The following is a 41834-nucleotide window of genomic DNA, read 5'->3' on the forward strand; positions in this document are numbered from 1 at the left end:
CGTCGTGAACTTGACGTGGCCGTCCGTCAGCGCGAACAAGGTGTGATCCTTGCCGATGCCGACGTTTTCGCCCGGGTGCATACGCGTGCCGCGTTGACGTACGATGATGCCGCCAGCGTTGATGGCTTGACCGCCGTAAACCTTCACGCCGAGACGCTTCGACTCGGAGTCGCGGCCGTTACGTGACGATCCGCCTGCCTTTTTGTGTGCCATTTGATAGCTCCTTAACCGGTGCGCTTACGCGTTGATCGCGTCGATGCGCAGTTCGGTGTAGTTCTGGCGGTGGCCGCCATGCTTCTGGTAGTGCTTCCGGCGACGCATCTTGAAGATGGTCACTTTCGCGTGACGACCTTGCGACACGACGGTAGCCTTGACGGAAGCCCCACTGACCAGCGGCGTACCGAACTTAATCGATTCGCCTTCGCCCACTGCGAGAACCTGGTCGAGCGTGATTTCAGCGTCAATGTCTGCCGGTATCTGTTCTACTTTAAGTTTTTCGCCGACGGCAACTTTATACTGCTTGCCACCGGTTTTTATGACCGCGTACATTGAGAACCTCACTCTGTGTTCATTTTTCCTACGCACCACGCGCGGAAACCCGTGATTATACATAGAGTTAGCTGCGCGGTCAAAACTCATTGACCGGCGCCGCAAGGCCTCGCAGAGCCCGGCCGGACGCGGCGCCGTGCTTCGATCCCGCAGGCTGCGGCCCGGAACTGTCGCGATTCGCCTTATAATTCGCGGCACTACCCAATTCAGCCATCATGTCGTCGACTGCCACCCCCTCTCCCAACGCCGCCAGCCTGCTCGCTCCGATCGCCGAAGACATGGAGCAGGTGAACCGCGTCATCCGGCACCGCCTGGCGTCCGAGGTGATGCTGATCAACCAGATTTCCGAGTACATCATCAGCGCCGGCGGCAAACGCCTGCGGCCCGCGCTGCTGTTGCTGGTGGCCGGCGCGCTGGGTGAGACGACGGGGCACCGGCACGAACTGGCCGCGGTGGTCGAATTCATCCACACGGCGACCCTGCTGCACGACGACGTGGTCGACGAATCCGACCTGCGGCGCGGCCGTCAGACAGCGAACGCCCTGTTCGGCAACGCGGCAAGCGTGCTGGTGGGCGATTTCCTGTACTCGCGCTCGTTCCAGATGATGGTCGGGGTCGGCAAAATGAGGGTCATGGAGATTCTCTCGGAGGCGACCAACATCATCTCCGAAGGCGAAGTCCTGCAATTGCTCAACATGCATGACGCCGACGTGGACGAAGCGCGCTACATGCAGGTGATCCGCTACAAGACGGCCAAACTGTTCGAGGCGGCGGCCCAGCTCGGCGCGGTTTTGGCAGGCTCGGATGCGACCACCGAAGCCGCGGCTGCGGAATTTGGCCGGCGCATCGGCACAGCCTTCCAGATTATGGACGACTGGCTCGACTACACCGGCACAGCCGAATCCATGGGTAAGAATGCCGGGGACGACCTGCGCGAAGGCAAGCCCACACTGCCGCTCATCTACCTGATCGAACGCGGCACGCCGGAACAGTCGGCGCTCGCGCGCGAGGCGATCGAGCAAGGCGGCACAGACCGTTTCGATACCATTTTCGAGGCGATCACCCGCTCCGGCGCGCTGGATCACACGCTGGAATGCGCGAAACAGGAAGCCCAGGCCGCGGCTGCAGCAATTTCTTCGTTCCCAGATTCCATTTTTAAAGAGAGCCTGCTAGAATTATGTTCTTACTCGACGGCGAGACAGTCCTAAACGGGACTTAAACGCCGAACCAGTCTGAATCGAGTTGGCAGTATCCAGCAGTACAAATCGGGGTGTAGCTTAGCCTGGTAGAGCGCTACGTTCGGGACGTAGAGGCCGGAGGTTCGAATCCTCTCACCCCGACCAGATTTTGAAAAAACCGCGCAATGTTGTGCGGTTTTTTTTCGCCTGTCGTTTGCGCAATCGTGGTGCGCTTCTAGCCTTGTTGTCCCTATGCCTTTTGGCCAGGAAGGCACGCACGATCCCCTCTGCTATATTCTTTCCATCCCGGCCCCCTACCAGTTCGCGACACGTGGAACAACTACCCTTATGGGCGCAGATAGGCGCCGTCGTCCTGCTGCTTATCTGTTCCAGTTTCTTTTCCATCTCCGAAACGGCGATGATGGCACTCAACCGCCACCGCCTGAAGCATCTCTCCAATCAGGGCGCACTCGGCGCCAAAACCACGCAAGGGCTGCTCGCGCACACCGACGAGTTGCTGAGCGTGATCCTGATCGGCAACAATCTGTTCAATACGATCATCCCGGTGCTCACCACCTCGGTCGCGCTGCATACGTTCGGGCGCAACAATCTGGTGCTGTCCATCGCAACCGGCATCGTCGCATTCCTGATCATCGTGTTCGCGGAGATCACGCCGAAAATTGTCGGCGCCACTTTTCCGGAAAAGATCGCGCTGCCGGCGAGCCTGCTGATCGCACCGCTGATGCGCGCGACCAGGCCGATTGTCTGGTTCGTCAACCTGTTCGCCAACACCATCCTGCGCATCCTGCGTATCAATACCAAAGGCGCGCACGATCAGCGGCTTTCGACTGAGGAACTGCGGACCATCGTGCTCGAGTCTGGCAGCTTCATGCCGACCAAGCACCGCAGTATCCTGTTGAACCTGTTCGATCTGGAAAACATCTCCGTCGATGACGTGATGATTCCGCGCCGCCGCATCGAGGCGCTCGATTTCGACGCGCCGTTCGAGCAGATCCTGCATCAGCTCGAGACCTGCTATCACAACAAGCTGATCGTCTATCAGGGCGACATCGACCGCGTGCTCGGCGTGCTGCATGTGCGCAAGACACTGTCAGCGCTACACAACCAGGAACTGGAGCGGGAGACGTTGCGCGAGTTGCTGGCCGAACCGTATTTCGTGCCGAGCGGCACGCCAGTGTTCCAGCAGTTGCAGTACTTCCAGGAAAGCCGTCACCGTACGGCGCTCGTCGTCAACGAATATGGCGAACTGCAGGGTCTGGTCACGCCGGAAGACATCATAGAGGAGCTGATCGGCGAGTTCACCACGTCGATTCCGCGAGGCGCAAACTCGCGCGGCGGCTGGAACGAGGAAGGCGAGTGCATCGTCGCGGGCAGCATGCCGTTGCGCGAGCTGAACCGTTGGCTACAGTTGACGCTGCCGACCGACGGGCCAAAAACGCTCAATGGATTGATTCTGGAAGTACTCGAGGAAATCCCCGACGGCGATGTGTGCGTGCAGATTGGCGAGATCAAACTCGAGGTGATGCGCAGTGACGATCAGGCGGTTCGCACCGTCAAGGTATTTAAGCCCGGTTCACGCTCGGGGGCGAAGAGCAAGGCGCCGCGACGCTTAACCGGAGAGGCGTGAGGCACGCCTGGCCATCCGGCTGAATAGCGGCCGCGACCGGCGTAACGGATGATGGAGTCGTTGTGTTCTACAGGCGGCTCCAGCCGGTTTCCAATGTCATCCTCTTACCGTTCCGCGCCGGCGGCCCCCACGCATCACGCGGTGAATCATGTTGCTGCGGTTAACTTATCAAATCGTGCCATCGCGACTGAAGCCGAGGCGGTCGCTAGTCCTGCCATATCCACACCGCTTGCGCCATCTCAACCGTCAGGAGCCAGGCCGTTTGCCGGGGCAATCCGCGACGACGTTACCAGTCGTAGCGCAGCACCCGGGCTGGCCGATGCCGACAACACCCCCGCCGTCCGTCTGCTGAACGAGACGCTGCGAGAAGCCACGCGCCGCAATGCATCCGACCTGCATATCGAACCGGCCGAACAGGGTTGGCGGATGCGTCTGCGAATCGATGGCGTGCTGCATGCCATCGCGCAACCACCTGCGCATCTGCGCGACGCGTTCATCACGCGCGTGAAGGTCCTGGCGCGCATGGACATCGCCGAACGACGGATTCCGCAGGACGGCCGCCTGCGCATTGCAACGAGCCCGGGGCGCTTCGAAGACTATCGGGTGAACTCTCTGCCCACGCTATTCGGCGAAAAACTGGTGCTACGCCGCCTAGACGCACTACCCACGGCGCTCTCGCTCGATTCGCTCGGGCTCGATCCCGCTCAGCGCGTTGCGCTCGAAGCGGCCATCGGCGCACCGCATGGACTAGTGCTCGTGACCGGTCCAACCGGCAGCGGCAAGACACTCTCGCTGTACTGCTTCCTGCAGATGCTGAACGCCGAATCACGCAATATCTGCTCCGTGGAAGACCCCGCTGAAATCCAGCTGGCCGGCATCAATCAGGTCAGCGTACGCGAGAAGGCCGGCCTCACGTTCGCTGTCGCGCTACGCGCCTTCCTGCGCCAGGATCCGGATGTGATCATGGTCGGCGAAATTCGCGATGAAGAGACCGCGGACGTCGCCGTCAAGGCCGCGCAGACCGGCCACCTCGTGCTCTCCACGCTACACACCAACGACGCGCCCGCTGCCATCGCTCGCCTGATCGATATCGGCGTCGAGCCGTACAACCTCGCCGCGGCGCTACGGATGGTCACAGCGCAACGCCTCGTGCGGCGGCTGTGCGTAGCGTGCCGGGCGCCGGCGCCGCAATCGGCAACGGCCTTGAATGCGGCCGGCTTCGCCGATGATCAACTCGACGGTTGGTGCCCTTACGAAGCGAAGGGCTGCGAAGCATGTCACGGTATCGGCTACCGCGGGCGCATCGGCATTCACCAGGTCATGCCGGTGTCGGACGCGATGCGCGAGCTGATCGTTGCAAGCGCGGGCACCCATGCGCTCGCCCGCCTTGCTCACACCGAGCGCGTAACCACGCTGCGCGATGCCGCGCTAGCGCGCGTGCGGGACGGTACGACCAGTCTCGCCGAAGCCCTGAGCGCTACCGAGGTCGCATAACGATGATGAATCGTGCATCCTTCGACACCGAAATGCTCGACGTGCGTTTTGCATGGCGCGGCGTCGACGCAACCGGCACGCAGCATAGCGGCACGCTGATTGCGCTAGACACGGACGCCGTCCGAGCCGTGCTCAAGCGCGACAAGCTGTTCGTCGTCGAGATCAAGGCGCTTGGGCCGGCGCCGCGTCCCAAAGCTCGCGCGGCTGACGTGACGAGGTTCACGCGCCAGCTCGCAAGCCTGCTGCGCGCCGGATTGCCGCTCGCACCTTCGCTCGATCTGCTGGCGCAAGCACCTGCGCCCCGTCAGCGCGGCATGTCGCGGATCGTCGGTGCCTTGGCGCGCGACATCACCGGCGGTCTGAGTTTCTCCGCGGCGCTGGCGCGGCATCCTGTGCAATTCAATGCGCTGTATTGCCAGCTGGTCGCGGTCGGCGAAGCGGCCGGTGCGCTGCCTGCCGTGTTGGCTCGCGTCGCGGAGGACCGCGAACGCGGCGCCGCACAACGCGCCAAAGTAAAGGCGGCGCTGACCTATCCGGTCGCGATCCTGTTGCTGGCGCTCGCTATCACGGCAGCACTACTGGTCTGGGTCGTGCCAACCTTCAAGCAGATCTTCGACGGCTTTGGCGCACGCTTGCCGGTGCCGACGCAGATAGTGATAGCGCTATCCGCTGGCGCAGCACGCTGGAGCGTGCCCGCACTAGCATGCGCAGTGACGGCCGGTGCCGCCCTGTCCTACCTGCTGCGTCGTTCGGAAGCAGCGCGGATGACGCTTGGCCGACTGTCGCTAAGATTGCCCATAGCTGGCCCACTGCTGGCCACGCTATGTGCCGCCCGCTGGAGCCGCGCACTCGGCACCCTGCTATCCGCCGGCACGCCGCTCGCCGACGCATTCGACTCGCTCACGCACGCCACCGGCAACGCCTGGTTCGATCGCGCCACCGTCGACATCGCCGCCCGCCTGCGGCGCGGCGAACGCCTGGCCGCGGCGATGCGCGCGGTACATTGCTTTCCGCCCGAAGTGGTTCAGCCGGTTGCGGTCGCAGAGGAGTCCGGTGCATTGGACGCGATGCTGATCGACGTGGCGTCACTCAGCGATCGTCAGGTCGACGAAAAGATCGGCACACTTGCCAGCCTGTGCGAACCGCTGGTGATCATCGTGCTGGGGACGCTGGTCGGCGGCCTTGTGATTGCGATGTATCTTCCCATCATTCAACTCGGCAACGTGGTGTAGCATCGCAGCCGAATCCCACTCTTTTGCCATGCCGGCTAACTACGCAACCGTGTCAGACACTTCCTTCAGCGCGCTTCATGGCCATGTTGCGGCCGGCTTCGGCGCCAGCTTTGGCATCTTGCCGGCCGGCCTGCAATTCACCTTCGCCGTCGTTTTCGGGCTGGTCATCGGCAGCTTTCTGAGCGTGGTGGCGCATCGCCTGCCCATCATGCTCGAGCGGGCGTGGCACGACGAAGTCAGCGGCACGACCGACCAGCCGCCAGTGGACGACGGCCTGCCGGCGCGCTACAACCTGTGGCTGCCGCGCAGCGCATGCCCGCACTGCGGACACGTACTGCGTGCTTGGGAAAACATCCCGGTGGTGAGCTACGTGTTGTTGCGCGGGCGATGTTCCGCGTGCAAGGCCCACGTGTCGATACGCTATCCGTTAATCGAGATCGCTAGCGCTGCCTGCGCCGCGGGAGCCCTGAGCGTGTTCGGTCCTACCACGATGGCACTCGCCGCGTTCGGTTTGTGCGCCGCGCTGCTTGCCACGAGCGCGATAGACATCGACACGCACCTGCTGCCCGACTCGCTGACGCTGCCGCTGCTATGGGCCGGGCTGATCGTCAATTTCAACGGCATGTTCGCCAGCCTGCATAGTGCGGTCGCCGGCGCGATTGCGGGCTATCTTGTACTGTGGGTAGTCCACTGGGTGTTCAAGCTCGTGCGCGGCATCGAAGGCATGGGTTATGGAGACTTCAAGCTGCTCGCCGCACTCGGCGCGTGGCTCGGCTGGGCCGCGTTGCCGCAGATCGTGTTGATCGCCGCGGTGACCGGCGCAGTCGTGGGGCTTGCCGCTACGTGGCGCGGACGCATGCGCTTCGAAGAACCGTTACCGTTCGGTCCGTTTCTCGCGGCCGGCGGCGCGATCACCCTGTTTCTCGGCTCTCCTCTCTATCTCGCACTCGGAGGCTGACGCATGTTTGCTGTGGGACTGACAGGCGGCATCGGCAGCGGCAAATCCACTGTCGCGGACCTGTTCGCGACGAACGGTGTGGCAATCGTCGATACCGATCTGATTGCCCATCAGATCACCGCGCCGAACGGCGTCGCGATGCCGCAGATCGCCAGCGAGTTCGGTGCCGCGTTCGTAGCAGCGGACGGTTCCATGGATCGCGCCCGCATGCGCGCGCTGATCTTTAGCGACGAGGAGGCGCGTCGGCGTCTTGAAGGCATCACGCACCCGTTGATCCGCGCCGAAACCGAGCGTGCGAGAAACGCGGCCAGCGGACCCTACGTCATGCTGGTGGTGCCGCTGCTGGTCGAATCGGGCGCCTGGAAAACACGTGTGGACCGTATATTGACCGTGGACTGCAGCGTCGAAACCCAGGTCTCGCGTGTGATGCGCCGCAACGCCTTCGGCCGCGAACAGGTGCTTGCCATCATCGCCCGTCAGGCAACCCGCGAGGCGCGTCTCGCCGCGGCCGACGACGTCGTCGTGAACGACAGCAACACCTCGATAGATGAACTCACCAGGCAGGTCGAGGCGCAGCACGCTTTGTACCTGTCGCTCGCCAGCGCGTGAGCCAGATCAACGGCACGGGAGATGGCCCCTCGCGACAGTTCAGTCCTGTCGCAATAAAGAACAGAGGGCGCATTCAAACAATCGCAAAACACGGAGAGAAACTTGCAAAAGCGCACCAAAAAAGTGTGTGATTGCTAGGGTAGTCTCACGGCATTAGAATGTTCTGCATTCCCGTCACCGACCACGCCCGAGGCGAGCCCGCTTGATCCTTTACGAGTATCCCTTCAACGAGCGAATCCGGACGCTATTGCGCCTCGAAGACCTGTTCGAGCGCTTCACGTTCTTTCTGACTCAGGAAGACGCCAGGGAACATCATGTCGCGCTGACGACATTGTTCGAAATCTCTGAGGTCGCGGGTCGCGCGGATCTGAAGTCGGATCTGATGAAGGAACTCGAGCGGCAACGGCAAACGCTCGCACCGTTCCGCGGCAATCCGGGCATCGAGCAGAATGCCCTTGAGGCCGTACTGGGCGAGATCGAACAGACGCTGTCAGGACTGTCCCAGATGCAGGGCAAGACTGGCCAGCATCTTGCAGACAATGAATGGCTCGCCAGTATCCGCAGCCGTGCAATCATCCCGGGCGGCACCTGCAAATTTGACCTGCCGTCTTATTACGCCTGGCAGCAAACTCACCCGGATCAGCGCCGCCAGGACATCGCCAAATGGGTCACTCCGCTTCTGCCGTTGCGCGATGCAGCGACCATCGTTCTGCGTCTGGCGCGTGAATCGGGTCAGGCGTCGAAGGTGATGGCGATGCAGGGCAGCTACCAGCAGATGTTGTCGGGCCGCTCGTACCAGTTGATGCAGGTGCGCGTTCAGCCAGAGCTGCGAGTCATTCCCGAGGCAAGTGCCAACAAGTACATGCTGTGGGTACGCTTCACCGTGCAGGATGGCGATCTGCGGCCGCGCGCCGTTGATGTCGACGTGCCGTTCCAGCTTACGCTCTGCAGCCTGTAACGTGATGGCCACGGCTGTGCATGTGGGGCCGCCTTTCAAACAGCGAAAATGCCCCTATATTAGAAACTTGTCCCGTTTGCGATTGATTGCCTGACCGAATGATTACTGTCGTTAAATGCCCAACCTGCGCAAAGGAAGTCCGCTGGACGCCTGAAAACCGCTTCCGCCCGTTCTGCTCCGACCGTTGCAAGCAGATCGACCTCGGTGCGTGGGCCGCCGAGAAATACAAGATCGGCGGCACTGACGAAGAAGCGCCTTCAGACGACGAACCGAGCGGCGACTACAACCCGCACTGAGTGCCGGGTGGCGTCGACGCATTTCCCAGCGTCTTGCGCGCCACGCCGTTATTCCGCAGCAAGCCACTCCAGCACTGGAATGGTCGCGGGCAGCAGCGGCGACACTTCCGCAGGCAGCGATTGCCAGACAAATGCCTGCCCCTCGCGGCCATGCGGATCACCTGTCCACTGTGTCACCTTGCAGAAATAAAGCCGCACATAGGCATGCGGATAGTCGTGCTCAAGCGTATGCCAGCGATGGCTCGCCTTGACCTCGATGCCCAGTTCCTCGTGCAGTTCACGGGCCAGCGCCGCTTCGACTGATTCACCCGGCTCCAGCTTGCCGCCCGGAAATTCCCAATAACCTTCGTAGGGCTTCCCCGCCGGCCGTTGCGCAAGCAGATAGCGCCCATCGGGCTGCACCAGCACGCCAACCGCCACTTCGGTGACAGGGCGGCCAGTTGTGTTCGCAGCAGGCGGGTGAGTGGTGTTGGTGGCGTCCGTCATGCCTGCGACTTCCGGCCTGACCAGTCCCGCGCAAACTGCCACGCCACGCGTCCCGAGCGCGAACCGCGTTCGAGCGCCCACACCAGTGCATCGCCGCGCGCCGATTCGATCTCAGCGGCGGCGCAGCCAAAATGCTGCAGCCAGTGCCCGACGATCGCCAAATAGTCGTCCTGCTTGAACGGATAAAAGCTGACCCACAGGCCGAAGCGCTCCGACAGAGAGATCTTTTCTTCGACCACTTCACCCGGGTGAATCTCACCATCGGACGTGTGCTTGTACGTCTCGTTGTCACTCATGTACTCGGGCAACAGATGGCGCCGGTTCGACGTGGCGTAGATCAGCACGTTATCGGACTGGGCCGCCACCGAGCCGTCGAGCGCCACCTTCAGTGCCTTGTAGCCCGACTCGCCATCCTCGAACGACAGGTCGTCGCAGAACACGACGAAGCGCTCCGGGCGCTCCGAGATCAGGTCGACGATATCGCCCAGGTCGTGCAGGTCGTCCTTGTCTACTTCGATCAGGCGCAGCCCGTCTTTTGCGAAAGCGTTCAGGCAGGCCTTGATCAGCGAAGACTTGCCGGTGCCGCGCGCGCCTGTCAGCAGCACGTTGTTGGCGGGCTGCTTGCGCACGAACTGACGTGTGTTCTGCTCGATCAGCCCTTTCTGGCGGTCGATGTTCTGCAGATCGTCGAGCGTGATGTCCGAGATGGCCGGCACTGGCTGCAGGTAGCCACGCCCCTGGCGCTTGCGCCAGCGGAAGGCGACCGCTGCCGACCAGTCGACGTCGGGCGTAGCAGGCGGAAGCACGGCTTCCAGGCGGCCGAGCAAAGCCTCGGCACGAGTCAAAAACTGTTCGAGTTTATCCATGACGAAAATTTAGGCTGATCGGATACTGGCTTACGAGCGATAGTCGGCGTTGATGCTCACGTATTCATGCGACAGATCGCACGTCCAGATCGTGGCATGCGCGTCGCCGCGACCGAGTACCACGCGAATCAGGATCTCGGCCTTCTTCATCACGCGCTGCCCGTCTTCCTCACGGTACTCCGGATTGCGGCCGCCTGCCTTGGCGACCAGCACGTCGTCCAGATACAGGTCGATCTTGCCGACATCGAGATCCGTCACGCCCGCGTAGCCGATTGCCGCGAGGATCCGGCCGAGGTTCGGGTCCGACGCGTAGAACGCCGTCTTGACCAGCGGCGAATGGCCGATCGCATACGCGATCTGGCGGCATTCGGTCACGTTCGCACCGCCTTCGACCTGCACCGTCATGAACTTGGTGGCACCTTCGCCGTCACGCACAATCAGTTGAGCCAGTGTCTGCGCGACCTCGGTCACCGCATCGCGCAGTGCCGCGTAAGCGGGCGAATCGGTGCTCGTGACCGCCGGCAGGCTCGACTTGCCCGAGGCGATCAGGATGAACGAGTCGTTGGTCGACGTATCGCCGTCGATCGTGATGCAATTGAACGAGCGATCCGCGACATGCTTGACCAGCGCATCGAGCACCGGCTGCGAAACCGCTGCGTCGAACGCGAGGAAGCCCAGCATGGTCGCCATATTCGGCTTGATCATGCCGGCGCCCTTGCTGATACCGGTCATCGTCACCGTGTGGCCGTCGATCGTCACCTGGCGCGAGGCTGCTTTCGCCAGCGTGTCGGTGGTCATGATGGACTGCGCCGCCTCGTACCAGTGCGCGGCCCGGCGATTCTCCAGCGCAGCGGGCAGACCGGCCTTCAGGCGATCCACCGGCAACGGTTCGAGAATCACGCCGGTCGAGAACGGCAGCACCTGCTCGGGGGCGACGCCGGTCAGACGCGCCAGTTCGACGCAAGTCTCGCGAGCATGCGCGAGGCCCGGCTCGCCAGTGCCTGCATTCGCGTTACCGGTATTGATCACCAGCGCCCGAATCGCCTTGCCGCCCGCGCGAACGTGGTCCAGATGCTCGCGGCACACCGTGACAGGCGCCGCGCAAAACCGGTTCGACGTGAACACGCCGCCAACCGTCGCGCCTTCTTCAACGGAAATGACCAGCACGTCCTTGCGGTTCGGCTTACGAATGTTCGCTTCAGCCCAGCCTAGCGTGACGCCGGCGACGGGATGGAGTTGAGCGGGATCGATCGAGGGGAAATTGACAGCCATGGTCGCGACCTGTCTAAGTTGAAAATGCCGGCATGGAGCCGGCATCGGAAATCACAATGGGGTGGAACGACGTGCGACGCACCACCGCGGAGTCGCCAGCAAAACGCTGGGTAAAACGATGCGGCGCGCTCGAGGCGCGCCGCTGGGTCAATCTCAAGCAATCTTGCCGTGGCACTGCTTGTACTTCTTGCCGCTGCCGCAGGGGCACGGATCGTTACGGCCCACCTTCGGCACGTTGTCTGCAAACGGCTCGGCCGTTGCACGCGCTCCGCTGTGGCTCATCGCGTCGCCGATCATGGCGGCGGTCGCCACTTCAGCCGCTACAGGCGCGGCGGCTTCCACAACTTCGGCATGTCGGAACTCGACATTCTCGAGGTGGCTACCCTGCTCTTCGAAATCCTCGGCAGCCTGTTCCAGTTGTTCCCGCGATTCGATCTGCACGTTCATCACCGTGCGCGTGACGCTGAGCTTCACATCGTCCAGCATCGCAGCAAACAATTCGAACGCTTCGCGCTTGTATTCCTGCTTCGGATTCTTCTGCGCGTAACCACGCAGATGGATACCCTGGCGCAGGTGGTCGAGCGCGGCGAGGTGTTCGCGCCAGTTCCGATCCAGCGTCTGCAGCAAGATGGAGCGTTCGAAGTTGCTGAAGGACTCGCGGCCAACCAGCGTCACCTTCGATTCGTACGCTTCGTCCGCCGCGGCGATCACGGCTTCGAGAATCTCGTCCACATTGATCGAGGACGATTCGTTGATCATTTCCTGAATGGCGAGATCGAGCTGCCACTCTTTGCGCAGCACTTCTTCGAGCTCGGGCACGTCCCACTGTTCTTCGATACTGCCTGCCGGCACGAACTGATGGACGATGTCGGTGATCACGCCATGGCGCATGGCGCCGATGGTTTCCGTGATGTCATTCGCCTCGAGCAATTCATTGCGCTGCTGGTAGATCACCTTGCGCTGATCGTTCGACACGTCATCGTATTCGAGCAACTGCTTACGAATATCGAAGTTGCGTGCCTCGACCTTGCGCTGCGCCGATTCGATCGAACGCGTGACGATGCCCGCTTCGATCGCTTCGCCTTCCGGCATCTTCAGGCGATCCATGATGGCACGCACGCGGTCGCCGGCGAAAATGCGCAGCAGCGGATCTTCCAGCGACAGATAGAAGCGCGACGAACCCGGGTCACCCTGACGGCCGGCACGGCCGCGCAACTGGTTGTCGATCCGGCGCGATTCGTGACGTTCGGTGCCGATGATGTGCAGACCGCCCGCGGCCTTCACCTGATCGTGCAGTGCCTGCCACTCGTCGTGCAGCTTCTGGATACGGCGTTCCTTCTCGTCCGACGGGATAGCCGGGTCGGCTTCGATAAATGCAGCCTGCTTCTCGGCGTTGCCGCCCAGCACGATGTCGGTACCGCGGCCGGCCATGTTGGTGGCGATGGTCACGCGCTTCGGACGGCCCGCTTCCGCGACGATCTCGGCTTCCCGCGCGTGCTGCTTGGCGTTCAGCACTTCGTGCGGCAAACCGGTCTGCTTGAGCAGATGCGACAGCAGTTCGGAGTTTTCGATCGACGTAGTGCCGACCAGCACCGGCTGGCCACGCTCGTAGCAATCGCGGATGTCGCGAATGACGGCGTCGTAGCGTTCCTTGGCCGTCTTGTAGATCTGATCCTGCTTGTCGACCCGCCGGGACGGCCGGTTCGTCGGGATCACGACCGTTTCCAGCCCGTAGATCTCGTTGAATTCGTACGCTTCCGTGTCCGCCGTGCCGGTCATGCCCGACAACTTCGCGTACATCCGGAAGTAGTTCTGGAACGTGATCGATGCGAGCGTCTGGTTTTCGCTCTGGATCTTGACGTGTTCTTTCGCCTCGACGGCCTGGTGCAGGCCATCCGACCAGCGGCGACCCGACATCAGACGGCCGGTGAACTCGTCGACGATCACGACTTCGCCGTTCTGCACCACGTAATGCTGATCTTTGTAGAACAGCGTGTGCGCACGCAAGGCGGCGTACACGTGGTGCATCAGCGTGATGTTCTGCGGCGCGTAGAGGCTTTCGCCTTCGCCGATCAGGCCCCACTCGGAGAGCAGGCGCTCGGCCTTTTCGTGGCCCGATTCGGTCAGGAACACCTGACGGCCTTTCTCGTCCAGCGTGTAGTCGCCCGGCTTTTCGACGCCGGTACCATCCGCCTTTTCCTCGCCGATCTGACGCTCGAGCAGCGGCGGCAGCGCATTCATGCGCACATACAGCTCGGTGTGGTCTTCAGCCTGACCGGAGATGATCAGCGGCGTACGCGCTTCGTCGATCAGGATCGAGTCCACTTCGTCGACGACCGCAAAATTCAACGACCGCTGCACCCGCGCATCGGTCTCGTAGACCATGTTGTCGCGCAGGTAGTCGAAGCCGAATTCATTGTTCGTGCCGTAGGTGATATCCGCGCCGTAGGCCTGCTGCTTCATGCCATGGTCCATCTGCGACAGGTTGATGCCGACTGACAGACCGAGGAAGTTATACAGACGCGCCATCCATTCGGCGTCGCGTTGCGCGAGGTAATCGTTCACCGTCACGACGTGGACGCCGCGCCCGGTCAGCGCATTCAGGTAGACCGGCAGCGTAGCGACGAGCGTCTTGCCTTCGCCGGTGCGCATTTCGCCGATCTTGCCGTAATGCAACACCATTCCGCCGATCAGCTGGACGTCGAAGTGGCGCATTTTCAGGACGCGCTTGCTCGCCTCCCGGCACACCGCGAAGGCCTCCGGCAGCAGTTTGTCGAGCGACTCGCCGCTGGCGATGCGCTGGCGGAATTCACCCGTTTTGGCGCGCAGTTCGTCATCCGTCAATTGCTCGATCTGCGGTTCGAGCGCATTGATCGCCGCGACGGTCTTTTGATATTGCTTGACTAGCCGCTGATTGCGGCTGCCAAAAATCTTTTGTAGAAAACCGGTGGTCATCGGATCGGTGTCTGCGTCGCGGCTTCGGCTGGTTCACGGCATGCGGTTTGATCGCACGCCAGTCCGGGGTCGGAAGTGCCTCGGCGGCTTAGTCCAAGAGTGAATTCGAATCGGGCATTTTAGCACGCGCCCCAGAGCGCGCCTGTGTCACAGGCGCGACGTAGGGATAGCGTGTAAAGCTCCGGCCAGAGCCTCGATGAGCGCGGCCCGGAGCACATCCCGCGCGGTACAATCCCGGCGTGAGCGCACATTGTGTGCAACCACGCCCTACTATCCTACATGAGCCGCTCCCCGTCGTTTTCAAGGCCGCCGCCCAGGCAGTTCAACACGCGCCGCCCGCAACCGGTCTCCGAAGTGCTCAAGCGCACGGATGCGTTTGCCGCCCTGCGCGCCGGTGTGGAGCAGATCGCCTCGCTCGAGAAGGATCTACGCGAATTGTTGCCGGATTATTTGGGTTCGAGCGTTGAACCGGGTTTTATCAAGGATGGCGTACTGGCACTTTTTGCCGCGCATAACGCGCTAGCGGCGCGTTTGCGGCATCTTGAGCCACGGCTGTTGTCCGATCTGCAGCAGCGCGGCTGGTCGGTCAATTCCCTGAGAATCCGCGTGCGTCCGCAGGCGGTAAAAGAGCCGCCGCCCGTCAAACAGGCGCGCATGACCCCGGCAGGCGCCGATGCCTTGCACGCGCTGAGCGAGTCGCTCGCGCCATCGCCGTTGCAGGCCGCGCTTGCGAGGATGGCGGCCCGGCATCTACGGAATCGCGAGAGCAAAAAATAAGCGGCCCAAGGGGCCGCTTATTTTTTCTACCTGAGAGCCAAACCCGACCGCACTGCATCACGCAGCGGGTCGCTAGCGGAAGGAATCAGGCAAATGCCGTCTGCGTATCGAACGCAAAGCCACGCGGAGCCTTTTGCGTATCTTCAAACGTGACGATTTCGTATGCGTCTTCGTGCTTCAGCAGTTCGCGCAGCAGCGCGTTGTTCAGGCCGTGGCCCGACTTGTACGCCGTGTACGAGGCGAGCAACGGATGGCCGACCACATACAGGTCGCCAATCGCGTCGAGCATCTTGTGCTTCACGAACTCGTCGTCGTAGCGCAAGCCGTCGTTGTTGAGGATGCGGTATTCGTCCAGTGCGATGGCGTTGTCCATGCTGGCGCCGCGGGCAAGGCCCAGTTCGCGCAGCATTTCCACTTCATGCGCGTAACCGAAGGTACGGGCCCGTGCGATGTCACGCACGTACGACGTATGCGCAAAGTCCACTTCCAGCGCCTGGCCGGTCTTGTCGACCGCCGGGTGACGAAAATCGATGGTGAATTTGAGCTTGAAGCCGAAAAACGGGTCCAGACGGGCAAACTTGTCGCCGTCAATGATTTCGACCGGCTTCGTGACCTTGATGAATTTCTTCGCGGCGTTCTGCTCCTCGACACCCACCGACTGAATCAGAAACACGAACGTGGCGGCGCTGCCGTCCATGATCGGAATTTCTTCGGCGGTGACGTCAACGTACAGATTGTCGATACCGAGGCCCGCGCAGGCCGACATCAAATGTTCGATGGTCGAGACGCGCACGCCGTCCTTCTGGAGTACAGACGCCAGACGTGTGTCGCCGATCGACGTCGTGGCCGCCGGAATCTCAACGGGAGTCGGCAAGTCCACACGCGTGAACACGATGCCGGTGTCAGGAGCGGCCGGGCGGAGCGTCAATTCGACCTTACGGCCGGAGTGAACGCCGATGCCGACAGTCTTGACAATCGATTTGATAGTGCGCTGCTTCAACATGGTGATCTTCTGTTCGATTGAAAATCCCAATCGGGACTTTTTATTCCATAGCGCGAAGTATACTCCATTACCCTGGGAAACGTGATTTCCGAGGAGGTATCAATCTGTTTCTCTACATTACCCAGAGGGTAAAGCGTGACGGGCCGATGTCCCGGAACGGAGGCGTTTCCGGTCATCAGCCCGCGTTACGGCTTGTCACATGAATGCCTTCTGGCCGTTGCCCCGGCACAACGTAACGCCGGGAAAAGGCCGTTCGGCGCCCTGTACTAGCTCAACGTGGCGAGGATACTGCCCGCATCGCTGACTTCGAACTTGCCGGGTGCCTCGACGTTCAGCGTCTTGACCACGCCGTCGTCGACCACCATCGCGTAGCGCTGGGAACGAATCCCCATGCCGCGCGCCGACAGGTCCTGCTCCAGACCGAGCGCCCGCGTGAAAGCCGCACTACCGTCCGCCATCATGCGCACCTTGCCCGAGGTGTGCTGATCGCGTCCCCACGCGCCCATGACGAACGCGTCGTTGACGGACACGCACCAGATTTCATCGATGCCAGCAGCGCGCAACTGCTCGGCATGCTCGACATAACCCGGTACATGCTTGGCCGAACAGGTCGGCGTGAACGCGCCCGGTAATCCAAAGATCACCACGCGCTTACCCGCCGTCTGCTCGCGCACGTCGAAGCTGTTCGGTCCGATCGTGCAGCCCGCACGCTCCTCTTCGATTAACTCAAAGACGGTTGCGCCGGGTAGCTTTTCACCCACCTTAATCATGGCTCAGTCCTTCACGTCAATGCGGAGCATGCCCGCACGTCGTCGTGTCGCAGTGAATCGTGCAGTCGCGCACCTGCCCCAACTTTTGCGCTACCTGCCGGCCGCATCTGCCAGCGACAGCCGCCCCATCCGCTTCGCGAATCCGAAGGGGGCACCTGTCCTTGCCGCGTTTTCGGAGAAACCGCGGCCTGCTTTGCCGTCCACTCGCCACGCTCGTGCACTCCCTGCTCGCACGCAATTCACGTGCCGCAGCGAAAGCCTGCTCGTATGCGTCAGTCCGCCTGCTTGCGCAGGAATGCCGGGATATCGTACGTGTCGACGCCCTTTTCCTGCAGCGCCTGCACGTGCGATGCCGCCGTGTCACGCGAAGTGCGCCACACTGCCGGCGTATCCAGCGCGCCGTAGTCTGCCGTGCTTGCGTAGTGTTGCGGAGCGTGCCCGTGCTGCATTGCACCAACCGGCTGGTTGTCCGTACCGGTACGCAGCAGCGTCATCGGAGCCGATTGCTGCTTCTTCGCAGCACGGCCCAGACCCGTTGCCACCACCGTCACGCGCAGCGCGTCGCCCATTGCATCATCGTATACCGCGCCGAAAATCACCGTTGCGTCTTCCGCCGCGTAGCTCTTGATGGTGTTCATCACTTCGCGGGTTTCCGACAGACGCAGCGAACGGCTCGACGTGATGTTGACCAGCACGCCACGTGCGCCCGACAGGTCCACGCCTTCCAGCAGCGGGCTGGCAACAGCCTGCTCGGCAGCCAGACGCGCGCGATCGACGCCGGCAACCGTCGCCGTGCCCATCATCGCCTTGCCCTGCTCGCCCATTACCGTCTTCACGTCTTCGAAGTCGACGTTCACCAGGCCGTCGACGTTGATGATTTCAGCGATACCGGCAACTGCGTTGTTCAGAACGTCGTCCGCGCACTGGAAGCACTTGTCCATCTCGGCGTCATCGCCCATCACCTCGAACAGCTTGTCGTTCAGAACGACGATCAGCGAGTCGACGTGATCCTCCAGTTGCTGCGATCCAGCTTCTGCTACACGCATGCGCTTGCCGCCTTCGAATTCGAACGGCTTGCTGACCACGCCAACAGTCAAGATACCCATTTCCTTGGCGATCTGCGCCACGACCGGAGCTGCCCCCGTGCCCGTGCCGCCACCCATGCCTGCGGTGATGAACACCATGTGTGCGCCACGCAGTGCGTCTGCGATACGCTCACGTGCTTCTTCTGCTGCGGCGCGGCCCATTTCCGGCTTGGCGCCAGCGCCGAGACCGGTGTTGCCGAGCTGGATCACCGACGACGCGCGCGAACGCGACAGAGCCTGCGCGTCCGTGTTCATCACGATGAAGTCGACGCCTTGCACGCCTTTGTTGATCATGTGCTGAACGGCATTGCCGCCAGCGCCACCGACTCCGATCACCTTGATGATGGTGCCGTTGGTTTCGGTTTCCAGCATCTGGAATTCCATGTTGCCTCCGTCAAGATAAAAAATTGCAGCCACTCGGCCGTTATTCGGCAGGAGATCGGGCAACCTCCTGTCGCGCGCCGGCCGCCGGCACCAGCGCGTATTGCGAAATCTGTGCGTACTGCGAATGCTTTAAAAATTACCCAGGAACCAGTCCTTCATGCGCGTGAACACCTGGCCCATCGAGCCGGATTGCACCGCCACCTTGCGGCCGCGCATCCGTTGCGAACGTCCTTCCACCAGCAGGCCCATCGCAGTCGAGTAGCGCGGGTTGCGCACTACATCCGCGAGACCGCCTGCGTATTCGGGCACGCCGATGCGCACCGGCTTCAGGAAGATGTCCTCACCCAGTTCGACCATGCCAATCATCATCGACGCGCCGCCGGTCAGCACCACGCCGGAGCTCAGCAGTTCCTCGTAACCCGACTCGCGCACCACCTGCTGCACGAGTGAAAACAGTTCTTCGACACGCGGCTCGATCACCGCCGCCAGCGCCTGGCGCGACAGCGTGCGCGGACCGCGCTCGCCCAGACCCGGCACTTCGATCATCTCGTCCGGATCGGCCAGAGCCTGCTTGGCGATGCCGTAATCCACCTTGATGTCTTCCGCATCCGGCGTCGGCGTGCGCAGCGCCATCGCGATATCGCTCGTGATCTGGTCACCGGCGATTGGAATCACCGCGGTGTGGCGGATCGCGCCTTCGCTGAAAATCGCGATATCCGTCGTGCCGCCACCGATATCCACCAGCACCACGCCCAGTTCCTTCTCGTCTTCGGTCAGCACCGCCAGCGACGACGCCAGCGGCTGCAAGATCAGATCGTTCACTTCGAGGCCACAACGGCGCACGCACTTGACGATGTTCTGCGCCGCGCTCACCGCGCCCGTCACGATATGCACTTTCACTTCGAGGCGAATGCCGCTCATCCCAATCGGTTCGCGCACATCTTCCTGACCGTCGATGATAAATTCCTGGGTCAGGATGTGCAGCACCTGCTGATCGGTCGGGATGTTGATCGCCTTGGCTGTCTCGATCACGCGGGCCACATCGGCCTGCGTCACTTCTTTTTCCTTGATCGCCACCATGCCGCTCGAATTGAAGCTGCGGATATGGCTGCCGGCGATCCCCGTGAATACATTGGTGATCTTGCAGTCGGCCATCAGCTCCGCTTCTTCGAGCGCACGCTGAATAGACTGCACGGTGGCCTCGATGTTCACCACCACACCCTTTTTGAGCCCCTTCGATTCGCTCTGGCCGAGGCCGATCACCTCGTAGTGACCTTCGCCTTTCAGCTCGGCGACGATGGCCACGACCTTCGACGTCCCGATGTCGAGGGCGACCAGCAGATCTTTATAGTCTTTACTCATAGCGTGCTCATTGCGTGTGATGTCCTGTTACTTCTTGCCCTTGTCGGGTTCGGTGATAAAGCGCATCCCTGCTGCGCGAATCGCGAAACCGTTCGGATAGCGCAAGTCCGCATACTCGATATCCTTCCCCCAACGTTGCGTCACTGCTGCCCACGCCGCTGTCAGGCGCTTGCTGCGATCGAGCAGCGTCTGCTGATTGCGCTCGCGCCCCAACTCGATCTGCGTACCGTTCGACAACTTGACCGTCCAGGCGTAACGCGGTGACAGCGTGACCTCTTCCGGCGTCGCACCCAGCGGGGCAAACCACTTCTTGAAGTCGCGATATCGCGCGACCACTTCTTGCGCCGTGCCATCGGGACCGTCGAAGGCGGGCAAATCCTCTTCGAGCTCGCCCTGGTTCGCGGTGAACAGTTCGCCGTCCACGCTCACCAGCTGATCGCTGCCCCACGTTGCTAGCGGTTTGTACTCTTCCAGCGTGACAGCCAGTGCGTTCGGCCAGACGCGCCGCACACTCGCATGGCGCACCCACGGCATCTGCTCGAAAGCCTGGCGCGCCGCGTCCAGATCGACCGTGAAAAAATTGCCCTTTAAGCGGCCCACTACGCCTGCACGCACCGTCGGCGAATTGATGTGCTCGGTGTCGCCGTCGATCTGGATTTCGCGCAGCGCAAAGCTCGGCCGCTGCACCAGCCACACTCCGCCGGCCGCCAGCAGCACGAGCACCAGCAACGCATGCAACGCGTTGGCGGCGAAATTGAGCTGGCGAACGTTGTTCCACATAGCGTCGGCGTCAGTCCTTCAGCGTGAGCGACAACACGCTCACGACCAGATCTTTGTAGCTGATGCCAACCGCACGCGCCGCTTTCGGCGGCAGCGAGTGATCGGTCATGCCTGGGGCCGTGTTCACCTCCAGGAAATACGGATTGCCCTGTGCGTCCAGCATGAAATCGGCACGGCCCCAATCGGTGCAGCCGAGCACGTCGAACGCGCGGCGCGCCAGCGCTTTCAGGCGTGCTTCCTCGGCCGGCGCCACGCCGCACGGAATCAGATACTGCGTGTCGTTGGCGACGTACTTCGCGTGATAGTCGTAGAACTCGCCCGCCGGCACGATGCGGATCACCGGCAGATCGAGATCGCCCGCGATACACGCCGTGTATTCGCCGCCGCCTTCGATGCTCTTTTCCACCACCACGATCTTGTCGAACTTCGCGGCTTCTTCGAGCGCGGCCGGCAATGCGTCTGCGCTCTTGACCTTGATCACCGCGACGCTCGAGCCTTCGCTCGCCGGCTTCACGAAGAGCGGCAAACCAAGCTTCGCGACGATGTCCGTTGCACGCGCTGCGTAGTCGTCGCCGCGCAGCACCGCTTCGAACGGCGGCGTCGGCACGCCCAGTTGCTGCCAGACGAGCTTGGTGCGGAATTTGTCCAGACCAAGCGCCGAACCCAGTACGCCGCTGCCCGTATAGCGAATGCCGTAGAAGTCCAGCGCGCCCTGGATCTGGCCGTTCTCGCCGTAGCCACCGTGCAGCGCGTTGAACGCGCGCACAAAACCTTCGTCTTTCAACGCCGCTAGCGGACGCTCGGCGGGATCGAACGGATGAGCGTCGATACCGGCCTCACGCAGCCCCTGCACCACGAGGCGGCCCGAGTTGAGCGACACTTCGCGCTCGGCGGATTCACCGCCGAGCAGGACTGCCACCTTGCCGAACTGTTTAGGATCGAAACTGCTCATTTCACACCTTCGTTTTGCGCGAGACGACCCGGCACACCGCCAATCGAACCCGCGCCCATCGTGATCACCACATCGCCGTCGCGCACGAGCGTCGTGAGCGCGTCCGGCACTTCTTCCACTGTTTCGACAAACACCGGCTCGGTCTTGCCCGCCACGCGAATCGCACGAGCCAGCGCGCGGCCATCTGCGGCGACGATCGGCGCTTCGCCTGCCGAATAGACTTCGGTCAACACCAACGCATCGACGGTGGACAGCACTTTCACAAAATCTTCGAAGCAATCGCGCGTACGCGTGAAGCGGTGCGGCTGGAACGCGAGCACCAGACGACGACCGGGGAACGCACCACGTGCCGCGGCGATCGTCGCGGCCATTTCGACCGGGTGATGGCCGTAATCGTCGACCAGCGTGTAGGTGCCGCCGGGTTGATCAGCCGTCGTAACCGGCACTTCGCCGTAGCGCTGGAAGCGTCGGCCTACGCCGTTAAAATCTGCGAGTGCTCGCTGGATATCGGCATCTTTCACTTCAAGTTCAGTCGCAATTGCAATTGCGGCCAATGCGTTCTGCACATTGTGCGTACCGGGCAGGTTCAACACGATGTCGATCGGCGCCGCATCTTCACGCAGCGCCGTGAAATGCATGCGGCCGTCGTGAGCCTCGACGTTCACCGCGCGCACCTGTGCCTCGGCCGCGAGACCATAACGGATAATCGGCTTCGACACGAACGGCAGGATCTCCTTCACATTCGGATCGTCGACGCACAGCACCGCGATGCCGTAGAACGGCAGCCGATGCGTGAACTCGATAAACGCCTGCTTGAGCCGCGCAAAATCGTGGCCGTAGGTGTCCATGTGATCGGCGTCGATGTTCGTGATGACTTCGATCACGGGGAACAGATTCAGGAACGACGCATCCGATTCGTCCGCTTCGGCCACGATGAAGTCGCCGGTGCCAAGGCGCGCATTCGCGCCAGCACTGATCAGCCGGCCGCCGATCACGAAGGTCGGATCGAGGCCGCCCGCCGCGAGCACGCTCGCCACCAGCGAAGTGGTGGTGGTCTTGCCGTGCGTGCCGGCGATGGCAATACCCTGCTTCAGGCGCATCAGCTCCGCGAGCATCACTGCGCGCGGCACGATCGGAATATGCCGATGACGCGCGGCGAGCACTTCCGGGTTGTCGCTGCGCACCGCAGTCGAAACGACCACGGCATTGGCGCCTTCGATGTTCCCGGCGTCGTGACCAATCGCAATACGCGCGCCGAGCGCGGCGAGCCGGTCGGTCACCGCGTTCTTCGCGAGGTCCGAGCCGCTTACCTGATAGCCGAGATTCACCAGCACCTCGGCGATGCCGCTCATCCCTGCACCGCCGATGCCGACGAAGTGAATATGTTTGACGATGTGTTTCATTGTTGCCTTCCTTCTGTGCTCGGGCTCTGGCTCGGGACTACGCCTGCCACGGTCGCGCAAATCTGTGCGACCTGTTCGGTGGCATCGGGTTTCGCGAGCGAGCGCGAACGCTCTGCCATCTGCGCGAGCGTCTCGCGAGTCTGGCTACGCAACCAGGCGACGAGACCCTCCGCCGTCAGATCGCGTTGCTGCACTACCAGCGCCGCGCCGTGATCGGCGAGGAACGCTGCATTGGTTGTCTGGTGATCGTCGACTGCGAACGGGAACGGCACGAAAAACGCCGCCACGCCCACTGCCGCAATCTCGGCCACGGTCATCGCACCCGAGCGGCAGATCACCAGATCCGCTTTCGCGTAAGCGCTCGTCATGTCGTCGATGAACGGCACGAGTTGCACGTCCGCCTCTTCACCTTCCACGGATAGCAAACCGGCTTGCGCGTAATTCGCTTTCAGCGCGTCGATATGCTTCGCGCCAGCCTGATGCACCACGCGCGGACGCTCCTCGGGCTTGAGCATCGCCAGCGCACGCGGCACGACTTCATTAAGCGCCGCGGCCCCAAGACTGCCGCCGACAACCAGCAGATTCAGCGGACCGCTGCGTTGTGCGTAGCGTGCTTTGGGTGTCAATGTGCGCGCAAGTTCCTCACGAATCGGATTACCGGTCCATTCAGCGTGCGGAAGCGCGTTCGGGAACGCCACGAGCACGCGTTTCGCGACCTTTGCCAGCACCTTGTTCGCGAGACCGGCGATCGAATTCTGTTCGTGCAGCACAAGCGGACGGCCGCTCAGCGCCGTCATCAAACCGGCCGGGAACGTGATGTAACCGCCCATGCCGAGCACGACGTCCGGCTTCACGCGACGCAGCACGCTCAGGCTTTGGGCGCAGGCGCGAAGCAGATTGACTGGCAGCATCAGCTTGGTAATCAGGCCCTTGCCACGTAGACCGCCAAAGCGCACATATTCCATCGGGATGCCATGCTTGGGCACGAGCGTCGCTTCCATGCCGGCAGGGTTGCCGAGCCACACGACTTTCCAGCCCCACGCCTGCATCAGGTGAGCAACCGCGAGCCCCGGGAACACGTGTCCCCCGGTGCCGCCGGCCATCACCATCAGCGTGCGCTGTTGCATGGAGGTCATACTTTCCCTCCACGCATCAGCACCCGGTTTTCGTAATCCACACGCATCAGCAGACCAATCGCAATACAGTTCAGCAAGATGCCCGAGCCGCCGTAGCTGACGAGCGGCAACGTAAGACCCTTGGTCGGCAGAAGCCCCAGGTTCACACCCATATTGATGAAGGTCTGCGCACCGAACCACAGGCCGATGCCCTTCGCGACCAGCCCCGCAAACGTGCGATCGAGCGCGAGCGCCTGACGGCCGATCTCGAACGAGCGGCGCACGATCCAGTAGAACATCAGGATCACCACCAGCACGCCCACGAAACCGAGTTCCTCGCCGATCACAGCGAGGATGAAGTCGGTATGCGCCTCCGGCAGGTAATTGAGCTTCTCGACGCTGCCGCCGAGGCCCACGCCGAACCACTCGCCGCGTCCGAAGGCGATCAGCGAGTGCGTCAATTGATATGCCTTGCCCTGTGCGTAACGGTCGTCCCATGGATCGAGATACGCAAAAATCCGCTCGCGGCGCCACGGCGATGCCCACACCAACAAACTAAATGTGCCAACCGCAGTGGCAACCAGCCCACCGAACAGCTTGCCGTTCACGCCACCCAGGAACAGCACGCCCATCGCGATCGCCGCGATCACCATGAACGCGCCCATGTCAGGCTCGAGCAGCAGGAGTGCCCCCACCACGCCTACGGCGAAGGCCATCGGCAGGAAGCCCTTGGCGAAGCTGTGCATGTATTCCTGCTTGCGCACCGTGTAGTTCGCCGCGTAGATCGTCACGGCAAGCTTCATGATTTCCGATGGCTGCATGTTCGTGATGCCGAGCGGAATCCAGCGGCGCGCGCCGTTCACGCCCTTGCCGACGTGCGGAATCAGCACGATGACGAGACTGGCCAGCGCGAGCAGGAAGATCTTCGGCGCGTACTTGTCCCACGTCGAAACCGGAACCCGGAACGCGACCACGCCGATCACCGAGCCCAGCACCACGAAGACTATCTGGCGCACGAGGAACGCCCAGTCGCGATACGACGCGTATTTGGGCGAGTCCGGCATCGCAATCGAAGCCGAGTACACCATCACGATGCCCAAGCCGAGCAGCGCGATCACCACCCACAGCAGCGAGTGGTCGTAATCGAGCATGCGCGAGCGCAGCGGACGCACACCGTTGACAGCGCTCGCGAGGCCGCTCGCCGTGCGTGCTGCGCTGGCATCGCCAACTGAGCCGCGCTGTTTGGAAAGGCGCGAACCGAAGCGTTCCGACCAGCTCATATCATCGTCCCCCGTTCGGCAGCGATGTCTTCAACCGTGCTGCGAAACACAGCGGCACGATGCGCGTAATCCTTGAACATGTCGAAGCTTGCACAGGCCGGCGACAGCAGCACGGCGTCTCCCGGTTGCGCGAGCGCTGCCGCGGCGCGGGTGGCATCTTCGAGCGTGGGCTGATCGGTCAGCGCAATGCCGGTATCGGCCAACGCGGCGCGAATCAGCGGTGCATCACGGCCAATCAGCATTACCGCACGGCACCAGCGCATCACCGGCGCGGCGAGCGGATCGAATTCCTGGCCCTTGCCATCGCCGCCGGCGATCAGCACGGCGCGCTGTGCGAGGCCATCGAGCGCGGCAACCGTTGCGCCGACATTGGTGCCCTTGCTGTCGTCCACGTAGTCGATGCCCTCGATCGACGCGATCAGTTCCACCCGATGCGGCTCGCCGCGGTATTCGCGCAAACCGTGCAGCAACGGTGCGCCCGGCAGATCGATGGCGCGTGCGAGCGCGAATGCGGCGAGTGCATTGGCGGCGTTGTGCAGACCGCGGATCCGCAACGCGTCAGCCGGCATCAGACGCTTGAGGGCGATGCTCGGCGGCGCGGCAGTTTCGTTCTTGCGACGACGGGTCGGCGCAGGTTCGTCGGTGGCGTCGCGGTCGAGCGCTTCGACGAGCCAGACGATACCGTTGTCGCGCAGCAGACCGTAGTCGCCAGGGCGCGTCGGCTCAGTCACGCCAAAGCTGATCGCGGGCGCCGCGCCGTCAGCCGCGGGCGCAAGCGCCATCACGCGGGCGTCGTCGCGGTTCAGCACGCGCACGGTCTGCGGCCCGAAGATCTTGCCCTTCGCCGCAGCATAGGCATCGAGGCCGCCGTGCCAGTCGAGGTGGTCCTGCGTGATGTTGAGAATGACCGCCGTATCCGGCGCGAACGTGTGCGCCGTTTCCAGCTGGAAGCTCGACAGTTCGAGCACCCAGATGTCGGGTAGCGCGGTGTTGTCGATTGCTTCGGTGAGCTTGTCGAGCACGGCCGGGCTGATGTTGCCCGCCACCGCGACTTTCTTGCCGGCGCGTTCGCACAACAGGCCGGTCAGACTCGTTGTCGTGGTCTTGCCGTTGGTGCCGGTGATCGCGATCACCTTCGGCGCGTAGCCGCTCTCACCAAGCGTCTTCAGCGCCTGCGCGAAGAATTCGAGTTCGCCCCAGACCGGGATGTCTTTTTCGCGCGCTGCGGTAATCAGCGGCAGCAAATCCGCGGCGAGCGGCGAGAGACCGGGGCTGATCGCCACCAGGTCGACGCCTTCGAGCAGCACCTGCGAAAACGGTCCACCGACAAAGTCGGCGTCGACGCCATGCGCTTCCAGGGCAGACAGATTCGGCGGTACTTCACGCGTGTCGGCCACGCGCAACCGACACCCGTGCCGCGCGCACCAGCGCGCCATGGCGAGACCCGATTCACCGAGTCCCAGCACGAGCACCATCGGCTTTTGCCGATCCCGAAACTTCTCGCCAAACATCGCTTTCCCTTTTACTTCGACAACGGCTTAACGCAACTTGAGCGTGGACAGACCGAACAGACACAGCATCAACGTGATGATCCAGAAACGCACGACAACTTGCGTCTCTTTCCAGCCGGACAATTCAAAATGGTGATGCAGCGGCGCCATCTTGAAGAGACGCCGGCCTTCGCCATAGCGGCGCTTGGTGAACTTGAACCAGGTGACCTGCAGCATTACGGAAAGCGTCTCCGCCACGAAAATGCCGCCCATGATGAAGAGCACGATTTCCTGGCGGACGATCACCGCAACCGTGCCGAGTGCGCCGCCCAACGCGAGCGCGCCGACGTCGCCCATGAACATCTGCGCGGGGTGCGTGTTGAACCAGAGGAACGCGAGGCCGGCCCCACCCATCGCGGAACAGAAAATCAGCAACTCACCGGCGCCGGCGATATGCGGAAACAGCAGGTATTTCGAATAGATCGAGCTGCCCATCACGTATGCGAACACGCCGAGCGACGCGCCCACGAGCACCACGGGCATGATCACCAGACCATCGAGGCCGTCGGTCAGATTCACCGCGTTGCTTGCGCCGACGATCACCAGATACGTCAGCACGATAAAGCCCCACACGCCAAGCGGATAGCTGATCGACTTGAAGAACGGCAGCATCAGGTCGGCGTGCGGCGGCAGGCCAATTGAAAAGCCACTTCGCACCCACGCCATGAAGAGATCGTAGACGCGCACGTTGCTCGCCTCGGACACGCTGAAGGCGAGATATACGGCGGCGAACAGACCGATCACCGATTGCCAGAAATACTTCTCGCGCGAGGACATGCCGCGCGGGTCCTTGTAGACCACCTTGCGGTAATCGTCGACCCAGCCGATCACACCGAAGCCGAACGTCACCAGGATCACGATCCAGATAAAGCGGTTGGTCAGATCGGCCCACAGCAGTGTCGAGACCGCGATGCCGAGCAGAATCAACACGCCGCCCATGGTCGGCGTGCCGGATTTGATGAGGTGAGTCTGCGGACCGTCCTTGCGAACGGCCTGCCCCACCTTCATGGCGGTCAGCTTGCGGATCACCGCCGGGCCGCAGACGAGTCCGATCAGCAGCGCGGTGATAGTCGCCGCCACCGCACGGAAAGTCAGATAACTGATCACGCGCAAGAAGCTTGCGTCATTCTGCAGCCATTGCGCCAGCGCCAGTAACATGCTTCGGTCCTTCTATTTCAGTGTGCATCGGGCGCTGCGCCCGGTGCGATGGGTTGTGGACTCGTTACGGCGTCCACCACGCGCTCCATTTTCATGAAGCGCGAGCCTTTCACGAGAAGCGTTGCCGAGGCGTCGAACCCAGCCTGCAGCAGTTGTGCAACCAGCGTGGCGACATCGTCGACGTGATGCGCATCCGCGCCGTAGGCAGAGCAGGCATCGCGCGAGGCGTCACCGAATGCGTACAGCGCGTCGATGCCGCGCTCTTTGGCGTAGGCACCGATTTCGCGATGAAACGCGGGGCCGTGGTCGCCGACTTCACCCATGTCGCCCATCACCAGCACGCGCGGCGAGGGACGCGAGGCGAGCACGTCGATTGCGGCGCGCATCGAATCGGGGTTGGCGTTGTAGGTGTCGTCGATCACCGTTGCGCCGACGAGCGCTCCAAGCGCCGCACGCTTGACCTGCAGACGGCCCTTCACCGCGCCGAACGATTCGAGCCCGCGCTTGATGGCATCGAGCGAGACGCCCGAGGCGAGCGCGGCCGAGGTAGCGGCCAGTGCGTTGTGCGCGTTGTGATCGCCAAGCACTTGCAACGTGACGTCGAGGTGGCCTTCCGGTGTTTCGATGCTCAGCTGGTTACCGGCGAAGCTGCCTTTCACGGCGGCTTCGGTTGTGCGACCGTCGTTATTGAGCGCGAAGTCGATGATGCGGTTGCCGGTAGCGGCGACGCGCCAGATGCCTGCGTAGGCATCGTCCGCCGGAAACACCGCGATGCCATCCGGGGTCAACGAATGGATCACGCTCGCATGTTCGAGCGCGACCGCTTCGACGGTCGCCATGAACTCCTGGTGCTCGCGTTGCGCGTTGTTCACAACCGCAACCGTCGGCTCCGCGATCTTGCCGAGCAAGGCGGTTTCGCCCGGGTGATTCATCCCGAGTTCGACGACCGCCAGTCGATGCGCCGAGGTGAGACGAAACAACGTCAGCGGCAAACCGATGTCGTTGTTGAAGTTGCCTGCCGTAGCAAGACGCGCTTCGGCACCGACCGCCGCCGCGAAAATCGACGCGATCATTTCCTTGACCGTCGTCTTGCCGTTGCTGCCCGTCACAGCCACGAGCGGCATCGTGAAACGACAGCGCCAGCCGTGGGCGAGTGCGCCGAGCGCGGTGCGGGTATCGGCCACCTTCAGGGACGGGACTTGCCAATCCGCAGGGGTGCGCGTCAGCAGCGCCGCCGAGACATTGCGAGCCGCCACGTCGGGCAGGAAGTCGTGTGCGTCGAAACGGTCGCCCTTGAGCGCGACGAACAGATCGCCAGGACCCGCGGTGCGGCTATCCGTTGACACGTGCTCGAACGTGACGCCGTCGTCACCCACGACGGTTGCCGACGGAATCAGTGCTGCTGCTTCGCGCAGGGAGAACATCGCGCCACCTCGCTGGGTCATTCGCCACCTCCACGAGCTTGCGTTGCCCGCGCGGCCAATGCCAGCCGGGCATGATCCTGATCGGAGAAAGCGCGTTTCTTGCCCATGATTTCCTGTGTTGCTTCGTGACCTTTACCGGCCAGCACGATCACGTCTTCGCGCGCCGCGCCGCGGATAGCCTGCAGGATGGCGCTCGCGCGATCTTCGATACGGCGCGCTTTCGACGGGTCTTTCATACCCGCGGCAATCTGGTCGAGAATCTTTTGCGGGTCTTCGCTGCGCGGGTTGTCGCTCGTCATGACCACGCCGTCCGCCAGCCGCTCCGCGATCGCGCCCATCAACGGACGCTTGGTCGCATCGCGATCACCGCCGCAACCGAACATGCAGATCAGTTCGCCGCCGCGCGCCGCCGCCATCGGGCGTAGCGCTTCGAGCGTCTTTTCCAGTGCGTCCGGGGTGTGGGCGTAGTCGATTACGACGAGTGGTTCGTCGTTCTGCAGGCGGCCGCCGAGCCGTTGCATGCGGCCATTGACCGGTTCCAGCTTCGCCAGTTCGGCAAGCGCGACGTCGAACGGCACATCAGCCGCGAGCAACGCACCGAGCACGCCCAGCAGATTGCTGACGTTGAAGGCGCCGAGCGTCTGGACTTCGACTTCTGCGTCACCCCAATCCGAGGTGGTCAGATAAAACGCGGTGCCGGTCGCGGTGGCGCGCACGTCGGCCGCATGCAGCCATGCGTCGGCCTGCGGCGCTGCGGCGTCCGGTGCCTCACTGCGCGTGCCGAGACCGTAAGCGATGGTTCGCGCGTGGCCTTGCGTGCTGGCAAGCAGGCGCCGTCCGGCTTCGTCGTCGTGATTGATCACGGCACAGCGCAGCCCCGGCCACGCAAACAGACGCGCCTTGGCGGCTTCGTAGGCAGCGAAGGTGCCGTGATAATCGAGGTGATCCTGCGTGAGATTGGTGAACACGGCAATCTCGAACGCGGTGCCGTTCACCCGTCCCTGATGCAAGGCGTGTGACGACACTTCCATGGCCACCGCCCGCGCGCCCGCATCGCGCAACTGAGCGAGGTTGCGTTGCAATTGCGGCGCGTCCGGCGTCGTAAAGCCTGTATGGACAAGGTGGCCGGGCATACCGCTGCCGAGCGTGCCGATGATGGCGCAAGGCGTGCCGAGCGCGCTCAGCGCCGCCGCGATCCACTGGCTGCACGAGGTCTTGCCGTTGGTGCCCGTGACGCCGACCACGCGCATCGCATCGCTCGGGTCGCCGTACCAGCCGCTCGCAATCGATCCTGCCAGCTCGTTCAGCGCGGGTACCGCGCGCGCCAATGCCGGATCCGGCGAACCCGTGAAGTTCTCCGGTTGAAACAGCACGGCAGCCGCGCCGCGCTCAATCGCGCTTTCAATGAATGGGCGATTGTCAGCGCCGTCGACGGCATAGGCGAGGAATACATCGCCCGCGGAAAGCGAGCGCGTATCTGCGTGCACATGGGCACCTGGCTGCACGCGAGCGTGCAGCCAGGTGAGGGCGTCGGCGATCTGCCGGTGCGCTGGATGCTTCGAACGTAGCGCACTCATCGGACTACTCCCGGATGGCTTTTCGCATTGGCCGCGATGGTCATTTTCTTGGCGCCGCCACTGGTGGACAGCTTTTTCGCCGCAGGCGGCGGCAGCGTCGGCGCGGCGGGGGCGACCGGCGCCGAGTCGTCCGATACCACCATCTGCTTGACCGGCATGTCCGGCGGAATATTGAGCGAGCGCAGGGTGTCGCCGGCGATCGCCGAGAACACCGGGCCCGACACCTGGCCGCCGAAGTGGCTGCCGGCGGTCGGTTCATCCACCGAGACAGCGACCACGATGCGCGGATTCGGCATCGGCGCCATGCCGACGAACGAGGCGCGGTACTTCGATTTGTCGTAGCCGTGTGCGCCGTGCTTGTACGCCGTGCCGCTCTTGCCGCCTACGCGATAGCCCGGCACGGCCGCATCCGGCGAGGTGCCGCCCGGCGCAACCACGGTTTCGAGCATCGCCCGCACTTCACGCGCGGTGACCGGCGAGAAAATCTGCGGACCGTTGACCGGTTGATCGCCCGGGTTACGGAAAATCGTCACCGGCAGAATTTCACCATCGTGAGCAATCGCGGTGTAGGCGCGCGCCAGCTGGAACAACGAAGCCGACAGGCCGTAGCCGTACGACATCGTCGCCTGTTCGATACGACGCCAGCTCTTCCACGGACGCAGATGGCCCGCGGTCGCGCCGGGGAAACCGATCTTCGGCGCCTGGCCAAGACCGATGCTCGTATACATATTCCACATCTCTTCGGGCTTGAGCGTCATGGCGATCTTCGTCGCGCCGATGTTGCTCGATTTCTGAATCACGCCGCCGACCGTCAGCACGCCGAACGCGCTGTCGTCGGTGATCGTCGCGCCATCGAGATTGAAGTGGCCCGGCCCCGTGTCTACCAGTGTAGTCGGCGCCACGCGATGCAGATCGAGCGCGAGCGAGATCGTGAACGGCTTCATGATCGAGCCCGGTTCGAACTCGTCCGTCAGCACGCGATTACGCAGCTGATCGCCGGTCAGATGAGTGCGGTCGTTCGGGTTGAAGGTCGGATAATTGACGAGCGCCAGCACTTCGCCGGTGCGCACGTCGATTACCATCGCCGCGCCGGCCTTGGCCTTGAATTTGTCGACTGCGGCCTTCAGGTTCGTATAGGCGATGTACTGGATCTTGCTGTCGATCGCCAGATCCACGTCCTGGCCGTTGTGCGGCACGACCTGTTCGTCGACGTCTTCAATGACGTGCCCCATCCGGTCCTTGATGACGCGGCGGATGCCCGGCATGCCCTCGAGCAGCTTCTGGTCGCCGAGCTCGACGCCCTCCTGGCCTTCGTCCTCGACATTGGTGAAGCCGATCAGATGGGCGGCAATCTCGCCTTCCGGATAGAAACGCTTGTATTCGTCGCGCTGATAAACACCGGGAATGTCGAGCGCAGTCACCTGCTCGGCGATGTCGACCGGCACCTGACGTTTCACGTAGACGAAGTTCTTGTCCTCGGACAGCTTGGCGCGCAGTTCGGTATTCGACATCCCCAGCAGCTTGCCGAGCGCAGTCAGCTTGTCGGCGCCGAGATCGTCGGGAACGGCTTCGGGAATAGCCCAGATGGCGCGCACCGGCAAGCTCGTGGCGAGCACAAGGCCGTTGCGGTCGAGAATCTTGCCGCGCGTAGCAGGCAGCTCGAGCGTGCGCTGATAGCGGCTTTCGCCCTGCTTCTGATAAAACGCGTTGCCCGGACCCTGAATCCAGAACGCGCGACCGGCCAGCGCGACGAACGCCATGAACAGCATGAACACCACGAGCTTCGAGCGCCACATGGGCAAACGCACGGACAGGATCGGGTTCGACGCGAACGCCACACTCTTGCGGGTTGAACTCTTTTTCATCGCGCGCTCCCCTGACGGGTGACGTGCGGGGCCGACGCCGTGGCCGGCGCGGGCGCCGACGTCGGTACCGGCGCATCTTCAGCCGTGGCGGCGCCCGGGGAGAGCGTCAGATATTGAGTGCGGCCAGTAGTGACGGCCGCCATCTTCAGCGAATCCGTCGCAATCTGCTCGATGCGCGAGGTTTTCGACAGTGCGCTCTGCTGGTATTGAAGCTGCGAATAATCCTGCTGCAACTGACGCTCCTGCGACTCCGCGCGCTGCAACTGGATAAAGATCTGACGCTGCTGATTCGTCGCGTTAACTACAGATAATGCACAGCCCATTACAACAATCAGCAGAAAGATATTGAGGCGGCTCATGGCGCGATACGCTCCGCCACACGCATCACGGCAGAACGGGCGCGCGGATTCGCGGCGACTTCAGCGTCGCTCGCGAATACGCGGCCGATGATTTTGAGCGGCGGGCTGGGCAGGTCGACGGCACGGATCGGCAGACGGCGATCCACCGCCGGAGCACTGGCGTGCGCCTGCATGAACCGTTTGACGATCCGGTCTTCGAGCGAATGAAAGCTGATCACCACCAGCCGCCCCCCTTGCTCCAGCAGCGCTAGCGCCGCTTCTAAAACGACTTGCAGCTCCGCAAGCTCTTGATTGATGTGAATCCGTATAGCCTGAAAGGTGCGGGTTGCCGGATCCTTGCCCTTCTCACGGGTTTTGACGACGTTAGCCACGATTTGGGCAAGCTCGCCCGTGCTGACGAGAGGCCCAAGACGGTCGGACTCTGCCCGGCGAGCAACAAGCGCCTTTGCAATCTGAAAAGCAAACCGTTCTTCCCCATAATCTCGTATTACCTCCGTCAATTCCTGCACCGTGGCCCGCGCCAGCCAGTCAGCAGCAGATTCGCCGCGCGTCGGGTCCATCCGCATGTCGAGTGGGCCGTCGGCGCGGAAACTGAAACCCCGCTCCGGATCGTCGACTTGCGGCGACGACACGCCCAGATCCAGCAACACCCCCGACACCCGCCCTACCCCACGCTCCGCAACCGCGTCGCGCAGTGAAGCAAAACTCTCGTGCACGATCTCGAAACGCGGATCGGCGATTTGCTGAGCCGTGGCGATGGCTAGCGGATCCTTGTCGAATGCGATCAACCGCCCCGACTCACCCAGCTTGCCCAACACCGCGCGGCTATGTCCGCCGCGACCGAACGTGCCGTCTACATAGACGCCGTCCGGGCGCTTGATCAACGCTTCGACCGCTTCTTCCAGCAGCACCGTGCGATGCTGCAACTCGTTTCCCATCGCAGGTGCCATATATGTGAGCCGCGATCAGAACGTGAAATCTTTTAACGCTTCGGGCATGCCCTCAGCCATTGCCGCCTGTTCCTTGGCGGCGTATGTTTGTGCATCCCACAGTTCGAAGTGGCGGCCCATGCCGAGCAACGTCAATTCTTTTTCCAGCCCGCCAGCCGTGCGCAATTCCGGCGACACGAGCACGCGCCCTGCGCCGTCCATATCAACGTCCATTGCGTTGCCGAGGAAAATGCGCTTCCACCAGGTCGCGTTCATGGGCAGCTTGTCGACCTTGTCGCGGAAGATCTCCCATTCCGGGCGCGGAAAGAGCAACAGGCAACCGTCCGGGTGCTTGGTGATCGTCACCCGGCCCTCTGCCTGTGTCTGCAGCGCATCCCGATACCGAGAGGGAATAGACATCCGCCCTTTCGCATCGAGCGTCAGCGCCGACGCCCCTTGGAACACTTCTCTCTCCCTTGTCGATCAGAGTTGGCGCTTCAGCGCCTACTCTGATCCCATGCAGTTCACTGCGGTCGACGAGAGTTGGCGCTTTAGCGCCTACTCCAGTCCCATGCAGCTTGCTGCGGTCGACCAGAGTTGGCGCTTTGCGCGCCAACCACCCGATCCGTGAAAATCTACCTGAAACCATCTGTGAGATCACACAAAAATACACTTTCTCACACTGTCTCCCACTTTAGAGGAAGCCCCAGGAGGGGTCAAGGGAGATGCGTGGTTTTTTAACGAAATTTGTTTGTTAGAACAAGGACTTAGCGCGACTCTTTCAAGTCAGGCCTAAAACAGAAAACCGTTATAAATGAATGGACTAGTGCAACTTGTGAAGGTGATACGTGAAAAGTCCAGGGGAAAGGCGTGGAATCTAAGCGATCTGCGGCGGGGGATTAAACGAATGAGCGGAGGGTTTGACGCGATTGAACGGACGACGCACGCTGCGCCGTCCCACTTCCACAGCGATTAAACGTAGTAGGCAGTCCGGGTCATGATTTTCGACGCCGCGCGCATCAGGACGCGAGCGGGAAAAGGCAGTTCGACACCGCCCGCATCGATCGCGGCTTTACCGTGCGCGGCCTCGTCGGTACGCATCTGCTCGACGATCGCGCGAGACTCGAGATCCGCCTCTGGCAGTTTCTCGAGATGGCTGTCGAGGTGCTGCTCTACCTGACGCTCGGTCTCGGCCATGAAGCCGAGGCTCACACGATCTCCGAAGCGTCCAGCCACCAGACCGAGCGCAAGAGCACCTGCATACCAAAGCGGATTCAGCAGACTGGGACGCGAGTCGAGTGCTTCCAGACGGCGCGCGGTCCACGCGAGATGGTCCTCTTCTTCGCGAGCTGCACGCTCGAAGGTCTCTTTCAAGGCGGGAGAACGGGTGGCCAGTTTTTGCGCCTGATAAAGCGCCTGGGCACACACCTCACCGACGTGGTTCACACGCATCAGGGCGGCCGCATGCTCACGCTCGGCCGGCGACAGCTCCGGCATCTCCGCCACCACGGGCGGCACAGGCACTGGACGGTTCATCCGCGATACGCCTGTCATTGAACGTAAACCCCGATCCAGCTCGGTAATCAATTCATCCAGCATCCAGCCCTCCCGGTTCGACACATCAGCCCGGATCTTCCGGAGGTCCGTGCGACGTGCGTCTGCAAAGCAACTCGCGCGTCGGGACTTCCGTTAAGGGCTGATTTCATGACTATTTTTCAATTTTAGACCATGTTGCGTAAACGAAACAGCTACGTACCGAGCAACCTGCTTTTTCTTTGCGCAGGGTATCCCTTTTGTTACATTAGCGACGAACCTCTCGCGAGGGTAGAAAAACAAAGCGACCAAAAAACAAAACGCACCGGGTTAACAAGTCGTAATAAAGCTGTACATCCTAAAGGCGCCTTCGGGCGCTTTTTTTTTTCGCATGCACGTTTGTTCGACTGAAGTGGGAGAAAGGTAGCGCCGTTGGTGCCGCCTCAGGCTTCGCGCAAATAGAAACGGCCCGGCGAGGATTAACTCGTCGGGCCGTTCTTCTTTTGATCAGGCTGGTTTCGCTAGTCGGCGCTACATGCGGTCAAGACAAGACACGCCTCACGCGCGGCCGTCGCGCAATTCCCGCCGCAAGATCTTGCCCACATTGCTCTTCGGCAGCTCCGTGCGGAACTCGATAATCTTCGGCCGTTTGTAGCCGGTGAGTTGTTCCTTGCAGAAAGCGAAGATGTCCGCGTCAGTCAGTGCCTGATCCTTCTTGACGATGAACAGTTTCACCGCTTCGCCCGAATGCTGATCCGGCACGCCAACCGCAGCAACTTCAAACACGCCAGGTAGCTTGGCGACGACGTCTTCAATCTCGTTCGGATAGACATTGAAACCGGACACCAGAATCATGTCCTTCTTGCGGTCGACAATCTTCACATAACCCGCGTCGCTCACCACGCCGACGTCGCCCGATTTGAAGAAGCCGTCCGGGGTCATCACCTTGGCGGTTTCATCCGGACGGTTCCAATAGCCGGCCATCACCTGCGGACCGCGGATGCAGATCTCGCCCGGTTGACCGAGGGGCACCTCGTTATTGTCGTCGTCGCGAATCGAGATATCGGTCGATGGCAGTGGCAAGCCGATCGTGCCGCTGTACGAAGTAACCGACACGGGGTTGCAGGTCACACACGGCGACGTTTCCGACATGCCGTAACCTTCGACGATCGGCGTGTGAGTCCTTTCATACCAGCGCTTCGCGACGGCCTCCTGAACAGCCATCCCCCCACCATTGGCGACGAGCAGCTTCGAGAAGTTGAGCTTGTCGAAATCGGGATGGTTGAGCATCGCGTTATAGAGCGTGTTCACCGCCGGAATAGTGGTGATCGCATAGCCTTGCAGTTCCTTGATCATGCCACCGATGTCGCGCGGATTTGGGATCAGCACACCAAGCCCTCCGGTACGAACGGTGAGTAGTCCGCACACCGTCAAGGCGAAGATGTGGTACAGCGGCAGCGCGACGACGGTGATGAACTGGTCGATGTCGTCTCGTCCCTCGCGCGCCGGGTCGAGCCAGACTTGCGACTGCAGGACGTTGGCAATCAGGTTGCGATGGAGCAAGGTGGCGCCTTTCGCGACGCCGGTCGTGCCACCGGTGTATTGCAGGAACGCGACGTCGTCCGGCCCTTGCTTGACCGGCTTGAACTCCTGGCGAGCACCCTCGGCAATCGCTGCATTGAACTTGATGTGCCCCGGCAAGCTCCACGCCGGCACCATCTTTTTAACGTGACGTACGACGAAGTTCACGATGAGCCCTTTCGCGCCCATCAGATCGCCCATCGCCGCGACCACCACATGCTTGACGGCCGTATTGCGCAGCACCGCCTGGAGCGTCACCGCGAAATTCTCGAGCAGGATGATGGCTTCGGCGCCGCTATCCTTGAGTTGATGTTCGAGCTCGCGTGGCGTGTAAAGCGGATTCACGTTCACCACCACGTATCCCGCGCGCAAGATGGCTGCGATCGCCACCGGGTACTGCAGCACGTTGGGCATCATGATCGCGATACGCGCGCCCCGCGCGAGACCTTTGGACTGGAACCACGCCGCAAGCTTGCGCGACAGGGTGTCCAGTTCGCCATACGTTATCTGCTTCCCCATGCAGACGAACGCAGGCTTGGTCTGATATTCACGAAAGCTTTCTTCGAACAGTTCGGCAACGGACGAGTACTGACTCGGATCGATCTCTGCTGGAACGCCGGGCGGATATGATTTCAGCCAGATTTTTTCCATGCGGCGTCTCCTCCTTTATTTTCGAATGGTCGTGCTAAACGGGCATCGTAGCATGCGCTCCACTCTGCCATTTGCGAATGCACGTAGGTTAGATGCCACCCTCCAACACGGTTCGCACTCAACGGCGTGCTGTGATGGAAGCAGGTGTCGTGCGATGCGTTTCAAAGGCTTGCAACGCGCTCGACCTCGACGAGGCAATCGTAGAAGGTGGCCGAACCGCCAAGGTCTGTCAGCGCCTGACTCGTCACCTGATTCGCGTTGCAGCCGTCGGGGGCGAGTTTTTTCCACCAGATAGAAAGTCCGACTACGAGACCTTCCCGCGCCTTGTCGGTGACCCGGGCGCGGGCTTGCATCGAACCGCGGTCGTTGAAAACGCGCACGAGGTCGCCATCGATAACCTCGCGCCGGCTCGCGTCGATGGGGTGAATGTCGAGATGCGGCTCGCCTTCGGTCGACCGCAAACTCTCCACGTTGACGAAGGTGCTGTTCAGGAAATTGCGGGCCGGCGGCGAAATCATCGCCAGAGGAAAACGGGCCGCGAGTTCAGGGGCGCCGTCGGCGGATTCGTAGGGCGGCAAATAGTCGGGCAACGGATCGAGTCCTTGCTGTGCGAGACGCTCGCTAAAAAACTCGCACTTGCCGGAAGGAGTGCGGAACCCGCCTTCGGCGAAGGGAGCATCAGGCAGATTGAGCTTCGCCCAGCCGCTCGCTTTCAGGGATACCCAGTCGACACCTGCGAATACCGGGTCGCTCCAGCGGAACGCGTTTGCGGCCACGCTCTCGTCGGTCTCGAACAGTGCCGGCTCCTGCAGGTTCATATGGCGGGCGATGCCGCGGAAGATTTCAGTGTTGGGCCGGGCCTCGCCTACCGGTTGAATCGCGGGCAGGTTCGCCATCACGTGCGTGTGCCCGTAAGACTTATGCAGATCGAGATGTTCTAGCTGCGTGGTCGCGGGCAGCAGCAAGTCGGCGTAGTCAGCGGTGTCGGTCTGAAAATGCTCGAGGACGATCGTAAACAGATCCTCCCGCGCAAAGCCGACCGCAACCCGCTGCGAGTCCGGTGCAACAGCAACCGGGTTCGAGTTGTAGACGATCACCGCTTCGATCTTGGGACCGAATTGGGCGTCGCCGGGATGCAGCAATGCGTCGCCAATCGCATTCATATTGATCACGCGCGGCTGGTGCGACGGCCAACCGGGGATCAGGTCAGGACGTTGCAGCGCGTGGGAATCGACCGGCGCCCAGCCCGACGAAGAGAGCAACGCCCCGCCGGCGCGCTCGCGCCACGCGCCGGTCAACGAGGGCAGACAGGCGATGGCGCGCACCGCATTGCCCCCGCCGCGTACTCGTTGCAAGCCGTAATTCATGCGGATCGCGGCCTTTCGGGTTCTACCGTAAATGCGTGCGAGGTCGACGATCGTCTGCGCATCAATACCGCAAATCCGGGCTACACGAGCAGGTGGGTAGTCCAGCGCGCGCGCCTTCAGTTGTTCAAAGCCCAAGGTATGTTCGGCGATATAGGCGTGATCGAGCCAATCTTCGGTGATCAGCACGTTCATCATGCCGAGGGCAAGCGCACCGTCGGTGCCGGGTTTGAGGGCGATATGCTGATGGCATTTTTCCGCCGTCAGCGAGCGGTATGGGTCGATCGCAATCAGACGCGCACCGTTGCGTTTGGCCTCCTGCGCGCGGGTCCAAAAGTGCAGATTCGATGCGATCGGATTCGATCCCCAGATCAGAATGAGCTCGCTCTCGGCGAAGTATTCCGTCAGCATGCCGAGACTCGCACCGTAGGTGTACTTCAGACCGGCCGCGCCGGCCGCCGCGCAGATCGTACGGTCCAATTGGGATGCGCCCAGCTTGTGGAAGAACCGCTGGGCGATGCTGTCGCCCTGGACGAGGCCCATCGTTCCGGCGTAGCTGTAAGGAACGATCGCCTCGGGAGCGCGGCTCGCAATTTCCGATAGACGCGCGGCCGCGAGTCCAAGCGCCTCATCCCAACTGATCGGCTCAAAGCGGCCCTCACCTTTGGCGCCGACGCGGCGCATCGGCTGCGTAAGGCGGCGCGGATGATGTACCCGCTCCGCATAACGGCTGACCTTGGTGCACAACGCCCCTTGCGTCGGCGCATGATCGGGATCACCAACCACCTTGATCGCCCGACCATGCTCGACTGTCACGCGCATTGCGCAGGTGTCCGGGCAGTCATGCGGACACACGGCGCGGGCAAATTCGGTCGGGGCATTCATGGGGAGATCCGTAGAAAGGGCAACTTGGCATGAAATGCAATTTTATTACGTCCGTGGTCGCCCGCACTCTCCCGCGCCGCCAAAAATGCGGGTGGGCGTAGAATTGATCATCACCGAGCCCGGGCGAATAGCCTCGAGCAACTCAATGCATATCGAAGCACATCGCACTATGAAACTAATCCCCGAAATCCAGGCCGCACACGGCGAAATACAAACCCTCCGACGAACCATTCACGCGCATCCGGAACTGCGTTACGAAGAGACCCAGACTTCCGATCTTGTCGCGAAAAGTCTGACTGAGTGGGGCATCGAGGTCCATCGCGGCCTCGGTAAGACTGGTGTCGTGGGCATTCTGAAGCGCGGCAGCAGCAATCGCTCTATCGGATTGCGAGCCGACATGGATGCGCTACCGATCCAGGAGATCAACAGCTTCGAGCATCGCTCTCGTCACGACGGGAAGATGCACGCCTGTGGACACGATGGGCATACGGCCATGCTATTGGGTGCCGCTCGACACCTGGCCAGGCATGGCGAGTTCGACGGAACGATTGTGTTCATTTTCCAGCCGGCCGAAGAAGGCGGTGCAGGCGCGCAGGCGATGATCGACGATGGTCTGTTCACGAAGTTTCCCGTCGATGCTGTGTTCGGGATTCATAACTGGCCGGGTATGCCGGCTGGGCAATTCGGCGTGACCGAAGGCCCGATCATGGCGTCGAGCAACGAATTCCGCATCGAAATCACAGGCGTAGGATCACACGCGGCGATGCCGCACAACGGTCGCGACCCTGTTTTCACCGCGGTGCAGATCGCCAACGGACTGCAGGGCATCATCACGCGTAACAAGAAGCCGCTGGATACGGCGGTACTGTCGATCACGCAGATTCACGCCGGCGATGCGGTGAACGTCGTTCCTGATCGAGCCTGGATGGCGGGCACTGTGCGCACGTTCACGACGGAAACGCTGGACCTCGTCGAAGCTCGTATGCGGACGATTGCAGAGAATATTGCTGCGGCTTACGACTGTTCGGTAAATATCCGCTTCCATCGCAACTATCCACCTACGGTGAATAGCAGCGAAGAGACGCGCTTTGCCGCGTCGGTCATGAAGGAGGTTGTGGGGGCAGAAAACGTTGACGACGCCGTGGAGCCAACAATGGGCGCCGAGGACTTTTCGTTCATGCTGCTCGCCAAGCCGGGTTGCTACGCTTTCCTCGGAAATGGAGGGGGCGGGCATCGCGATGCCGGTCATGGTGCCGGACCCTGCATGCTGCATAACGCGAGTTACGATTTTAACGATGAGCTTTTGCCGATTGGGTCGACGTATTGGGTACGGCTCGCGCAGAAGTTTTTGGCGTCCAGGTAGTTTGGTGGGTTTGGTTTGTTGCGGGCGGGGAGGCTATCCGCTCGCCCGAGCGGTATCTGGCACTAGGTTGCCTGCGCGATTTCATGGGCGTAAACGCAGAAACCCCACCTTTGGGGGGTGGGGTTTCTGGTTCTGCTAGGGAGCCTGACGATTACCTACTTTCACACGGGTAATCCGCACTAT

36 protein-coding genes and 1 tRNA gene (1 of these 37 cut by a window edge) are annotated in these 41834 nt (G+C 62.0%); 11 read left to right on the plus strand and 26 right to left on the minus strand.

What is annotated here, in order from left to right; genetic code table 11:
• Positions 1-213: the 5' portion of a 50S ribosomal protein L27 gene (rpmA, locus tag P3T17_RS36370; protein WP_074262538.1), read on the minus strand. 51 nt of this gene lie to the left of the window's left edge; the window shows 213 of its 264 coding nt (coding positions 1-213); the start codon lies at positions 211-213; its stop codon lies off the left edge, out of view.
• A 24-nt stretch (positions 214-237) separates the two neighbouring features.
• On the minus strand, positions 238-549 hold the full coding sequence (gene rplU, locus P3T17_RS36375; RefSeq protein ID WP_007180329.1) for a 50S ribosomal protein L21: 312 nt from the start codon (positions 547-549) through the stop codon (positions 238-240).
• 215 nt (positions 550-764) lie between these two features.
• Here rplU and P3T17_RS36380 point away from each other — a divergent pair, with 215 nt between their 5' ends.
• The 9 genes from P3T17_RS36380 (at position 765) to yacG (ending at position 8922) form a co-directional block, all read left to right on the plus strand.
• Complete coding sequence (locus tag P3T17_RS36380; protein WP_074262539.1) at positions 765-1757, plus strand: polyprenyl synthetase family protein; 993 nt, start codon at positions 765-767, stop codon at positions 1755-1757.
• A gap of 58 nt (positions 1758-1815) precedes the next feature.
• A tRNA-Pro gene (locus P3T17_RS36385) sits at positions 1816-1892 on the plus strand.
• Between the two features lie 166 nt (positions 1893-2058).
• Positions 2059-3375 carry an HlyC/CorC family transporter gene (locus P3T17_RS36390; protein ID WP_429286645.1) on the plus strand — a complete coding sequence of 439 codons (1317 nt, stop codon included), beginning with the start codon at positions 2059-2061 and terminating at the stop codon, positions 3373-3375.
• A gap of 216 nt (positions 3376-3591) precedes the next feature.
• The gene (locus tag P3T17_RS36395) at positions 3592-4869 is read left to right on the plus strand and encodes a GspE/PulE family protein (protein ID WP_429411794.1); all 1278 of its coding nucleotides are present in this window, start codon (positions 3592-3594) and stop codon (positions 4867-4869) included.
• A gap of 5 nt (positions 4870-4874) precedes the next feature.
• Positions 4875-6101: a type II secretion system F family protein gene (locus P3T17_RS36400; protein WP_429411796.1), complete on the plus strand. Its 1227-nt coding sequence runs from the start codon at positions 4875-4877 to the stop codon at positions 6099-6101.
• A 28-nt stretch (positions 6102-6129) separates the two neighbouring features.
• Positions 6130-7059: a prepilin peptidase gene (locus tag P3T17_RS36405; protein WP_074262542.1), complete on the plus strand. Its 930-nt coding sequence runs from the start codon at positions 6130-6132 to the stop codon at positions 7057-7059.
• A gap of 3 nt (positions 7060-7062) precedes the next feature.
• Positions 7063-7668 carry a dephospho-CoA kinase gene (gene coaE, locus P3T17_RS36410; protein ID WP_429411769.1) on the plus strand — a complete coding sequence of 202 codons (606 nt, stop codon included), beginning with the start codon at positions 7063-7065 and terminating at the stop codon, positions 7666-7668.
• Between the two features lie 202 nt (positions 7669-7870).
• Positions 7871-8626, plus strand: coding sequence for a cell division protein ZapD (gene zapD / locus P3T17_RS36415; protein ID WP_074262544.1), 756 nt, complete (start codon positions 7871-7873; stop codon positions 8624-8626).
• Positions 8627-8724: 98 nt separating this feature from the next.
• Positions 8725-8922, plus strand: coding sequence for a DNA gyrase inhibitor YacG (gene yacG, locus P3T17_RS36420; protein WP_429286648.1), 198 nt, complete (start codon positions 8725-8727; stop codon positions 8920-8922).
• Positions 8923-8970: 48 nt separating this feature from the next.
• Here the strand turns inward: yacG and P3T17_RS36425 are convergent, their stop codons facing one another.
• The 4 genes from P3T17_RS36425 to secA form a co-directional block, all read right to left on the minus strand.
• Complete coding sequence (locus tag P3T17_RS36425) at positions 8971-9408, minus strand: NUDIX domain-containing protein (protein ID WP_429411771.1); 438 nt, start codon at positions 9406-9408, stop codon at positions 8971-8973.
• Complete coding sequence (locus tag P3T17_RS36430) at positions 9405-10274, minus strand: ATP-binding protein (protein WP_074262547.1); 870 nt, start codon at positions 10272-10274, stop codon at positions 9405-9407. The genes P3T17_RS36425 and P3T17_RS36430 overlap by 4 nt, the downstream gene beginning before the upstream one ends.
• 30 nt (positions 10275-10304) lie before the next feature.
• Complete coding sequence (gene argJ / locus P3T17_RS36435) at positions 10305-11546, minus strand: bifunctional glutamate N-acetyltransferase/amino-acid acetyltransferase ArgJ (RefSeq protein ID WP_429411773.1); 1242 nt, start codon at positions 11544-11546, stop codon at positions 10305-10307.
• Positions 11547-11699: 153 nt separating this feature from the next.
• Positions 11700-14501, minus strand: a complete 2802-nt coding sequence (gene secA / locus P3T17_RS36440) for a preprotein translocase subunit SecA (RefSeq protein ID WP_074262549.1) — start codon at positions 14499-14501, stop codon at positions 11700-11702.
• 279 nt (positions 14502-14780) lie between these two features.
• Here secA and P3T17_RS36445 point away from each other — a divergent pair, with 279 nt between their 5' ends.
• Positions 14781-15278: a DciA family protein gene (locus P3T17_RS36445; RefSeq protein WP_074262550.1), complete on the plus strand. Its 498-nt coding sequence runs from the start codon at positions 14781-14783 to the stop codon at positions 15276-15278.
• An 85-nt stretch (positions 15279-15363) separates the two neighbouring features.
• On the opposite strand, the gene lpxC is transcribed toward P3T17_RS36445, so the two are convergent.
• The 20 genes from lpxC to P3T17_RS36545 all read right to left on the minus strand — a co-directional run bounded on the left by lpxC (position 15364) and on the right by P3T17_RS36545 (position 40288).
• Positions 15364-16281 carry a UDP-3-O-acyl-N-acetylglucosamine deacetylase gene (gene lpxC / locus P3T17_RS36450; RefSeq protein ID WP_074265844.1) on the minus strand — a complete coding sequence of 306 codons (918 nt, stop codon included), beginning with the start codon at positions 16279-16281 and terminating at the stop codon, positions 15364-15366.
• 266 nt (positions 16282-16547) lie between these two features.
• On the minus strand, positions 16548-17051 hold the full coding sequence (locus P3T17_RS36455; protein WP_429286651.1) for a peroxiredoxin: 504 nt from the start codon (positions 17049-17051) through the stop codon (positions 16548-16550).
• 272 nt (positions 17052-17323) lie between these two features.
• Complete coding sequence (gene ftsZ, locus P3T17_RS36460) at positions 17324-18520, minus strand: cell division protein FtsZ (RefSeq protein WP_074262552.1); 1197 nt, start codon at positions 18518-18520, stop codon at positions 17324-17326.
• Positions 18521-18649: 129 nt separating this feature from the next.
• The gene (gene ftsA, locus P3T17_RS36465; protein ID WP_074262553.1) at positions 18650-19882 is read right to left on the minus strand and encodes a cell division protein FtsA; all 1233 of its coding nucleotides are present in this window, start codon (positions 19880-19882) and stop codon (positions 18650-18652) included.
• 27 nt (positions 19883-19909) lie between these two features.
• The gene (locus tag P3T17_RS36470) at positions 19910-20662 is read right to left on the minus strand and encodes a cell division protein FtsQ/DivIB (protein ID WP_074262554.1); all 753 of its coding nucleotides are present in this window, start codon (positions 20660-20662) and stop codon (positions 19910-19912) included.
• A gap of 10 nt (positions 20663-20672) precedes the next feature.
• Entirely contained in the window at positions 20673-21614 is a 942-nt protein-coding gene (locus tag P3T17_RS36475; protein ID WP_429411776.1) for a D-alanine--D-alanine ligase, read from the minus strand.
• Complete coding sequence (gene murC, locus P3T17_RS36480) at positions 21611-23017, minus strand: UDP-N-acetylmuramate--L-alanine ligase (RefSeq protein ID WP_074262556.1); 1407 nt, start codon at positions 23015-23017, stop codon at positions 21611-21613. Before murC ends, P3T17_RS36475 begins: the two co-directional genes overlap by 4 nt.
• Complete coding sequence (gene murG / locus P3T17_RS36485; protein ID WP_429411778.1) at positions 23014-24153, minus strand: undecaprenyldiphospho-muramoylpentapeptide beta-N-acetylglucosaminyltransferase; 1140 nt, start codon at positions 24151-24153, stop codon at positions 23014-23016. The genes murC and murG overlap by 4 nt, the downstream gene beginning before the upstream one ends.
• Entirely contained in the window at positions 24150-25412 is a 1263-nt protein-coding gene (ftsW, locus tag P3T17_RS36490; RefSeq protein WP_074262558.1) for a putative lipid II flippase FtsW, read from the minus strand. Before ftsW ends, murG begins: the two co-directional genes overlap by 4 nt.
• Positions 25409-26923, minus strand: a complete 1515-nt coding sequence (gene murD, locus P3T17_RS36495) for a UDP-N-acetylmuramoyl-L-alanine--D-glutamate ligase (protein ID WP_429411780.1) — start codon at positions 26921-26923, stop codon at positions 25409-25411. Before murD ends, ftsW begins: the two co-directional genes overlap by 4 nt.
• 27 nt (positions 26924-26950) lie before the next feature.
• Positions 26951-28120, minus strand: coding sequence for a phospho-N-acetylmuramoyl-pentapeptide-transferase (gene mraY / locus P3T17_RS36500; protein WP_074262560.1), 1170 nt, complete (start codon positions 28118-28120; stop codon positions 26951-26953).
• 17 nt (positions 28121-28137) lie between these two features.
• Positions 28138-29565 carry a UDP-N-acetylmuramoyl-tripeptide--D-alanyl-D-alanine ligase gene (locus P3T17_RS36505; protein ID WP_429411782.1) on the minus strand — a complete coding sequence of 476 codons (1428 nt, stop codon included), beginning with the start codon at positions 29563-29565 and terminating at the stop codon, positions 28138-28140.
• Entirely contained in the window at positions 29562-31121 is a 1560-nt protein-coding gene (locus P3T17_RS36510; RefSeq protein ID WP_429411784.1) for a UDP-N-acetylmuramoyl-L-alanyl-D-glutamate--2,6-diaminopimelate ligase, read from the minus strand. The genes P3T17_RS36505 and P3T17_RS36510 overlap by 4 nt, the downstream gene beginning before the upstream one ends.
• Complete coding sequence (locus tag P3T17_RS36515) at positions 31118-32986, minus strand: peptidoglycan D,D-transpeptidase FtsI family protein (RefSeq protein ID WP_074262563.1); 1869 nt, start codon at positions 32984-32986, stop codon at positions 31118-31120. The genes P3T17_RS36510 and P3T17_RS36515 overlap by 4 nt, the downstream gene beginning before the upstream one ends.
• On the minus strand, positions 32983-33345 hold the full coding sequence (gene ftsL, locus P3T17_RS36520) for a cell division protein FtsL (RefSeq protein WP_429286658.1): 363 nt from the start codon (positions 33343-33345) through the stop codon (positions 32983-32985). Before ftsL ends, P3T17_RS36515 begins: the two co-directional genes overlap by 4 nt.
• The gene (gene rsmH / locus P3T17_RS36525; protein WP_074262565.1) at positions 33342-34295 is read right to left on the minus strand and encodes a 16S rRNA (cytosine(1402)-N(4))-methyltransferase RsmH; all 954 of its coding nucleotides are present in this window, start codon (positions 34293-34295) and stop codon (positions 33342-33344) included. Before rsmH ends, ftsL begins: the two co-directional genes overlap by 4 nt.
• A 15-nt stretch (positions 34296-34310) precedes the next feature.
• A complete protein-coding gene (gene mraZ, locus P3T17_RS36530) occupies positions 34311-34739 on the minus strand; it encodes a division/cell wall cluster transcriptional repressor MraZ (protein ID WP_074262566.1) in 429 nt (142 codons plus the stop codon).
• Between the two features lie 507 nt (positions 34740-35246).
• Positions 35247-35873 carry a 2-polyprenyl-3-methyl-6-methoxy-1,4-benzoquinone monooxygenase gene (gene coq7 / locus P3T17_RS36535; protein ID WP_074262567.1) on the minus strand — a complete coding sequence of 209 codons (627 nt, stop codon included), beginning with the start codon at positions 35871-35873 and terminating at the stop codon, positions 35247-35249.
• A gap of 492 nt (positions 35874-36365) precedes the next feature.
• Positions 36366-38039, minus strand: coding sequence for a long-chain fatty acid--CoA ligase (locus P3T17_RS36540; RefSeq protein ID WP_429411787.1), 1674 nt, complete (start codon positions 38037-38039; stop codon positions 36366-36368).
• A 161-nt stretch (positions 38040-38200) separates the two neighbouring features.
• Entirely contained in the window at positions 38201-40288 is a 2088-nt protein-coding gene (locus P3T17_RS36545; RefSeq protein WP_429411789.1) for a molybdopterin-containing oxidoreductase family protein, read from the minus strand.
• Positions 40289-40457: 169 nt separating this feature from the next.
• On the opposite strand from P3T17_RS36545, the gene P3T17_RS36550 reads away from it, so the two are divergent.
• The gene (locus tag P3T17_RS36550; protein ID WP_429286660.1) at positions 40458-41651 is read left to right on the plus strand and encodes a M20 aminoacylase family protein; all 1194 of its coding nucleotides are present in this window, start codon (positions 40458-40460) and stop codon (positions 41649-41651) included.
• Positions 41652-41834: the final 183 nt, after the last annotated feature.

Source organism: Paraburkholderia sp. GAS82, from assembly GCF_050436285.1.
Classification (GTDB): domain Bacteria; phylum Pseudomonadota; class Gammaproteobacteria; order Burkholderiales; family Burkholderiaceae; genus Paraburkholderia; species Paraburkholderia phenazinium_B.

Bases quoted from the DNA above. Each gene is read 5' to 3' on its own strand.
- P3T17_RS36470 (WP_074262554.1), bottom strand. From the start codon at position 20,662: ATGTGGAACAACGTTCGCCAGCTCAATTTCGCCGCCAACGCGTTGCAT.
- secA (WP_074262549.1), bottom strand. From the start codon at position 14,501: ATGACCACCGGTTTTCTACAAAAGATTTTTGGCAGCCGCAATCAGCGG.
- P3T17_RS36430 (WP_074262547.1), bottom strand. From the start codon at position 10,274: ATGGATAAACTCGAACAGTTTTTGACTCGTGCCGAGGCTTTGCTCGGC.
- yacG (WP_429286648.1), top strand. From the start codon at position 8,725: ATGATTACTGTCGTTAAATGCCCAACCTGCGCAAAGGAAGTCCGCTGG.
- P3T17_RS36475 (WP_429411776.1), bottom strand. From the start codon at position 21,614: ATGAGCAGTTTCGATCCTAAACAGTTCGGCAAGGTGGCAGTCCTGCTC.
- P3T17_RS36550 (WP_429286660.1), top strand. From the start codon at position 40,458: ATGAAACTAATCCCCGAAATCCAGGCCGCACACGGCGAAATACAAACC.
- P3T17_RS36380 (WP_074262539.1), top strand. From the start codon at position 765: ATGTCGTCGACTGCCACCCCCTCTCCCAACGCCGCCAGCCTGCTCGCT.
- ftsA (WP_074262553.1), bottom strand. From the start codon at position 19,882: ATGAGTAAAGACTATAAAGATCTGCTGGTCGCCCTCGACATCGGGACG.
- coaE (WP_429411769.1), top strand. From the start codon at position 7,063: ATGTTTGCTGTGGGACTGACAGGCGGCATCGGCAGCGGCAAATCCACT.
- P3T17_RS36400 (WP_429411796.1), top strand. From the start codon at position 4,875: ATGAATCGTGCATCCTTCGACACCGAAATGCTCGACGTGCGTTTTGCA.
- P3T17_RS36505 (WP_429411782.1), bottom strand. From the start codon at position 29,565: ATGACCCAGCGAGGTGGCGCGATGTTCTCCCTGCGCGAAGCAGCAGCA.
- P3T17_RS36515 (WP_074262563.1), bottom strand. From the start codon at position 32,986: ATGAAAAAGAGTTCAACCCGCAAGAGTGTGGCGTTCGCGTCGAACCCG.
- ftsL (WP_429286658.1), bottom strand. From the start codon at position 33,345: ATGAGCCGCCTCAATATCTTTCTGCTGATTGTTGTAATGGGCTGTGCA.
- rsmH (WP_074262565.1), bottom strand. From the start codon at position 34,295: ATGGCACCTGCGATGGGAAACGAGTTGCAGCATCGCACGGTGCTGCTG.
- argJ (WP_429411773.1), bottom strand. From the start codon at position 11,546: ATGGCTGTCAATTTCCCCTCGATCGATCCCGCTCAACTCCATCCCGTC.
- P3T17_RS36545 (WP_429411789.1), bottom strand. From the start codon at position 40,288: ATGAATGCCCCGACCGAATTTGCCCGCGCCGTGTGTCCGCATGACTGC.
- murC (WP_074262556.1), bottom strand. From the start codon at position 23,017: ATGAAACACATCGTCAAACATATTCACTTCGTCGGCATCGGCGGTGCA.
- mraY (WP_074262560.1), bottom strand. From the start codon at position 28,120: ATGTTACTGGCGCTGGCGCAATGGCTGCAGAATGACGCAAGCTTCTTG.
- P3T17_RS36455 (WP_429286651.1), bottom strand. From the start codon at position 17,051: ATGATTAAGGTGGGTGAAAAGCTACCCGGCGCAACCGTCTTTGAGTTA.
- ftsW (WP_074262558.1), bottom strand. From the start codon at position 25,412: ATGAGCTGGTCGGAACGCTTCGGTTCGCGCCTTTCCAAACAGCGCGGC.
- murG (WP_429411778.1), bottom strand. From the start codon at position 24,153: ATGACCTCCATGCAACAGCGCACGCTGATGGTGATGGCCGGCGGCACC.
- P3T17_RS36510 (WP_429411784.1), bottom strand. From the start codon at position 31,121: ATGAGTGCGCTACGTTCGAAGCATCCAGCGCACCGGCAGATCGCCGAC.
- coq7 (WP_074262567.1), bottom strand. From the start codon at position 35,873: ATGCTGGATGAATTGATTACCGAGCTGGATCGGGGTTTACGTTCAATG.
- P3T17_RS36405 (WP_074262542.1), top strand. From the start codon at position 6,130: ATGCCGGCTAACTACGCAACCGTGTCAGACACTTCCTTCAGCGCGCTT.
- lpxC (WP_074265844.1), bottom strand. From the start codon at position 16,281: ATGTTGAAGCAGCGCACTATCAAATCGATTGTCAAGACTGTCGGCATC.
- P3T17_RS36425 (WP_429411771.1), bottom strand. From the start codon at position 9,408: ATGACGGACGCCACCAACACCACTCACCCGCCTGCTGCGAACACAACT.
- rplU (WP_007180329.1), bottom strand. From the start codon at position 549: ATGTACGCGGTCATAAAAACCGGTGGCAAGCAGTATAAAGTTGCCGTC.
- ftsZ (WP_074262552.1), bottom strand. From the start codon at position 18,520: ATGGAATTCCAGATGCTGGAAACCGAAACCAACGGCACCATCATCAAG.
- P3T17_RS36445 (WP_074262550.1), top strand. From the start codon at position 14,781: ATGAGCCGCTCCCCGTCGTTTTCAAGGCCGCCGCCCAGGCAGTTCAAC.
- murD (WP_429411780.1), bottom strand. From the start codon at position 26,923: ATGTTTGGCGAGAAGTTTCGGGATCGGCAAAAGCCGATGGTGCTCGTG.
- P3T17_RS36540 (WP_429411787.1), bottom strand. From the start codon at position 38,039: ATGGAAAAAATCTGGCTGAAATCATATCCGCCCGGCGTTCCAGCAGAG.